Consider the following 57671-nt stretch of genomic DNA (forward strand, 5'->3'; position numbering starts at 1 on the left):
CGGCCGAGACCTGATAGATGGTAATGCGCGCTCGCGACCACCGGACCATAACGGATTTGCCCCAGCGTGCCGAGTGGTGCCAGCGTTCCGGCCGCCTGGACGCGCGCCAGCGGCGGAACCCCACCGGTCAGTGAAATGCCCAGGTTTCGCCACCGATACCCCAATTCGACAATCAGCGTGGTATCGGCAGCGATCGCAACCGTGCCGCCCGGTACAACCGTGCCCGCTTCCCTGACAGTGGCGCCCGCGCTGAATGACAGGTTTCCGGGGCCGAATTCGAGGGTGACGCCTGACGCCGCGTCCGGTTCGGTTGGCACCGGACCGCTCGCGTGCGCCGGCAATGGATCGGCCATCGCCGGAACGCCTGGCGCTGCCCCCGACAGGCATAGCGCCGGGGCGATCATGCGCCTGATCTGCCTCATCGCGGCGCCCCGACATGGCAACACCGTCATGCCGCGAGAATGGCTATGCCAGTCAGCGGCCCGTGCCCGGAGAAGATGACGGTCGCCTCGGCCGGGCGATCGAGATCGAGGGCATGCACATACCCGCCCAGATCGCTGACATAGGCGCGCCGGTTCCGCCGATCGATCGCCAGCCCGATACCTTCATGCAGGCCGCTGAACAGAATTTCGCGGGCGGGCGGAATGCCGGGCTGGATACGCGCCCGGTTGAGCGTGTTGCCTTCGGGCGGTGTGCCGCGGTCGGTCCAGTAAAGATGTCCGGTTTCGCCCACCCATTCCAGATCGATCGGTTCGGGCAGAGCGTCGAACAGCACGTCGATATCCTGCCGCGCGCCAGGCAGGACGCCCGGCGGCAGGTCGAGCGGCGCGCGCAGGATCCTGCCTTCGCCACCATCGGGGCGGCCCTTTTGCGTCCAGTACAGGTGTCCCGCCGCGGTATCGACGGCGACGCCGACGCAATGACGCCGCCGATCCTGTCGGTCCTGATCGCTTGCGCCGGTCTCGACGAGCACGGTCAGGTCTGACCCGTCGGGACGCGCGCGCATGACGCGCAACCCCTCGCGATCGCACCAGTAGAGCATGCGCAGCGACGGCACGTACTGGATCTGCTTTGGCGTGAAGGTTTGCCCGACCGGCACGATCGTGACGGGATTGCTGCCATCGAGATCCATGCGCCCGACCGAGCCATCGTTTGCAAAAAAATCCTCGCCCTCGTGCGATGTTCCCATCGAGGTCCAGAAAATGTACCGGTTGGCGGCGTCGATTGCGATGCCGTCGGGCACCAGCCCCAGGCCAGAGGCGAGCACCTGGATGTCATCGCCCTGCAGCGAGGTTGACAGCAGGCGTGACGGGGAACCGATGTTGAGCAGCAAGAGCCGGCCGGCAGCCTGAGCCATGGTGTTTTTCCCTTGTGATGGATTGCGGCCATTTTGCAGCACTGCGCGCGGCAAAGTCGAAAGGGCGCCAAACCGTCAGCTCTGCGAGGTGACTCCGCCAAGCCCGTTGATAACGGCAATCTCTTTCGCATCGCGCGTTTCCGCCAACGCCGAAAAGGCCTCGGTCCCGTAGGATCTGGCGACTTGCTCTGCCAGCAGTGCTTTGGTCGGCGCATCGAATGCGGCCTTGCCCAGCGTCGCCCAGGATTGTTCCAGCGGCGGGCCGAGATGGTCGATGAAATGGGTCAGCCCGCCCGGACCACCGCCAAGGTGAAAGCTGAGAAACGGCCCCGATGTCGCCCAGCGAATGCCAAGCGAACTGGTCACCACGTCATCGAGTTCATCAAGCGTCACGACGCCTTGTGCGACAAGATAGACAGACTCCTGAAATATCGCCGCCTGCAGGCGATTGGCGACAAAGCCGGAAATTTCCTTGCGCAGCACCAGCGCGACTTTGCCAATGTCCCGGTAAAAGGCGCGTGCACGGGCCGTGACGGTGTCGCTGGTCTGCGGTGAGGGGACCACTTCGAGCAATGGCATGAGATGGGGCGGATTGAACGGATGCCCGATCACCAGGCGCCCCGGATCGGCCATTTTCGCGGCCTGCACCGATGCCGGAATGGATGAGCTCGACGACAGCAAGAGCGCGTGGGCTGGTGCCGCCGCTTCGATCGCTTGCCAAAGTGCCTGCTTGAATTCAACGCGTTCGGGCGCGCATTCCTGCACGAAATCGGCCGCCGCAACGGCCAGGCGGTTGTCCTGTTCGAAGGACAGCCGCGTGCCGTATTCCTGGGCGGCATACCCAAGCGCCACCAGCGAATGCAGCGCCGCGTCGATTGTGGCGCCTGCCTTTGCGGCAATATCCGGATCAGGATCGCTGATGATGACCTTGAGCCCGTTCACCAGAAACAGGGCTGCCCAGGATGCGCCGATTACACCGCCACCGATGATTGCGACGGTTTTACCTGCGGGCGTATTATTTGATGTCACGCCAGTCATGTCAATCGCTCCATATAATATTACTTAAAAGGTGGGCGAATTTGTCGGAATTGTTTAAAGTAATACATGCTTATAGCGATATCTGATATGGGCGATCTTTTATTTTTGAGCCATCTTTGTGAAAAATATGCATATTTCACCCTCCGCGCGCCGGTCACGGGCGTCAAATCACAGTGGCCCGATCGGGGGCTGACGCCGGGATGGCGGCGTGGTGACCGGCCGTTCGGTCTGATCGGGATCGTGCAGGCGTGCTGATCAGCGCGCATTAGGATAACGATTCCGCAAGTTTCACCTGGCGGATCGGCGCGATTGTAGTTGCGTGATTTGGCGTGACAGCGGCGCGACCGATATGCTTGGCCGTGAATTCCATAAATATCTAAATATAAATGATAAAAAATCATATCTTGCGATTGGGCCGGGTGCGTCCCGGTCGCAGTCGCCATCGCTTTACCTGCCGACGACAGGTCGCCGCTTGACGCGCAATCGATTACGCATTAATTCATCCCCTGCGTCCCGGCAGCGGGAGGCTGTGTCGGGACCTGGCCTGCCTGGCACCGACGGAACGCTTTGTCGTGCCGTCGAACCAAGAGCCGTAAATGCCATGGAGGGGATCCAATCATGTTTCAGTCTGCAGCCCGCCTGTTTACAGGTGTTACGCTCGGCGCGGTCGCCTTGTCGCTTTTGCCGGGTGCGGCCCAGGCCGCGGCCGATCCATCGTCGCCGGTGCAGGCCGGGGCGGACGATGCGGCCCAGCCAGCGGAAATCGTCGTCACCGCCACCAAGCAGGGCAGCCAGACACTGATTTCCACGCCGCTGTCGATCCAGGCCTTTTCAGGCAAGGAGCTGGAATCCAGGCAGGTCAACACGATCACCGATCTGATCAACCTGATCCCCGGCGCGTCGCAGACCGGTACCACCGGCGGCGGCGAACAGGTCTATGCGTTCCGGGGCTCGGGCGCGGGCGGCACCGTCGGCGATGGCATGATCGGCTATTACCTCGACGATGCCGCCTATGGCATTCCCAACTTCCAGTTCGCGCCGCCGCTGCGCTATTTCGATCTCGATCGGGTCGAAGTGCTGCTGGGGCCGCAAGGCACGTTGTACGGATCGGGTTCGATGGGCGGGGTGATGATCTTTCACACCAAGGACCCCGATCTGCACAAGCTGACAATCGATGCGGAGGCCGGCATTTCGGGCACGCGCGGCGCCAGCGATCCCAACTATACGGTTTCGGGTGCGGTTTCCGTGCCGCTGATCCAGGACAAAGTCGCGCTGCGGGTCAGCGGCGGCTATGACTATCAGGCGGGCTTTGCCAACGTGTACAGCGGCGCGCCTGTCGGCACGCCCTACAAGTCCGATGCCAACGACATCAAGAACCGCGATATCCGCGCCACTTTGCTGATCGCGCCGGATGACCGGCTGACCATCAAGGTGGGCGTGTGGTATTTCCACATGACGCAGGACTATCTGTCAGTAATGGCCTCGCTCGATCCGGCCTATCTGGCCTATCAGGGCACCACGCCGGGGTATGACCGCACGCGGACGACCGACTGGTTCGGCACGATCAAATATGATTTCGGCCATGTCGAGATGACCAACGCGTCATCCTATCAGATTTCCGCGCTGGGCTGGTTGACCAATCTCGTCCTGCCGGGGCTGGGCAATGGCGGATTGTCGAATGCCGAGGCGGCGCATAATTTCACCAACGAATTGCGCTTCACGCTGAAAGACACCGGCAACTATCACCAGATTTTCGGGGCCTATTACCAGAACGCCTCATCGCCCTATGTCTACAACATCGCCTTTCCCACCCTGCAGATCGCGGGTGGCACCACGACGAAAACCCGCAACTATTCGTTCTTCAGCGAAGCAAGCTATGACTTGTTCGATGGCAAGCTAGTGCCGCTGGCGGGGATCCGCTATTTCCACGATGACCGATCGGCGTTTGATCCGACCGGCGCCTTTGTCAGCTCGGAAAGCCCCAGCGTGGTCACCTGGCGGGCCAATCTTGCCTATTATCCGATCAAGCACGTCACCGTGTTCGTCAATGTCGGCACCGGTTTCCGCAGCGGCATCCTGCAATCGGAGGCGCAGGCGCAGGCGGTCGTCAACGACGGCATTCCCTCGTCGACTGCACTCAAACCCGACCGCCTGCGCAATATCGAAGGCGGGGTGAAAGGATCGCTTGCGGATGGCTCGCTGCGCTTTGGCGCCAGCGTCTACAACATCCGCTATTCCGATCTGCAAAGCGCCTACAACACGTCGATCGGGCTGGCCGCCTTTGCCAATCTTGGCGACACCAGGACCACCGGGGTGGATGTCGAACTCGATTGGAAGACGCCGCTGCCCGGTCTGCATCTGGCCGCGGTGGGCAATGCCAACTCGTCGAAATTCACCGATGTCGTGCCTGCCTTTGCCGCAGCCAATCCGCTTGCCGCAGATGGCCAGCGGCTGTTCAGCACCCCGGCCTACAATTGGCGCCTCGATGCGTCCTATACCACCCGGCTGGGTGCGTCGGGGTGGAACCTGATTGCCGCCGGTTCGGGGTCGAAGACCGGCTCTACCCCGGTCCAGGCGACCGGGATCAGCGAACTGGGCAGTTATGGACTGGTCAATGCCAGTCTGACGCTGAGCAAGGGCGCCTATGAGGTGTCGGTGTTCGGGCAGAACATCGGGGATGAACGGGGCCCGACCGAAGCCAATGCCTCGACCCTGCTGGCCGGGCCCCACCCGCGCACGTTCGGCGCCAGGGTCCGGGTCCATTATTGAATGGGGTGGCGGAACGAGGCGGAGTGATGGACGATGACGCACGACAGGCACCCCGCAGCGGCCCCAGCCGGCGCCAGTTCGTGGCCGGTTCGGCAGCGGCGCTCGCGCTGCGGGCATCGTCTGCACTTGCCGATGCGGGCGGCGGCATGACCGATCCCCTGGCACTGGTCGCCCCCGAACTGCGCGATGCGGCACGCATCGTGCTGGATCAGGCGCGTGCGTTCGGTCCGCTCGATGCCACCAGCCTGCCGCGTCTGCGCACGCTGGCGGCGGGCAAGATGGTCGAACCGGAACCCGACGTGCCAATCGCCGAGCATCGCATTGCGGTTCGGGCGATCGGCGGCGAAGTTGTGGTCTATGTCGTCAACGCCAGGCCGGGACTGGCAAGGCCGGGCATCCTGCACACGCACGGCGGTGGCTTTGTGGTCGATTCGGCCCGCGCCGAGCGCCGCCTCCTGCAAGGCATTGCCCGCGACCTCGACTGCACGATCGTCTCGGTCGAATACAGTCTGGCGCCGGAAGCGCGCTATACCCGCTCGATCGAGGAAAACCACGCCGGGCTGGTGTGGCTCTATGACAATGCTGCCGCTTTGGGCGTCGATCGGGCGCGTATCGCGGTGATGGGCGAAAGCGCGGGCGGGGGCCATGCCGCGCTGCTGGCGATTGCCGCGCGCGATCGCGGCACGGTGCCGCTGGTGTTTCAGGCGCTGGTCTATCCCATGCTGGATGATCGCACCGGCAGCGGGCGCGATCCCGCACCGGGGCTTGGGCGGATTGGCTGGGACGGACCGTCGAACCGGTTTGGCTGGGCCGCGTTCCTGGGTACCGCGCCGGGATCGGCCGATGTTCCGCGCGCGGCGGTTCCTGCCCGCACGGCCAGTCTGGCAGGGCTTGCCCCGGCGTTCATCGCGGTCGGCGGGCTCGACCTGTTCCTGCACGAAGATGTCGACTATGCCCTGCGCCTGACCGATGCGGGCGTGCCTGTGCAACTGCTGGTGACCCCCGGCGCGTTCCACGGGTTTGACCGTGCCGCGCCCGATGCCACGCTTTCGCGCCAGTTCATCGCGGCAAAGCTGGATGCGTTGCGCCGCGCGTTTGCAACGGGTGTTGGCCCGGCGTCATGATTGATATTTGGTGCAAAGTGCCTATCAGAAGGGCTGCATGACAACAGATTACACCAAGGTTCGCAATCTCAAGGAAATCGCGGAGCTTGCGGGTGTATCGACCGCGACCGTGTCACGCGCGCTGACCGGAACCGGGCGGGTCAACGATGAAACGCGCGCGCGCATTGCCGCGCTGGCGCAAAAGCTGGGCTATCATCCCAACATCGTCGCGCGCAACTTGCGCAAGCAAAAGACCTCGACCGTTGGCGTGCTGGTGCCGTTGGGGCACGAAGATATCCAGCACCTGTCCGACCCGTTCTTCAATGCCATGACCGGTTTTCTGGCCGACGCCCTGGCAGAACTGGGCTATGACCTGTTGTTGTCGCGTGTCATCCCGCGCGATGAATTGTGGGTCGAACGGCTTGCCAATTCGGGCCGGGTCGACGGCGTGCTGGTGATTGGCCAGTCGAACCAGTTCGGCGCGCTCGAAGCGATTGCCCGCCGCTATCGACCCCTGGTGGTCTGGGGCGGGCACTACCCGGGGCAGATCCATTGCGCGGTGGGTTCGCAAAACCGCAAGGGCGGCCGCATGGCGGCACGCCATCTGATCGAGCGCGGATGCCGCCGGATCGCGTTTGCCGGGCCCACCGAAGGCCCCGAATTCGGTGAACGATTTGCCGGTGTGTGCGAAGTGGTGGCCGAGGCCGGGCTGGGCGATGGCCTGATCCGGTTGCCCACCCACTTTGAGCTCAACGCCGCCTATTCCGACATCCTCGACTTGTTGCGCGCAACCCCGTTGATGCCCGACGGGATCGTGGCCGGTGCCGACGTTTCGGCGATCGGGGTGATCCGCGCGCTTGGCGCACTGGGCTATCGTGTGCCCGACGATGTGCGCGTGGTGGGCTATGACGGTTTGCCCATCGGTGAATTGCTGACCCCTCCGTTGACTACGGTCGATCAGCAATTGCGGCACGGCGCCGGGCTGATGGTCGATCTGCTGATGCGGCGCATCGCGGGGGAGGATGCGCCGGGCATCCTCATCGATCCGGTGCTGATCGTGCGCGGGTCGACCTGACTGCCATCAGGCGCCGGGGGCTACCCTGGCGCGATCGCCATCCACCAAGAGTGTGAAGAACGGTGCGACATGCCCCTGAAACGCAGCCCGGTGCGCCGTCGGTTGCGCCAGATCGGCCAGGGCGCGCGCAGCGGGGCAATCGACAAAGCTGTTGACCGACAGATCGGGCAGAACCCACCAGCTATAACCCTGCAACGGCTGGGCGCCGGGGTTTCCGGCGACCAGCCCGGTGCCGTTCAGTGGTGCGAACGGGCCCAGCGGGGTGGGCGCCACCGCGCCATAGAGCCCGGTCGGGGCGGCCGGAGTGCCGGGCGCAAAGACTTTGCCATGGGTCGACCAGAACAGATAATAGTGCGCGCCAATCTTGCGCATGTGCGGCCGTTCAAGCTCTGCATTCAGGCCGTCGGCACAGACCACCGGGTCCATCAGCCGCCACGGCCCAATGGTATCGGCCGGCGCACACGCGACGCCGATCCGCCCGTTCCAGGGCGATGCGCTCTGTGCCGAGGATGCCGTGAAAAACACATAGCGGGCGCCGTCGCGGGGGTCTTCGAAGAAACCCGGATCGCGAAACGCCTTGATCATGCCGCCAGCGTCGCGCTGCGCGGTTTCGCGCAGATAGGCCTGCCCGTCGGGGCGGAAGGATTCCTGCGGGCCCGACCAGTTGGTGACGGTGATGGTGCCATCGGCCTGCGCGAGATCGCCGGTGGCCTGGAAGATGCGCTGTTCGAACGTGGTGGCGTCATCGTCCCGGCGACCGGTCGCGGTGAAGAACACGGTAAGCCGTGCTGTGCCGGGATCGAACAGCGCAGAGCCAGACCATTCGCGGCTGCCGGGGGTAAAGCGATCGGGAAAGACCGGGTCCAGGATCGACCACGCGCCCGCCGATCCTGGCGTTTCGCGATGGAGAAAATGGATGCGCGCAAGACCGTGCCGGGCGTCGGGATCGGACATGCGCGGTGCTACCAGGCCCATCCATAACGTACCCGTGCCAAACGGTACGGCCGTGCCATCGGCCTGTTCGACCGGCCACATGTCCCACAAGTCCATGGCATGCCGCTGGTCCGCGGGCAGGCTGCGATGGCCCGGGGCGATCACCGGGATCACATGGTCGGCCTGTGCCGCGATGGCGGCGGTGTGCCGTGCGGTCCATTGCAGATGGGTGGGGGTGCAAATTGCGCTCATTGGCCGTGCGTCGTCATAAGAAATCCCGATCGTCTGCGCCGTGTCGCCATGGCCTGGCACCCGTCGTCGCAGCACCATATGCGCAATCGATTACGACTGGCAATGGGCAGGTGCACAGACCGTTGAACAGGCTTGGTCGATCGGTGTGCAGGTATTGCTTGCAATCGATTGTGCAGTGATGTCTGATTGGCCCGGCGCCGTGCCAGGACTCGCGCAGCGGACAGGGGAGGAACAAGGTGTACAACCGGTTTTTGACACAGGCCCGCGATGTGCTGATCGCAGCGCTGGCGATGTTTTCGATCGCCCCCGGCCAGGTGCTGATGGCGCAGGCTGCACCACCGGTCGTCGTCGATGGCGATGGTACGGTGCATGTTCCGGCGATGACCGTGCCGGTGTCCGGCATGCTCAGTCCCGCGGCGAAGGCCTATGTCGCCGACCACCTGCGCCAGATGCAGCAACCGGCGATGCTGGTGCAGAACAACGGCGTGCCGGTGTTCATGGAGCCCTATCTGCAGCGCCAGAATGCGCTGTTTGCCCACCGGCGGGTGGCGACCACGCTGGGGGGCGTGCCTGTCTACGACTATGCCCCGCAGTCCGGGATTGCAAAGCAGAACCGCCAGCGGGTGCTGATCAACCTGCACGGCGGCGGCTTTTCCGGCTGTTTCCCCGGTTGTGCAGAGCTTGAATCAATTCCGATTGCCACGCTGGGGCGCATCCGGGTGGTCTCGGTCGATTATCGCGAGGCGCCGGGCCATCGCTTTCCTGCGGCCAGCGAGGATGTCGCCAAAGTCTACCAGGCGCTGTTGCGCCGCTATCCGGCCCGCAATATCGGCATCTACGGGTGCTCTGCGGGCGGCATGTTGACCGGCATGGCCACCGCGTGGTTTCAGGCGCACGGTTTGCCCCGGCCGGGGGCGATTGGCATCTTCTGCGCGGGCCTGACGATGTCGGGCTTTGGGTTTGGCGGCGATGCCGATTTTGTGGCCGCTCCGCTGGGCGAAGGCCGTGCCGCCCCGGCCTGGCCACCCGCCGATCCGGGCACGGCATCGAAACTGGCCTATTTTGCGGGAACAGACCCTAACGACCCGCTGGTTTCGCCGGGATCGTCCGATGCCGTCGTGCGCCGCTTTCCGCCAACGCTGATCATCACTGCTTCACGCGGGTTTGAGGTCAGTTCGGCGATCCACGCGCACACACAACTGGTTCGGCTGGGCGTGGAGAGCGATCTGCACGTCTGGGAAGGACTGTTCCACGGCTTTTTCTACAACGCCGACGTACCCGAATCGCGTCAGGCCTATGACGTGATCGTCCGCTTCTTCGATCGGCATCTCGGTCACAGGGGCGGTTGAGGGCACACCCGCTGCGCTTTGGGCGGGGTGGGCAAATTCGACCACGGACTGGTGCCCAGTCGTATGGCCGGAGACGCCGCAGTTGCTGCCGTTGACTAGGATCGAAAAATCCTGATACTTACCCTTGTGAGAGACGTGATTGTCCAGCTTTTGGCGCTCTTGATCGGTGCTGCATTTGGAGTCATTCTCGTGCTAATGCACATCACTCACAACCATGATGCCAATCTCTTCATTGGCGTGATTTCAACCCTGGCGATAAAGGACTGCCTCATCTTCGTTTGGAAGCGAGTGGAATAACATCCGCTTCCCTCCCGAACCAACCATTACAGCCAATCGGGAGCTTTTCCACGCCACCTAGGCGGCGCCATGGCGACCAAGCCAGGCGTCGAACAGGGCGGGCCATAGGGCATTGGATGTGCCGGGGGTTCCCAGCCCAAAGCCATGGCCGCCGTGTTCAAAGAAGTGCGCTTCGGCGGGCACTTTGGCCTTGCGCAGCGCCGCCAGCATCTGAAGGCTGTTTTCGGGTGGCACGGCGGTATCATCCAGCGCATGGGCAAGAAATGTCGGCGGTGTGGCCGCATCGACGTGCCGGTCGGGCGAACGCCGGTCGATCAGCGCCGCATCGGGCGCATCGCCCAGCAGCGATCGTGCTGTCTGGGCGTTGGTCAGCGGCGGCATCAGGGTGATGACCGGATAGATCAGACCGGCGGCGCACGGCCGCGCATCCAGACTGTCTGCGCTGTCGCGCGGCGCATACGTCGGTTCGGCATAGGCCGTCGCCAGCGATGCCGCCAGATGGCCACCCGCCGAATAGCCCAGCACCGCGACATGTGCGGGCTCGATCGCATAGCGGCTGGCCCTGGCGCGGATGATGCGCATCGCGCGTTGCGCATCCTGCAAGGGAACGATCGAGCGATGGTGCCATCCTTCGCCTGGCAGGCGGTGGATCAGCACGAACACAGTATAACCGCGCAGCGCCAGCGCCTCGGCAGTGTCGCCGCCTTCATGCGTGCCGACGATGAACGTATAGGCGCCGCCGGGGATCAGCAGCACGGCGCAGCCATTGCCACGGCGCGGCCGGAACACATGCAGCAGCGGGGTCGCCACGTTGCGAAAGAACCCCGGTGGTGCATCGGCCGGCACCGGCGTTGGCGCAAACCCGCCCTCTGGCGGTGCCTCGTCCCACAGCGGGATGGTTTCCGCCGCGCGCCATGCGGGCGACAGCGGCCCGAGCGGATTTGGCGCCGCTGTTGCGGATTGCGCCGCCGCATCGCCGGCCGCCGATGCCAGGATCAGGCCCGCACCGGCCGCCGTCAGCAGGGTCCGTCGATCCACTGCCGGTTCAACTTTGCGCATCAGCCGTGCACCGCGAACGCGGCCCGCAGCGCACTTTGCCACGCCGCCGTGAATTCGCGCGAAACGCGCGCCTGGGGCACGACAAAATCAAAGGCGTGATAGGCGCCCGGCGTCACGTGCAACTGCACCGGCACATCGGCGACGATCAGGCGCCGCGCATAGTCGATGTCTTCCTGCGCAAAGAGATCGATTGCACCGACGCCGATGAAGCACGGCGCCAGACCGGCCAGATCGGCCACACGCGCCGGAACCGCCTGTCGCGGCACACGGTCAGACCCCGCCGGAACCCCCAGAAAGCATGACCAGCCAAACACGTTGGCCTCTGCCGACCAGCCGATCGGCCTGACCGCCGGCTGCATCGGCACGGTGCCGGTGCGATCGTCGAGCATCGGATAGAGCAACGCCTGATAGCACAGCGGCACTTCGCCACGGTCGCGCGCGGCAATCGCCACCAGCGCGGCCAGTCCGCCGCCCGCGCTCTCGCCCATCACCGCAATCCGGGCAGGATCGACACCCAGCGTGGCCGCGTTGCGGAACAGCCAGACGAGCGCGGCATAGGCGTCATTGACCGGGCCGGGGAACGGCGTTTCGGGCGACAGGCGATAGTCGACATTGACGACAACACAGCCAAGATCGGCGGCCAGCGTCTGGCAAAAGGCGGTCATGTTCTGCGCGCGGCCCGAAATCATGCCGCCACCATGGATATGCAGGATCGCCGGGCGAAGGGGCGAAGCGCCCGGTGCCGCGCCAATCAGTTGCACGGCGACAGCGGGATCGCCAGCCAGACCGGGCACGGTTCGCAGCTCGACCGCCGGGGCAGGGGGCGGCAGCGTGGACGGCGCAACCCAGGATGCGCGCATTGCGGGCAAACCGGCCCGGGTCAGCGGCGGGAATTGCTGCGCCAGCATCGCCTGCGCCGCGGGTCTCAGTTCAGGATCGACGCGTTCGAGCGCGTGGGCAGAAGGCCCGCTGTCGGCCAGCGCCCGCACGCCCGGTGCCATCATCAGCGCCGCGGCGGTCGCCGCCACGCCCCGGTGCAGATCGCGTCGTGTCAGGTCCATTTTCCCTCTCCTTCGATGCCAAATCCGATCCATCAGTGCAATCGATTGTGCATGCGGTCTTCTAGTCGTGGCGAGCCCGAACTGCAATCGCTGTCAGGCACTGCGCCGCGGTGGCATGCATGCAGTCTCCGGCCGGTTGATGATCTTGAGGATGCGAAAGTCATAGGCGGATATTTGTTTTTTCGATATGCTGATCGCGGCTTCAATCCTGTCGCGCGGAGCATGTCACAACCGCAATGATCTCGATCCGCTCCTTGCAGTATTTCATTGCGGTTGCAAAGGAAGCATCGATCACCGGTGCGACGCAGCGAGTCAATATCTCACAATCCGCAGTGACCGCCGCCATCCGTAACATAGAGGTAGAAGTCGGCGTCAAGTTGTTTCAGCGTCATGCGCGCGGGATGACCCTGACCCATGAAGGTCATATTTTCCTGCGTCACGCTGAAAACTTGATGTCGGCGTATGACCGTACTTGCAACGCCGTACGCAAAAGGCTGGACAGTCCTTTGGCTGGCAGCCTGGCGCTGGGCATTACGCCCCTGCTGATCGGGTATTTCCTGGCGCCGATTCTTGATCGCTATGGGCGCTCGTATCCCGATGTTTCGGTCAATGTGGTGGAACATCGCACCGAATTCCTGCGCCACCATCTGCTGGGCGGGGAAATCGATGCGGCGGTGGTGTTGCTGTCGGGCCTGGAGGGGTCGCGTGCCTTTCACACCCAGTTGATGGTCGAATCGCCCTGGCATGTGTGGGTTTCGCCCAGCCACCCGCTGGCCTGTGCCGAATGCCTCGACTGGGCGGACCTGGCGCGGCACCGGCTGGTCTATCTGCAGCACGAGGCGTTGGGCGACTTTCTCCACTTGCGCGAGGTTTCGCGCCATGTGCCAGACGACATGCTGATCCGCACCACCTCGATCGAGGCGGTGCGCAATCTGGTCGCGCGCGGCGTGGGTTGTGCGATCCTGCCCGATTTCATCTTCCGCAATTGGTCGCTCGACGGCGATCGTCTGGAAACGCGGGATTTTTCTGCCCCGATCGAACCGGTCTCGATCGGTCTTGCCTGGCGCCGTGGATATCCGGTCGGCGCCAACACGCTGGGGCTGATAGAAATCGCGGGCGAGGTCTACAGAACCAAGGCGGGTTTTGAGGTATAGATAAATGCGATAGATCGTCGCCAATATTCCGATTTGTCGCGCTTCGATGACCGTGCCTAATCTGCTGTCATGCATCGATAGACTGTGCATCGATAAATGGGTGACCGGGCCGTGGCGCAGGCAATGCTCAACGACAAGTTGCTGATCAATGGCGCGTTTGTGGTCGGCACCGGTCCGGCCGAACCGATCTTCAACGCGGCGACCGGCGCGGTGATCGCCCACATTCCCGAAGCGTCCGAAGACCAGATCATGGCGGCGGTGGCGGCGGCATCGGCGGCCTTCCCCGCCTGGTCGGCCACCACGCCACGCGCCCGTGCCGAGATGCTGATGGAACTGGCCGCGCGTATCGAAAGCCATGGCGCGGCCCTGGCGGCGCTCGAGTGCCTGAATTGCGGCAAACCCCATGCGACCATGGTGGCGGACGAGATTCCGGGCGTCGCCGATGTGTTCCGCTATTTCGCGGGCGCCATCCGCTGCATGATGGCGATCTCGGCGGGTGAATATCTGGAGGGGTGCACCAGCTATGTCCGGCGCGATCCGATCGGGGTGGTCGCCTCGATCGTGCCCTGGAACTATCCCTTGTGGATGGCCTCGTGGAAATTGGCGCCCGCGCTCGCTGCGGGCAATTGCGTGGTGCTCAAACCATCCGAACAGACCCCGCTGACGGCACTGGCGCTGGCAGGTCTGGCAGCGGATATCTTTCCCAAGGGCGTGATCAATGTCATCACCGGGCGCGGGGAAAGTGTCGGTGCACCGCTGGCTAGCCAGCCGGCCATCAGCATGATTGCGGTAACGGGCGATGTGCTTACCGGCCAGCGCGTGATCGAAAGCGCGGCCCGCACGATCAAGCGCACGCATCTCGAACTGGGCGGCAAGGCCCCGGTCATCCTGTTCGACGATTGCGACATTGCCGCCGCGATCGAAGGGCTGCGGGTGTTCAGCTTTTACAACGCCGGGCAGGATTGCACGGCGGCCTGCCGGATCTATGCCGAGAGCGGGATCTACGAGCGTTTTGTCGCGGAATTTTCCGCCGCGGTCAGCACGATCAAGGTCGGCGCACCCTATGACGAGGGTGTCGAGATGGGCCCGATCATCAACGCCAAACAGCGCGCGCGCGTCGCCAGCTTTGTCGAACGCGCCGCCGAACTGCCGCATACCGAGATCGTCTGCGGGGGCAGGGCGCTCGATCGCGAAGGGTTTTTCTATGCACCCACGATCGTCGCCAATGCGGCGCAGGATGATGAGATCGTCCGCAGCGAAGTGTTCGGGCCGGTGGTGTCGGTTACCCGTTTCGAAGGCGCGGAGCAGGCGCTTAGCTTTGCCAATGATAGCCCTTACGGCCTGTCATCCTCGGTATGGACGCGCGACATCGGCAGGGCGATGGCGATCACCAAGCGTCTGCAATACGGCGTTTCCTGGGTGAACACCCATTTCCTGTCGACCAGCGAGATGCCGCACGGCGGCATGAAGAATTCGGGCTATGGCAAGGACCTGTCGGTCTACAGCCTGGAGGATTACTCTGTCGCCCGGCATGTCATGATAAAGCATTAGTCCGGACCGCCGTGAATCCGTAATCATCATCCGCAGGGCGCAAGAAACCGCAAGTCGAGGTGGCAATATGACCAATGCAGCGACACAAGATCTGCCCAAGCATGATCGGGCCAATCACGACTGGGATCGTCGTGGCCTGCCCGGCTGGGCCTATCACAACGAAGCCTTGCTGGCGCTGGAGATGGAGGAGCTGTTCAAGACCCATTGGCAGATCGTCGGTCATGTCAGCGATGTGCCAAAACCGGGCGATTTCATCACGTTCGATGTCGGGCCGGAACGGGCGATGGTGATGCGCGGCGATGATGGTCAATGCCGCGCCTTCCACAATCTGTGCCGCCACCGGGGATCGCGTGTCGTGGCGAACCAGACCGGCCATTGCACGAATGCGATTGTCTGCCCGTTTCACGGCTGGGTCTACAATTTCGACGGCACCTTGCGCGGACCGGCGCGGCCGGATTCCTATCCCGGCATGGACAAATCCAAGTTCGGTCTTGCCCCGATCGAACTGGAAGTATGGATGGGTTTCCTGTTCATCCGGTTCAGTCCCGGGCCGCAAAAATCGGTGAAGGAGCACCTTCAGCCCTACCAGGCCGAATTTGCCATGCACCAGACCGAAAGCCTGGTCCCGACCGGCGTTCCGCAATTTTCAGAGCTGGCGGTCAACTGGAAATCGGTGCGCGATGTCGACAACGAAGGCTATCACGTGCCCATCGCCCACCCCGCGCTTCAGGATCTTTACGGTTTTAATTACAAGGACTTGCAGTACGGCCCGGGGCTGTCGGTGGCCAAAGGCACGTTTTCGCCGAACAGCGGCCGCCGCTGGAGCGTGCGCAATTATACCAGGCTGACGCAGCCCCAGGCGGGCCTGCCGGCAGAGCGTCATCATTTGTGGTCCTATTTCGGCCTGTTTCCCAACAATGTCTTTTTCCTGGGACCCGAAGCGGCCTATTTCTATCAGGAGCTGCCGGTCGACGTGAACCGGTCGATCGTCCGCACCTCGGTTTACCGCTATCCGACGGAAACCCGGCAGCAGAAACTGGCCCGATACCTGATGGCCCGGATCGATCGCGATACGTTCGAAGAGGATCGGCAACTGTCGATCTGGTCGAATGAATCGATGAAATCGTCGGCCTTCGAAGACTTCCACTTGTCCGATCTGGAAATCGGCGTGCGCAGGCACCACGATCAGTTGCGCCAGGTCCTGCCGGTCGTGCGGATGGCCACCCCGCCTGCCGCTGGCGAAATGGCGCAGCGCAATGCCGCCATGCGGCAAGAGTCGAACCTGCGCGGCACCGATGGTTGATCGGCAGATATTCGTGCAGATCGGGCCGGGGGCATCATGACCATCACGCGCCGCGAAGCGCTGAAGGTGTCTGCGCCATTGCTCGCGATACCCTGGTGCATGAGCTGCGCGAAAATCGAAGATGGTCTGAATATCTACAGTTGGGCCGACTATATCGGCGAAACCACCATTGCCGATTTTTCAAAAATTTCCGGCATAAAGGTCAATTACGATACCTATAATTCCACCCCGGAAATGGAAGCCAAGATGCTCGCGGGCAGCACCGGCTATGATGTGGTCATCCACTCCGGTGTCACACTGCGGGATTTCGTTAAGGCGGGTGTCTACGACCGGCTCGACAAACGCAGATTGCCGAACTGGAAAAATCTCGACCCGGCGGTGCTGTCGATTGCTTCGGGCTATAATCAGGACAATGCCTATGGCGTGCCCTATATGTGGGGCTCGACGGGCATGACCTACAATCTGGACATGGTCCGCCAGCGTCTTCCCGGTGCCGACCTGGAATCTCTGGATACCATCCTTGACCCGGCCAATGCGTCCAGACTGGCCGATTGCGGAATTTCCCTGCTCGATGACCAGTCGCTGATCTGGGAAGTGATGTCCTATTTGGGCAAGCCCCAGGATGTCTACACCAAGGCGGTGATGGATGACGTCGTAAAGACCGTCAAGCGCATCAGGCCCTATGTGCGAACCTTCGACAGTTCGAATTTTCTGGTGTCATTGCCCAATAAAGAGATGTGCGCCGTCAACAATTGGTCCGGGGACTATGCCACGGCCCGTCGGCGCGCCAAAGAGGCAGGTGTCGACATCAATCTCGGATATTTCGTGCCGAAAACCAAATCGCCGGCATGGGTGGATATGTATTGCATCGTCTCTGACGGACTTAACAAAAATAATGCCTATAAATTCCTCAATTACATGATGATTCCCGAAGTGATTGCCCAGTGTACCAATCACATCAAATACGCCAACGCCAATCTCGCCTCGCGCAAATTCGTCGATCGCAGCGTGTTGGATGATCCCACCATTTACCCGACCAGGGATGTGCTGGCGCGGCTCTATGCCCCCAAATCCCTGTCGGCGGCGGACAGCCGCCTGATCAACGATGCCCTCAACGCGATCAAGGCAGGCTAGGCGGTGGAAACAATGGGGGACCCGGATCGCCAATCACCCACGCCACCCGGCCGTGCGTCCGACCGGTTTATATCGGTCCGCAATGTCGCAAAGCGCTTTGGCAGTTTCACCGCCGTGGACGGCGTGTCGCTCGATATCGGCAAAGGGGAACTGTTTGCGCTGCTGGGCTCGTCCGGCTGCGGCAAGACGACGCTTCTGCGCATGCTGGCGGGGTTCGAGCAGCCCAGTTCCGGCCAGATTTTCATCGATGGGGAGGATATGGCCGGGATTGCGCCGTACCATCGCCCGGTCAACATGATGTTCCAATCCTATGCGCTGTTTCCGCATATGACCGTTGAAAAGAACATCGGCTATGGCCTGAAGCACGAGCGGATGGCCAAATCAGAGCGCGACGACCGCGTGGCGGCAATGCTCGATCTGGTGCAACTGCGCGATTTTGCGCGGCGCCATCCGCACCAGCTCTCCGGCGGCCAGCGCCAGCGCGTGGCGCTGGCCCGTGCCCTGGCCAAACAGCCCAAGCTGCTGCTGCTGGATGAACCGCTGGGCGCGCTGGACAAGAAATTGCGCGAACAGACCCAATTTGAAATTGCCAATATTCAGTACGAAACCGGCATAACCTTTGTGGTGGTCACCCATGACCAGGAAGAGGCGATGACCCTGGCTTCGCGGATCGCCATCATGGATCGTGGCGCGATCCGGCAACTCGATACGCCAAAGAATGTCTATGAATTTCCCGGCAGCCGGTTTGTTGCCTCGTTCATCGGATCGGTCAATCTGTTCGATGGCGAACTCGTTCGGATCGACGGCGATTTTGCAGACGTTGCCGTTCCCGACCTCGGCATCACCTTGCGCGCGCTCAGGCGCGGCGATCTGCGCGGCAAGGGCAGGCTGACGTGCGCATTCAGGCCGGAAAAAGTGCACATGTCGCGCCAAAAGCCCGACGGTATGGGCAACACGATACAAGGCGTGGTGCTGGATTTCGGCTATTTCGGCAAGGATTCGCTTTATCGCATAAAAATGGCAACACAGGCGCTGGTTCGCGTGAATGCCACCAACGATCTGCGCGCCGGCGATGATGAAATCGTCGCCACGTGGGAAGACGAAGTCTATCTGTCGATCGATCCCAAGGCGATCATGATCTTCGAGGACGAGGCGTGAAGCCGGGGGGGTGGTTCGATCGCAGGGGATGGTCCGATATCATCGTCGGCGTGCCCTATGCATGGGCCATCGTGTTCATTCTCGCGCCGATCTGTATCGTGACGGCGCTCAGTTTTGCCGTGCCGGTGCTCAATTCGCCGCCGTACCAGTTTGTGCACACCTGGCCGTTTGTCTCGATCGCCAGTTTCCAGAGGCTTTTTACCGACAGCATTTATATCCGCTCGTTCAGCGTGTCGCTGTTCAATGCGTCGATTGCAACGGTGCTTTGCCTGCTGATCGGCTATCCCATGGCGCTGGGTCTGACGCGGGTTTCAAAGGCGGCCAATCGTGTCCTGCTGATGTTGATAGTCCTGCCGTTCTGGACCTCGTTTCTGTTGCGGGTCTACGCGTGGATCGGTCTGATGGGCAACAACAGTTGGTTCAATCGCCTGCTGACAGTGCTCTATAATATCCTGGTTCCGCAGGCCTGGCATCTTGCCAATATCCAGATCATGTACACCAATTTTGCCGTCATATTCGTGGTGGTCTATTCTTATCTGCCGTTCATGATCCTGCCGCTCTATGCCAATCTCGAAAAACTCGATCGGACGCTTGATGAGGCCGCGATGGATCTTGGTTCGCGCCCCTACCAGGTGTTTCTCGATGTGACCCTGCCGCTGTCGATGCCCGGCATCATCGCGGGCGGACTGCTGGTGTTCATCCCCTCGGCCGGTGAACTGGTCATCCCGAGCCTGGTCGGCAACATGTCCGACCCGATGATCGGGGCAATCATTTCCCAGGAATTCGGGCTCAATCACGATTGGCCAATGGCGGCGGCAATCTCGGTGGCGCTGCTGTTCGTGCTGGTTGTGCCATTGATGGCCTATACCCGCTATCAGTCGCGCGCCGAAGCCGGAGGCGCGCCATGAAGCGGCTTTCGACGTTCCTGCTGACGATGATGGCCCTGGGCTATGTCTATTTGTATGCGCCGATCATCTCGCTGATCGTCTTTTCGTTCAACAAATCGCGGCTGGTCACGGTGTGGGGCGGGTTTTCCACGGTGTGGTACGCCAGACTGTTCGAAAACACGCAAATCCTCGACGCGGCTTGGTTGAGCCTGCGGCTCGCGCTGATCAGCGCCACGGTCGCCACGATCCTGGGCACGATGGCGGGCATTGCGCTGGTGCGGTTCGGGCCGTTCAGGGGGCGGACGATGCTGTCCGGGCTGATCAGCACGCCGCTGGTCATGCCCGAAGTGCTGACCGGGGTTTCCACGCTGATGCTGTTCCTGCTGATGGCGAAGTGGATCGGATGGCCCGCCCGACGCGGATTTTCCACCCTGCTGATCGCACACATCACGTTCAGCATGACCTATGTCACCACGGTCATCACCTCGCGATTGTCGGCGATCGACATTTCGATTGAAGAGGCTGCGCTGGATCTGGGGTCGACGCCCTGGCAGGTTTTGCGCGATATCACTTTGCCGGTCATATCGCCGGCGATCCTGTCGGGCTGGCTGCTCGCTTTCACGATCTCGCTCGATGATGTCGTGATCACCAGTTTCACCAATGGCCCCGGCTACAACACTTTGCCGATGCTGGTCTGGGCCAAGGTCCGGCTCGGCGTCACGCCCGATATCAACGCCCTGGGCAGCCTGATCGTCGCCGTGGTGGCGATCGGGGTAACCGTTTCGTCGGTCGTCCTCACCCGGAATGAACGACGGCGCGAACGCGATATCCAGGCAGCCCTGTTGGGGGACCATTGATCGACAAGGCCCGGCGCCCTTGCCGGGTGCCGTGCAACCAGAACGGAAAGGCCATGACAATGTCCAAGCGCAATATTCGGTTTGCCGTGTCCGCTCTGGCGGTGGCCTTGATGCTGGCAGGGGCGCCGCACGGGTTTGCGCAGACACGCCCGGACAACACGGCGACGGCCAGCGTTGCCCCGGTCAATGCCGATGACATTGTCGTGACTGCCACGCGCAAGTCCGAAATCCTATCCAGGGTGCCGATCAGCATCAGCGCGTTCGATACAAAAAAGCTTGATATCGTGGGTATCAAGAACGCGCAGGATCTGGCGAAATTCACCCCCGGCATTGCCATAGACCCCACCAACAACAACATTTCCATCCGGGGGATCAGTTCGACCGCAGGTTCGGGCACGACCGGGATTTATATCGACGATACCCCGGTCCAGATCCGCAACATCGATGTCGAAGCCACCAATTCCCTGCCCAATGTGTTCGATCTTGCGCGGGTCGAGGTTTTGCGCGGCCCGCAGGGCACCTTGTTCGGTACGGGCGCAGAGGGCGGGGCGATCCGCTATATCACCAACCAGCCCAGCCTCACCACCTTCACCGCCACCGCGCATGCCGAACTGGCTGCGACGCAGGGCGGCGCGCCAAGCTATGAACTGGGCGCGGCAGTGGGCGGCCCGATCATCAAGGACACGCTGGGGTTCCGCATCAGCGCCTGGTACCGTCAGGATGGCGGCTGGATCGATCAGGCCGATTATCAGACCGGGGCGACCCTGAAGACCAACATCAACCAGTCGGGAACGTATGTCCTGCGCGGCGCGCTGACATATTCGCCGGGCGGAGACTGGACGATCACCCCGGCATTCAATTTCGAAAACCGGCGCAAGAACGATTGGGACATGTATTATGTCGCCTCGTCCAACCCGGCGACGGATCAATTCGTTACCCAGTCACCGGACCCGCAATACGATCACGACCGGTTTTATATCGCATCGCTGAAAATCGATCACAGCGGCGATCATGTCCACTTTGTTTCGAACACGTCGTATTACAATCGCAAGGAAGACCTTAGCCTGTTTTCCGGCACGCTCTACAACCTGTCGTATTATGAACACTTTACCGAGGCGGGAGAGGACCCCCAGACCAATCCTTGTTCCAGTTGCGTAACCGGGCCGCTGCTGTCGACCACCGGGCCGAACCTGGGGTCGTTCGGCCGCTATGATGCGCTGGGCCTGACCACCAACACGCAGAAGAATTTCACCCAGGAAATCAGGCTCGAATCGGTCGACAAGACGGCCCGGTTCGGCTGGTTGATCGGCGCGTTCTATGGCCGCAACACGCAGTTCAACAACGATTACGATGTCGATCCGCAACTGCCGGCGCTCACCCAGTATCTGTGGGGTGAAACCATGCAGCAGGCCTGGGGAGAGGACTTGCTGCCCGGCAATCTGGATTACACCAGCAAGATTACCGCGCATGATGAACAAGGGGCGATTTTCGGCAACGTCAGCTACCAGATTACCCAAAAGCTGAAGATCGATGCCGGGCTGCGCGTCGCGATCACCCATTTCGATTATACGGCCTATTCGGATGGACCAACTTATATCTATGACAATGGCGGCGTTCCGGTCACTGCGGGCAGCAGCAAGAACGAACATCCGCTGACCCCCAAGGTCAACATTTCCTATCAGGCCGATCCCGGAAATCTGTTCTATGCCACGTATGCCAAAGGCTATCGGGTCGGCGGGGCCACCCCGCCGCTGCCCGAACTGCTGTGCGGGGGCACATTTCCCACCGCCTACAATTCGGATTCGGTCAACAGCTATGAAATCGGAGCCAAGAACAAGCTGTTCGGCGGGCATTTGTCGGTCGCTTCCAGCGCATTCTACGTCAAATGGAACAATATCCAGACATCGAATTACGTGCCGACCTGTGGGCTGAACTTTACCACCAATTCCGGCACCGCAACCAGCAAGGGCTTTGACCTGCAGGCGCGCATCCTGGTGGACAGCCATCTGAGCATCGAGGCCACCACCGGCTATACCTCCGCAACCTTCGACGGTGACGCAACGGTTCCCGGCACGGGCTTCATCGTTGCCGCCAAGGGCGATGCCATCGATGTTGCGCCGTGGACCGCCACGTTCGCCACGCAGTACGATTTCCAGATCGGCGAGAGGAAGGGGTTTGTGCGCGCAGACGGCGAATTTGCCTCGCACCGCACCCGGCCGTCGGTGGTGGAGGACCCCCAGACCGAATTCTACGACCCCAGCCTCTATCCCAACCCGTCGACCTTTCAGGCCTCGGTGCGCGCCGGCATGACCTTCGGGCCGCTGGATGTCGCGCTGTTCGTCAACAATCTGCTCAACGCCCACCCGATGCTCTATCGCAACCACGAGGATGCGCAGACCCCGCTTTACGAGGCAACGACCTTTCGGCCGCGTACGTTCGGCCTGAGCCTCAACTGGCAATATTGATGGGCTGATCCGCGCGTAGTGGCAGGCCGATACTGAAAAGGTCGCACACCCAAGTGCGTCGGTATTGGATCCGGGCGGTCGACCAACCTAAAAGACGCATGCTCAAGGGCGCGGCCAGTGGTCCGTGCGCTACGTCGGGTCGGTCGGACCCAAAACCTGCCCATCATGGAAAAACGCTCGAGGCCAATCGTGTCATGAACAGCGCACTGATCGTCATCAAACCCGATTGCCGGACAATCACGAAAACAGAGACGACCATCGCCCGTGGTCGTGTCCAGAGGCGCCAACGGTCTGGTTTCAGCTCCAGCGCGGTTCGTACCACCACCCGTCGATCGGCGAGCGAAGTCGTTGCCCGGTTCTCTGCGCCGACGATGGTTGCTCCGCGACCGATGGCGTCAGCCGAGCGCCGGTCCCGTCGTGGCGCGCCTGCGACACTGCTTGCGGTTGGCGTTGGGGTGTCGGTGTGGTTGGGGGCGATCGCTTGGGTCGGCGGGCGTTTGGCTGACCCGACGATCGCAACGGCGGTGGTCAGTTATGTCAGCCTGCCGTTCCTGGTGTTGTTCAAGCCGAGTGTTGAGCGCAGGCGTTATCGCCGTTGATCGCATGGGGCCGGGTCGCCGATTGCGCGAAGGTCGCGCGTCCTGGTCAGAAGGCCAGGCGCACACCCCCGTTCAGCGCATTGACACTGCCCCCGCTGCCGTGTTCGCCATCGTAAGTGGCATAGAATGTCACGGCCGCCGACAGGGCATAGGCAAAACCCGCCTTGTAGGTGACATCGGTGCCCGCGCGCACCACGCCGGACGCGTCGAACGCGGTGTCGGCACCGGGCAGCAAGGCGGCGGCCTGTGTCGTGTCGCTGTTCAACCGGGTGCGCAGACCCACGCTGGCCCAGGGCGTAAAGTGCCCGGTGGCGGGGGCGGCGATCCGCCACGAGGCATCGGCAAAATCAAGCTTGCGGCGTTCGCCCGCGATCGTCAGGCCGAATGCGGTGCTGCCAAGTTCGGTGGCGGCATCGCGGTGGATGGTGATGTCGGTCAGCCCGATCTGCGGGCGCATCGTCCAGCCGGGGCCAAAGCCGATGGTATAACCGAGCGCGACATCGGCGACCCGGGCGCGCAACCCATACCCGCTCCATGTCGTGGTGCCATCGGGCAGCACGCGCGTGGTGTCGGCCGTGCCATTGTCAAAGGTCAGCGTGGCGGCGACATCGAAGGCACCGCGCCGCACCGCGGCATTGGCACCGAACAGCGTCGATCGCGCGGTGGTCGACGCGCCCAGCGCGCCGATCGACTGCTGATCGTGCAGGCCACCTGCAAACACGCCGACCATCGCATCGGCATTGCGCCAGCCCAACCCGCCGAGGATGCCGCCTGCGGAATTGGTTGCGGTTGCCGCGCCGCTGGCCGCGCTGCCGCTGGCATGGGTCCAGTTGCCCAGCCCCTGGGCAAACGTGAACAGATGGCGCGCGCCGCTGCCGGGGCCGAACGCTGCAGCGTGATCGAAATCGCGCAGCGCCTCGCTGATCTGCAGGGCGTTGTCGAGCCCGATCTGCGTTGCCGTGGCATAAGGTTCGGGCGTCAGCCGCGCGAATTTTCCGGCATCGGCCGTGCCCTGGGCATTGTCGAGCACGGCCAGATCGGTCAGCAAGGCGGCATTTGCCTGCTGCGCCACGACCAGGCTGTTGATCATCGTCACAGCCGCCGTGGCATTGCCGCCGAACCCGGCGCCGGCCACGAACGGGCGATAGGCCTCGAGCACGTCGCCGGTGTTGATCAGGTCATACGCCGAGGCCAGCCCGGTGGTCGCAAACGTGCCCGAAATGCCGTCGCTGGCGGTGATCAGTTGCACCAGCGCGCCCTGCCGGACGGGCAGGGCGCTGGTCAGCGTCAGGCTTGCCCCGCTGGCGATCACCACTTTGCCTTCCACGGTCAATTGCGGCGACTGGATGGCCGTGCCCGACAGCACCGTGGTCGATCCCGCGCCGAGCGCGACATTGCCGTTGACGGTCATCGTGCCGATCGGCGCGAGGGTGCCGTTGACGGTGACATTGGCGTTGACCGTTCCGGCAGACCCGAACGCCGCGCCGCTGGCGACGGTGATCGTGCCGGCATTGATGATCGACCCGGCATTGCCGATCAGATGCCCGCCCAGCACGGCAAAGCTGCCGGTGGTATAGCTGCCCGACAGGGCGACCGAACCCGACAGCAATTCGCTCTGCTGAAAGCCGGTGATGTTGGCGAGGGTATATTGGTCGGGCGCGGTATCGGTGGCGCTCGACACGATCGCCAGCAGATTGCTGCCCGATCCGCCGGTGACTGCGCCGGTGATCTGGCTGCCGGTTTCGATCACCAGCGTATTCGACCCGGCGCCAAACGCGACGGTGCCGGAAATCGTGCCCTGGTTGACCAGGTCTGTGCCGCCGGGGGTGTTGAAGGTGACCGTACCGGCCAGCACGCCGCCGGTCTGGTTGGTGAACAGCGGGGTGCTGACAGTCGATCCGTTCACCGTGAACGTCCCGGCGTTGGCGATCGCATCCGGGGCGGTGACCGTGCCGGTGGTGGTGAACGTGCCGCCCGCCTGGTTGACGATATCGGCATTGTAGGCGCCGTTGTTGACCACGCTGCCCGCGTTGACCAGCGTGTCGTTGACGACCGCGCCCGCAGCGACCTGGATCAGGCTGCCCTGCGTATTGGCAATGCCGCCGATGGCGTCGAACGTGGCACCGCTGGCCACCGTGATCGTGCCGCCGTTGGTCAGCAGCGCGTCGATGGTGAACGTCCCGGCGGTCAGATTGAGCGCGGCGCCGGCCTCGTTGATGAACGGGGCATCGGAGGTCGCGGTGGTGGCGATATTGATCACCCCGCCCGCGCCGTTGGTCGTGGCAATGTCGACGATCGCGCCGTTGACCGTGCCATAGTTGGTAAAGCTGTTGGTGCCGATCCCGCCAACGAGCACGATCGGGCCGGTGCCTTGCAGCACCTGGCCTGCCGCCAGCGTCAGCGCGGCATTGTCGAGCAGCAGCGTTGACATTGCGCCGCTGAACGACACCGTGCCGTCGCCCGTCAGGTGCGGCGCGGCGAACCCGACGAAGGGCGCCAGCGTGGCCTGGCCGAGCAGGCCGCCGCCGGTGATGTCGATGGTCAGCGTGTCGGTCGCGGCGGCGCCGGTGACCGTGCCGTTGATCGTGGCATTGATGCCTTCGACCACGCTGGCGGTGCCGGTGCCCGCCCCTGTGCCGAGCGTGACGTTGCCGTTGATCGTGCCATAGTTGGCCAGCGTCGCGGCCGGGGCATAGACAAGGGTGTTGCCGTTGATCGTGCCGGTGTTGGTCAGGCTGGCGCTGGTGGCGATCAGGTCGATCGCCCCGGCCAGCGTCGTCATTGTCGATGGCAGGGACAGGCCGTTGATCTGCACATAGACGCCGTTGCCGGTCAGCGGGGTGTCGCCCCCGCCGGTGATCGTGCCCGCGTTGGACACGGTCACGGTGGACGCGCTGGCGATCAGCGCAACCGATCCGGAATTGATCAGCGCGGGCGGCACCTCGCCCGGGCCATATTCCCCATAACCGGCGGTGTTTGCGCCATTGGCGGTGATCGTGCCGCCGGCCTGGTTGGTGATCGCAACCGTGGCCGTTCCACCCGGGGCCGTGGCGCTGACCGCGAGGGCCGATGCGACGAACTGATCGATGAAGAACGGCTCGTACTGCCCACCGCCGCTGGCGGTGATGCTGCCGGAGTTGGTCACGCTGACGGCGGCTGCGGCCGGGGCGCTGGTGCTGCCGGCGTTGACGATGATCGTCGCCGCGCTTTGTGAAGGCGTCGCGTTGGCGATCGTGCCGGTGTTGGTCAGGGCCACGCTGCCGTTGCCGGCCGTGGTGTTATCAACCGTCAGGCCGCCGTAATCGGCACCATAGATCTGGGCCGATGTGATCGTGCCGCTGTTGGCCACGGTCACCGCGCTCGACGCCAGGCTCATGTTGACATACCCGGCAATCGTACCGGCGTTGGTGAACGTGGCACTGGCCTGATCGGTCGGATTGCCGGTTTCCTGCGACAGATTGACGCCCTGGGTGACTGTGCCGGCGTTGGTGAAGGCAATCTGGTTGGCCCCGGCGTAGATCGAGATGCCATAGGCGATGGCGCCGCTGGCGGTGTTGGTTGCCGAGACGAGGCCGCCACCGGTCACCCCCGGGGTGGCGTTGAGATCGACATAGACCGCGTTGACCGAACCGCTGTTGGTCAGCGTCAGATTGGCTGCGGCCAGATCGACATCGAGGACGTAGGCAATCGTGCCCGAATTGTCGATCGTCACCTGGTTGGGGATCTGCACCGCAGGCGGGGGTGAGGCCTGGCTGATCATCACCGAGCCCCAGATCTGCCCGGTGTTGTCGAACGTGAACGTGGGGGCACTGGCCGCAGTCAGTGTGGTCTGCGCCTCGAACCCGGCGGTTCCGATCGTGCCGTTGTTGGTGAACGACAGGGCCGTGCCCTGGACCCCGTCGCCCAGATTGCCCGCATTGACGAATGTCAGCCCGCCGGATTCGTTCAGCAGCGCGGTCAGCGCGGCGTCAAGCGTGACGATGTTCTGGCCATAGTTGCTGTTGATCGTGGCGGTGTTGATCACCGTGCCGTTGCCGAACAGATTGAGCGGCGCGTTCAGCCCGCCCGCCGGGCCAGAAATCGTCAGCGTCGTGCCGGTGCCGATCGCGCCAAAGCCATATGTCTGAAAACCGGCAGGAATTGTCGCGGTGGTCGGATCGATGGTGGCCGACGCGGTGAACCCTTGCGCATAGAGGTTGCCTGTTCCGCCGCCGGTGCTGATCGTGCCGGTCACGCCGGTCGAGTCGCCGATCACCACCATCGTGTTGTTGTTGCCGCCGAACGTCAGATTGCCGTTCAGTGTGCCGCCATTGGCAACATAGGTCGATCCGATGCCGTAGGGACTGCCTGTCGCGCCCAGTTGCACGTCGCCGTTGATCGTGCCCGCGTTGACGACCGAACTGCCACTGCCGAGCGCGATCGCCGCCTGGCCGGTGCCGCCGCTGATGGTGCCCCCGGCTGCATTGGTGACTTGTGCGGCGGCGACGAAATAGTTCAACCCGTCCGAACCGACGGCAACGCTGTCGGTGCTGGTGATCGTGCCGCTGTTGGTCAGCGTGTTGACAAAACCGGAGTCGAAGTCGACCGCCGTGCCGCCCGTGGCAATCGTACCGGTGTTGGTGACATTACCGATCTGGTACAGGCCGATCGCATCGGTTGCACCGGCGATCTGCACGATGGAGCCGCTGTTGACCACCGAAATGGGCGAATCGGTGAATGGTGCTGCCGCCACCGCCACGCCGCCGCCGACAGCGATCGTACCGGTGTTGGTAACGGCGCCCGCATTGGTGATCGCGGCCCCCGTGGCAAAGTAATAGGCATATTGCGGCTGCTGGACCGCATCGGCGTAATTGATCGTACCGGCGTTGGTAAAGGTGTCCGCCGCGCCGACGAGCACCGCGCTGACAGGCGCCGCGCCCGTCCCGCTGGCCGTCACGCTCAGCGTGCCGTTGCTGGTGAACGCGAGCGCGGTGGGTACGGTGTTGCCCGCAGCATCGGTCTGTATCGACGCCCGTGTCAGATTGAGCAGGCTGGACGCGCCGGTCCCGCTGATGTCGGCAGTCAGGTTGACGGTGCCCGTGCCCGCAAAGGCATAAGACCCGGTGACCGGTGTGGCCGAGGTCAGCGTCAGCGTTGCCTTGTTGGCCAGATCATAGCCGAACACGCTGAACACGGCATTCGGCTGGGCGAGCGTAGCGGTGGCATCGGCGGTGACCAGCGACAGCAGCGTCTCGGTTCCCGTGCCGGTCACTGTCCCGGTGATGCCGGGATAGAGCCCGGACCCGGCACGGCCCAGCGTAACCACCAGCGTGTCGCCGCCATTGCCCAGATTGAGGTTGCCGTTGAGCACGCCCCCCGCCGCCGCGACAAAGGTGTTGTTGGTGGGACCTGCCTGGATCGTGCTCAGGTTGACATTGCCATTGATCGTGCCGGCATTGGTGACCGAGTTGTCGAGCAGGCCCGCTATCCCGCCGTTGATCACGCCGCCCTGCTGGTTGATCAGTGTGCTGTAGGCACTGATCGCTGCGCCCGGGCCGGCCGTGCCGGTGATGGTTCCGCTGTTGGTCAGGGTCGTGCTGGACAGGCTGGCGCCGATCTGGCCGCCGGTGATCGTGCCGGTGTTGGTGCCCGAGCCGCCGAGCAGATAAAGCCCGGTGTTGCCGCCGGTGATTGTGCCGCTGTTGGTCAGCGTGCCGTCAAAGACCGCCAGCGCGATGCCGTCGGCGGTGATCGTGCCGGTGTTGGTGGCCGATCCGTAGGTATAGGCGCCATTGCCGCCGGTCCCGGTGATCGTGCCGCTGTTGGACAGCGCCATGACGCCATAGCCCACTTGCGCCGTCACGGCATAAGTGCCCGATGGTGCTGCGGCCAGATTGGCGGTGATCGTGCCCGAATTGACGATGGCGACCTGGCTGTACGGATTGAGTTCGATCAGCGCGGCGCCGGTCGTGGCCAGGGTGGTGGTGTTCACCAGGGTGGCCGCGCTGCCGTAATAGGGCGAAGCGATGCTGAGCGTCAGACCGAGCGGCGTGGTGAACCCCGAACCCAGCGTGACCGTCGAACTGGAGGCCAATTGCAGCACCAGCGTGGAGAATTCGTCGGGCACGCTGACCGGTGCGCTCAGGGTCGTGCTGGCGGGCAGGTTGAGGATCAGTGCGTTGTTGGTGCCGCCGATACTGACGGTTCCGGAGATAGCGGCCAGCGGATTGGCGCCGCTGGCATAATCGACGACCAGCACGTTGGCGATAGCGGTGTAACCGTTCGACCAGGCGCCGAGGATCAGCGACCCATTGATGGTGCCGCCGCCGCCCAGGTTGATCGTGCTGCCGCCATAGCCGTTCACGTTGTCCGCCTCGACCGACCCGTTGATCGTGCCGGTGCTGTTGAGCGTCAGCGCGCCGCTCGTCTGGATGGCAAATGTGCTGCCGCTGATCGTGCCGGAATTGGTGACTGTCAGGTTTCCGCTGCCGCCGATGGCGCTGCCGGTGCCGGTGTTGGTGATCGAGCCGCTGTTGGTCAGATTGATTGCACCGAGGCCGGAGACGGCATTGATCGTCGGTGCCGCGCCGCTGGCGGTGATGCTGCCGCTGTTCTGCCACGTCAGCTGGCCGAAATAGTTGCTGTTGGTGACCGTGGTGTCGATCGCGCTGCCCGATCCGCCGGCGATCGCACCGCTGTTCGACAGATTTTCGATCACCGCCTGGATGGCGCCGATCGAGGCCCCGGTGGCATTGGTCAGGCTTGTCACCACGGCATTGGCATTGCCGTTGCCGGTGATCGCGGGGCCGCTGTTCGACTGGATCGAACCCTGATTGATCAGGCTGAGCGTGGCCGCGCCGGTCTGGGTGCCGTTGGTTTCGGCGATCAGATTGATCGCGGTGGAGCCACCGATCGAGGCATTGGCGCCGACCGTCAGCGTGACGCTTTCGGTCGGAACGTAATACGTGTTTGCGGGCACCGGGCCCGAATCGATCGTCAGGCCGCCGATGATCTGGCCATTGTCGGTGATGCTGATCGCATTGCCTGGCTGATACGACGATCCGATGACCGGAACGGCGGTGGCAAGGATCGCGGCAACCGAGGCACCGGCCTGGATCGACACCGACGAACCGGTGGTGTTGGCCACCAGCGTGTTCGGATCGGTGCCGGTGCAGGTGGTCGTGGCATAGGCCTGCGTGGGATTGATATCGCACTGCGCCAGTGCGATATCGGGTGCAAGACAGCATACCCCCAGCGCCGTTGTCGTCCCAAGTGCCGCAACAATTCCGCGCAAAGGCCGTCGACCGCCCGAAGTCACCATGAAAATTCTGCCCCCAACAGTCCAGTGATCGCCGCCAGAATCCGGCAAGATATGCGCCGGACAATCAGCCCCTGCCGAAATGATCGATCCAATTGGGGGTGTTGGACGGGCGTTAGGATCAAGGCAATGAAAAAAATTGCGATTTTCGTGCAATGTGGTCGCAGAATGGACGAGATTTATTGATTAACGGCGGTTTCCGGCGGCTTTTGATAGATTTTATATTTTCCTTTAAGAGTCTGTTTCGAAGGTGCCACCCACCACCCCGCACCCCCGGCCCAACCACCCGCAGGGTACCTTAAATGGGCGGCCCGCGCCGGGGGTGCGGGGTGATGGGTGGCGCAAAGTCGCCGCAAGGCGACTTTTGAAACAGACGCTAGATCATTCCCCGCGCCCGATCGCAGCGGGCGGTACTCATCGGCCTGGTCTTCGTGCCTACGGCGCCCGCGTAAAAGCCCGGATGATCGCCCTAGTCAAATCTTCGGCATAATCCTTCACCCTTTCTGCATCGGGCGGACGGCCGTGACATGGAGGGCACGAGGGCATGGCACAGAGACTTGTGGGTCTGGATTTTCAGCCCGAGGCGGGCGTTCCAACGTTTGGCGAACAATTGGCGGCCGGTCGCAGGCAGGGCGGCATCATCGACCGCCTGGGCTATCTCGCGCGCCTGAACTACGCGCACACTTATATCAACCGCGTGCGCAAACGCTCCAATGATCCTGCATGGATTGCGCGGGCCGGGGCGATCGAGCGGCGGATCCTGCAGCCGCTGGCCGGGCCATCGGCCACCACCGAACGCGCCGAGAAATTTCGGACCCGGGACTTTCACATCGAGCGGGCCATCGTGTCGCCCGATTTGGTGGGCGCCATGCGCGCGGAATTGTTCGCCGGTCAAACCTACAATGATCCCTATGTTTCCGGATGGAGCTGGACCGGATCACCCGATCAGGCCCATTGCCCGATGCTGTACATGGACCCGCAAAAGCTGCTTTCCTCGCCGCAATTCCTGGCCATTTGCGCCAATCCCGGCATCATCGGCTTCTGCCGCGAAGTGCTGGGCCCGGCGGCTGCAATAAGCTGGGCCTGGAGCTGGATCAGCAACCCGGGGGTTGGCAATTATCAAAACCAGAACTGGCACCGCGATAGTTCCGAACCGCTCAATTTCGTGCGTATTTTCGTGCCGCTTGAAAATATCGCGGCGATGGAAGACGGCCCGACCGCCTTGATTCCCGGCACATCGACATTGCGCGAATTTTACGATGTCCGCCGTTTTTCAGAGGCCGAATTGCTCCCCCTGCAATTGGAAAGAGGTGCCGGTGTGGTGTTGGCGGACGTCGGCGATGTCTATTTCGTCAACACGTTCTGCCTGCATCGCGGGGTAGCCCCGGTCAGGCGCCGCGCCATGCTTACCCTGCTGGCCTCGATCAGCCCATCGCACCGTACACCTGCGATCTGCCGCATGCCACTGCGCCAGGTTCCCGATACCATCCGCGAGACAGTGTCGGCCAACCGCCGCTTTTTCCGCTACCTGGTCAAATGATCGTGCCGGCGCTGGTCAAACTGGTCATCTGGGATCTCGATGACACGCTATGGCGCGGAACCCTGGCCGATGGTGATGATGTGTCGCTGTTTGCCGATCGTGCGCGGTTGATCCGCGACTTGAACGATCGCGGGGTGGTCAACAGCATCTGTTCAAAAAACGACCATGCAAGCGCCGAGGCGCAATTGCGCCAGCTCGGTCTGTGGGATGCCTTCGTGTTCCCGCATATCGCCTTCACCCCAAAACCCGAAGCGATCCGCCAGATCATCGCCGACATGCAATTGCGCGCGGCCAACGTGCTGTTCATCGACGACAATATCCACAATCTCGAAGGCGCGCGCGCCGCTTTGCCCGAGATTCAAATTCTCGACGCCACCGCCCCCGATGCCGATCGCGTGCTGGCCAGGATCCTTGCCTTACAACCCGTGGGCGCAAGCAGCCGGCTGGCCAAATATCGCCAACTGGAAGCCAGGGCCCGGGACCGAGCCGCAATTGGCGGTTCTGACGAGGCGTTTTTGCGCGGATGTGCAATCCAGGCCTGCGCGCCGTTTTTGATGGATAACCTGGACTTTGCACCGCGCATTGCAGAGCTCATCAACCGGTCCAACCAGTTGAACTACACCGCATCGCGCGTTGACGAGACCGAACTGGCCGCCGCGATCATCGATGTGGTGCGTTACGACAGTTGGTCAATCTTCGCCTGGGACAAATATGGCGATCATGGTCTGGTCGGCTTTGCGATGGTCGATCGCCAAAACCGACGGTTGATCCACTTCACCTTTTCCTGCCGTGTGATGCATATGGGGTTGGAGCGCTATGCCGTGGCAAAAATCCTGGAGAAACAGCCTGCCTGCGATTTCTCGAGCCTGCACGGCAAAGTCGAACTGGCAGGGGCCGACTGGGTTGCCGATGTCTCCTTTCATCACCCCGCCACGCGCGAAAGGCTGATCGCCATGCTCCGGCCCGAGGCCGCTGGCGAGCACAGCATACGGGTTATGTTTGACTGCCAATCGGGGGGTATCGCCCATTTCAGCCGCCATCGCGCGAAGATGGATTTTGACAACGCGCCGCGCCTGTTTGCCTTGCGCCACCTCATTCCGGAATGTCTGGAAAGAGAAGGCCTGACCACACCACAATTTGCGCCCTTTCTGGTCTATGGCGCCGGAGTGGATTATTCCGATCCCCGCTGGCCTGATATGGTCGAATTCATCGCCGATGGCCGCCTTTTCGCCCATTGCGTCCAATTGCTATGCCAAAGGATCAGCGCCGAACAGCGCCGCATGATGGTCATCCTGCCGCCCGAAGACGCGCCCGACACGCATTATCGGCCGCATTTGGGTCACACGCGTGCGCGCACTGCTTTGTTCAACGCGATCTGGCGGCGCGCCGTTATAGCGCATGCCGGGATCGACATTTTTGAACTGACCGGTTTTGCCTCGCCCAACGATATGCCCGATGTCAGCCATTATTACGCCGGCTTTCTCGGAAGGCTGGCAGGTGTGGTCGATGGCTGGATTGAACAAGAAATTGCGGCTGACCGACACCTTGAGAATCCGCCGATCAATTGATTTTGCTGTTTTGGCGCACGGACTGTTGCAACGTTACACGTTGGACAAGGGATTGACGCCCTGAACGCCCAGGATCGCGTTCATCGGTGTGCGGATTTCATGACTCATATTGGCTAGGAACAGGCTCTTTGCCCGATTTGCCTCCTCCGCCTCTTGTGTCCTTTCCCGGAGCGCTTCGTTGTTAAGCGCGACGCTTTCGACCAGCGTCTTGCTCAGCCAGACCAGAACCGCGGTCTGAAGGGCGACGATCCCGGCATGCAGCCCGACGCGCGTGAGGTCTGCGCCACCGCCGGCCGCCCTGACCAGCGCGATCGTCCGGCTCAGTTTATAGGACGGGGGCGCCACGACAGCATATTGGTGCCGATCGCCCGATGGCCAGAGCGTGGCAGCAATGATGCCCAGCGTGACGATGATCATGAGGACGGTCGCCGGAATGAAATCGAGCCAAGGCGGTGCGGCCAAGGCCCGGGTCGCGGAAAGCATCGATGCCCGCTATGTCCTCGCGGTAAGCGTGACCGTGTCGTCTGGGACGAGGCGAACCGGCGGGTGTGTCCCGAAACGCCATTGCGTTGCGTTGAGCTTGCGCGTGAAGGATTGTGATATCGGTAAAGAGCGTAAACGCCCATCGATGGATGCGGCCGCCCTTGGCAGTTATCCCCCGCTGAGCGCCTGAAGAATGACGACGTCATCGTGTGGTGACAAGATCGCACCCAGGTCGAACGTCTGTATGCCATTGACGAAACAGCGCATATGGCGCCGAAATCGGTCCTGCTCATCGATCACGCGAAAGCGAATGCCGGGGTAATGTTCGTCCAGCCATTCGAAAAGTTCGCCAACGGTGCCCGCTTCCGCCACCACTTGGGCAGTGCCGGTATAGGATTTGAGCACATCAGGAATGAGCACGTTCACGCCAGCACCCCGATTTCCAGGGCATAGATCGACGGCAGGTGCTCGGCCAGCATCGACCAGTTCGCACCCTCGTCGACGCTCGACCAGATGCTGCCGCTGGTGGTGCCGAGGTACAGCCCGGGTTGGTCGCAAGTGTCGCCGGTCATGGCCTGACGCAGCACTGTCCACCAGGCATGGCTTTTGGGTAAACCGGCATCCTGCCGTTGCCAGCTTTCCCCTCCGTTACGGGTCCGATAGACCGCAGGCATGCCTCCCGGACTCGTGCGCGGCCAGACATCGGTCCCGTCCATCGGAAACACCCAGGCGGTGTCGGCATCGGTCGGGTGGACCACGATCGGAAAGCCGATGTCGCCAACCGCCGCGGGCATGGCACGGCCGACGCGGTGCCACTGGTCCGACGGGCGATCGATACGGTAGATGCCGCAATGGTTCTGCTGATAGAGCCGATCGGGGTTCGCGGGGCAGATCGCCAGGCAGTGTGGGTCGTGGAACTGGATCTGGCCGGGATCCATGCCAGCCACGATTTCGAGACCCTCGACCAGCGGTGCCCAGCTTTTCCCCGCATCGCGCGATTCATGCACACCACCGCTCGACATGCCAATGTAAAGGTGACCGGCGTCGCGCGGATCAACCAGCACCGAATGCAGCTTTGGGCCGTCAGGCGTACCGTCCTGCGGCCCGCCCATCCAATCGCGATACTGCGGATTGTCGTTAAGCCCGCTGACTTCTTCCCAGTTAACTCCGCCATCCTCGCTACGGAACAGCCCGTGCGGCGAGGTGCCAGCGTACCAGACGCCGGGCTCACTGGGGTGGCCCGGGGTGAGCCAAAATGTATGATCGACGCTGCGCCCGATTGTGCCCACCGGCGCCTTGGCAAAGGCGGGCGGACGCTTCGCCTCGCTCCAGGTCTTGCCGAGGTCGGTTGAGCGGAAGATCGTCGGCCCAAGGTGGCCGGTCTTTGCCGCGGCCAGTAAAGTCACGCGATCGCGGGGATCGAGCACAAGGTGGTGAATGACGTGGCCGAGGAAATGCGGGCCATCGACCTGCCATTGGCGACGCGCATCGTCGCCATGATAGATCCAGGCGCCCTTCTTGGTGGCAACCAGCAAGGCCAAAGCACCCATCCAGCGTTCCCCCAACGGCTAGGCGCGGACCAATGGCGATATCGCAAAGGGCGGCGCGGTGTGGTCGTCGCCGAAGTAAATACTCGATCAGCCAGCCGCACGGAACAGCAGATTTGCGTGACCGGCGGTAGAGCACATTCGCCGAAATGGCGTGGCATCTCAGATCCACGCGCGGCGGCGGCAGCGACGGCGCTGTTGTGATCGATGACAAGGTCTTTGCCCCGAGGGTCCCGTCGCATGGGGCACAAAAGGAGTTACCTGATGGGCTGGTCGCACGGGATGAGTTTGCCGGAATGATTGGGGAAGATGCCATCAATGAAATGAAGCTGTCCGCATGCGTGCCGAGATTTCTCTCCCTGCACGTGGCAAGCATGATGGTCGAAAACCGATCCGATAACATTTGTCCCCGGCCAGGGTCACAGACAATCCTCGAAGGCGTCTGGGACAGGAAAGCGACGAGGAGGCTCTGGTGATCAAGCACAGTTGAGCGATGGCTGAGGGCCAAGCCGGGCGGTGTTCGATCCAGCGGCGGTGCTGCCTGGCATGGCGCTTTGCCTCGATCTGTGCGGTAACGCGCGCCCACAGCGGAGATACGTTGGCGTTCGTGCGACGGCCACGGCTGAGCCGGGCGAGACCGACGGGCGCACCGCGCGGACGACGTCGAATTGCAGCCGGGTGCGGTTCTCGCGGTTTTCACTCCGATCGTCGGTTCGGTGGTTGGTGAGCGACGCCCGAAAGCACCTCGGGTGCTAAACTTGGCAGGGGCCCTGCCGACAGGCACACGACATGTGATCTCGGCGCATCCAGGCCAATCGCCGCGATCGTGCCAGGTAGAACGCTGGCGATTGGCTGCACTATAACGTGGGCAAGAAACGGGCCGTCAGTCTGCGTTGCCTGTCGTCTCGGGATCGTGCTTGCGCGGAAGCGCTCTGGACCAACGGGCATCCAGCAGGGCTTGAGCATTGTCACCCTTTACGCGTGAGACAAGCGAGACACCGTGCAGAATGACGCTGTGGCTGCCGAACCAGCCCGCCGACATACTATAGCCGATGTCGTAGAGCGCGACATCCGTGTGCTCGTCGCCATCCAACACAAAGCGCGTGGTGATCGCGACAGGAAGTTGGGCATCGCCGTGGCTGTTGTCCGGCAAGTGGGCGGCCCCGCGTGCCCTGATCAGAGCGTGTTCGAACCAGGCAGCGTCGATCCGCGGCTCGCCCGTGGTGTCCGCCGGGGGCACTCCGAGCGCGCTGGGAAATGCGATGTGCTGATCCTGCACCGACTGCTCGCTTGAGGCCGGTTTGAGGATCAGTTCACGTCTGCTGGCACTCGTGGCGGCGAGCACCAACGTCCCGGAATGCGCGGCGGCCTTGTTCGCCTCGGCAGCCTTCTGGGCCTGATCGGCGTTGCGCTGGCTCCAGTTGCTCCAAAACGTCAGCGCGGAAATAAGCACTGCGATCACTGTCAGCACTTCGCCGAACGTAATCCAGCGCCGGCGGGTCGCCGCAGCCTCCGCCTTGGCGGCGGCGCTCGATTCGGGGCGGGGAGAGCTGTCGGTCACGGCGGCGTTTCCACCACCTGTGGCAGGGGCCGTCAAGCCGGGGCCTTATCAACAGTGACGCATCACCCATAGCGGCATGCGCAACACGGCGATACCCCGCTGAAGCTGCTACATGAAACGCGCGCAATGTGCGGCGAATGGCCCGGGACGAAGACGGTGCAGCGCCGTTGAAATCCAACAAAGTCAGGCGGGGATGTCTGTACCTTGCGGATGGAACCGGTGGCGACCGAAGAAGCGGTCGATTTCCCGCTGTTCCGGGGTCTTGCCGGTGAAGATCTCAACGTAATTTGCAATGCGCGGCATGCGGACCTCGGGGGCTTCGACGGTCTGCATGCTGATATAGCCGATCTGCGTAAGATAGACCGTGCGGGCGCGCACGTCGGCCTCGATCGGCGGGTAGCCAAAGCGTTTGTACATCGCGGCGATGGCCTCGATCCTTAGCTGGTCGGCGACCTTGATCTCGGCGGCGACTGCCTCGCTCTGCAGCGCCCAACTGCGCACCGCGAATTCGAACTTGGTGTCGAAAAGGCCTGAATTGAGCCAGCAGTCGAACAAGTTCAGCGTCGCTTCGACCACGCTTTCGGCATAAGCCTCGGCCTGGCGCAAGATCGCCCCGGTGTTGCGGTCGCGCCAGCGTTCGAGCAGCGCGTCGAGCAGTTCCTCGCGATCGGTAAAGAACCAGTAGAAACTGGTGCGCGACAGCTTCAGCCGTTTTGACAGCGGCTGGATCATCACCGCCGCCACGCCTTGTTGCAGGAACAGGTCACAGGCCGCGTCGAGCCACAAATCGCGCGAACCGCGCCCGTTGGCATCAGGTTCTGCCTTGCCGTTGGCGCGGCGCGCTTTGACGGCGCGCTTTTGCGTCGCCTCGTTTTCCGCGTGTACAGACATGACCATTCCCTTGACGCTACTGAACAGATGTGGTGTTTCTGGCAAAACTCATGAAGGCCCCACCATGTCGCGTGACCCCCTGCTGCAGCCCTATACGATCAAACATCTGACATTGCGCAACCGCATAATTACCACCGCGCACGAACCTGCCTATTCGCAGGACGGTATCCCGACCGAACTCTATCGCGCCTATCATGTGGAACGTGCGCGCGCCGGGATTGCCCTGACGATGACCGCAGGGTCTGCCTCGACATCGCTCGACAGTCCGCCGGTGTTCAGCAATCTTCTGATGTGGAAAGACGAAATCGTGCCCTGGCTGCGCCAGATGGCCGATGCCGTGCACGACGAAGGCGCGGCGATCATGATCCAGTTGTCGCATCTGGGCCGTCGTACGCGCTGGGACAAAGCCGACTGGCTGCCCGTCGTATCGCCCTCGCTGGCGCGCGAACCGGCGCACCGCGCTTTCCCCAAACGGATCGAGGACTGGGACATGGACCGCATCATTGCGGACTATGTCGCGGCCGCGCAGCGGGTCAAGGCTGCCGGGCTCGACGGCATCGAGTTCGAAGCCTATGGCCATTTGCTCGATCAGTTCTGGTCGCCGCTGACCAACGATCTTCCCGCGCCATGGGGCGGCGATCTCGACAATCGCATGCGCTTCGGGTTCGCCATGCTGGCCGCCGTGCGCGAAGCGGTCGGGCCCGACATGTTGCTCGGCGTGCGCTATTCGGTCGATGAAACGGTCGCTGGCGGTTATGACGAAACCGACGGCATGGCGATGTCGCGGCGACTGGCGGATTCCGGGCTGGTCGATTTTCTCAATGTCGTGCGCGGCAACATCGCCCATGACGCCGGACTGACCGACATGATCCCGATCCAGGGCATGCGCAGCGCGCCGCATCTCGATGTCGCGCGGCGCGTGCGCGAAGCGACCGGACTGCCGGTGTTCCATGCCGCCAAGATCCAGGATGTCGCCTCGGCCCGCTATGCGGTCGAAAGCGGTGCGGTCGATATGATCGGGATGACCCGCGCGCACATGGCCGACCCCCATATCGTGCGCAAGATCGTGGCCGGGCGCGAACACGAGATCCGGCCCTGCGTTGGCGCCAATTATTGCCTCGACCGGATATATCAGGGCGGCGCGGCCTATTGCATCCACAACCCCGCGACCGGGCGCGAATTGACCATGCCGCACGACGTTGCGCGCGCCGACGTGGCGCGCAAAGTGGTGGTGATCGGCGCCGGTCCCGCCGGGCTTGAGGCCGCGCGCGTCGCGTCGGCGCGCGGGCACGACGTCGTGGTGTTCGAAGCGGCGAGCCAGGCCGGCGGGCAAGTCCGCCTGACCGCGCAGAGCCCGCGCCGCAAGGAGATGATCCAGATCATCGACTGGCGGCTGGACCGTTGCGTCAGCCAGGGCGTGCGCTTTGCCTTCAACACCTGGGCCGATGCGCAGACTGTCCTGGCCGAAGCGCCCGACGTGGTGATCGTCGCCACCGGCGGTATCGCCGACACCGTCCCGCTCGAACGCGGGGGCGATCTGGTGGTTACCGCGTGGGATATCCTGTCGGGCGATGCCCGGCCCGGCGCCGAAGTGCTGGTCTATGACGATGCCGGCGATCATGCCGGGCTCCAGGCCGCCGAACTGGCCGCCGCAGCGGGCGCGAAAGTCGAGATCATGACGCCCGATCGCAGCTTTGCCCCCGAAGTCATGGCGATGAATCTGGTGCCCTATATGCGCGCGCTGCAACCGCGCGACACCACGTTTACCGTGACGTACACGCTGACCGCGGTCGAGCGCGTCGGCAATCGGCTGAAAGCGACGATCGGCAGCGATTACGGCAGGATCGAACAGCATCGCATGTTCGATCAGATCGTGGTCAATCATGGCACGGTGCCGCTCGACGAACTCTATTTCGAGCTCAAGCCGTTGTCGAGCAACCTCGGTGCGGTCGACTATGCGGCGCTGGTTGCGGGCCAGCCGCAAGGCCGCGCGCGTGAGGCGGGGCGCAATCCCGCCGGGCAGTTCGAGCTGTACCGTATCGGCGATGCCGTTTCGTCGCGCAACACGCATGCGGCGATCTATGACGCGCTGCGACTGGTCAAGGATCTGTGATCAGCCGGTCGGCGCGGCGAGCTGGTCTGCCAGCCACCGCGCCACCAGTTCGCCCATCGGATCGGGCCGGCGGTGTGCGGGTAGCAGCACGTTGTAGGTGCCGTGTGGCAGGACCTCGCGCGTGCCCAGCCGCACCAGGCTGCCATCGGCCAGGAACCGGTCGCACAGGGCCTGCCAGCCGAGCGCGACCCCCTGACCGGCGCGCGCAGCCTCGATCGCATCGGTGTAATGGTTGAAGCGCATTGCGGGCGCGGGCATCGAACCGCGCAGGCCCGCATGCGCGAACCAGTCGGCCCACGAATACCATTGCCGGTCGGAAACATCGTTTTCGATCAGGTCGCGCGGTGCGGCAATGTACCGGTCGGCATCGCCTGCGTATTCCGCTGCGATCCGTGCGGCAAAGGCGGGGGCGCAAACCGGAAACAGCACGTCGCTGCGCTGCGCGATGACGCGACCATCGGCAAACGGCGGAATGCCGAACCGCACCACCACATCGACTTCGCGGGCTTCGAGCCCGATGCGGTCGTCGCGCGCGACCATGCGCAGTTGCGCCATCGGCACGGCATCGCGAAACGCGCGTAACCGGGGCATCAGCCACAGCGTCGAAAAGGCCAGCGTGGTGCCGATCGTCACGACCGTGTCGCGCACCCGCGCCCGCGCCTGTTCGACGCTGGTGCGAATGCCGGTGAAGCTGACGCCGAGCGCGGCGGTGAGCGCAAGGCATGTCTCGGTCGGCTCGATGGCGCGGTGACGGCGGTGGAACAGCAATTGGCCCAGTTCGGTTTCCAGCGCACTGATCTGTCGGCTGACGGCGGCCTGTGTCACGCCAAGCTCGACCGCGGCCAGCGTGATCGAGCGATGGCGCGCGGCTGCCTCCAGCGCCAGCAGCGCGCTCATCGACGGAATGCTTTTGCGGAAATGGGCCATTGCAGGGGTTTGCCTGCCATTCGCATTACTTTTACTCAAGTGAAATGCGAATCTTTCTGCCGTTGAAGCGTGGTGCGTCCTGACGGACATTCACGGTTCCCCGCATCGATGGAGGCACCATGGCCCCGGCATCTTCCCCGCATCAGGCACCCCCCGCGATTTCGGCGCTGTTGGCCGAGCGCCTGCCTGGCCATTCGTTGCCGGCCGGGCTCTATACCCGCGACGATGTGTTCGCCGCGGACATGGACGTGTTTTTTTACCGTCACTGGATCGCGGTCGGGCTCGAATGCGAAGTGCCCGAGCCGGGCGATGCGCATGTGGTTGAATTGGGCAAAAGCAGCGTGATCCTGCTGCGCGACGATGACAATATCGTGCGCGTCTATCACAATGTGTGCCGTCACCGGGGCTCGCGGCTGCTCGGTCCGGGATCGAGCATCGTGTCGCGGCTGGTCTGCCCCTATCACCAGTGGACATACGAGTTGACGGGCGAACTGATGCACGCCCCGCATATGGGGCAGGATTTCGACCGTAGCTGCCGCTCGCTCAAACCGGTGAACTTCGTTTCGGTTGGCGGGCTGATCTATGTCTGCCTGTCGGACGATCCCCCGGCGGACGTGTCGCGGCTGATCGAAACGATGGAGCCCCGGCTGGCGCCTTATGACATCCGCAATGCCAAAGTCGCGCACAGTTGCGACATCGTCGAACGCGGCAACTGGAAGCTGACGATCGAGAACAACCGCGAATGCTATCACTGCCTCGGCAACCACCCCGAACTGTGCGTGTCGTTCATCGATCTCGATTTCGGCTATGATCCGGCGACGTTGAGCCCGGACGACCGCGAACGCGCCGCCGCGCACCACGCCCGGTTCGCACGCGCCACCGCCGATTGGGAAGCGGCGGGCTATCCATCGGCGGCGGTCTTGCCGCGCGTCGATGGGGATACCAATTTTCGCACCCAGCGCCTGTTGATGGACGGTGTCGGCGAAAGCCAGTCGCCCGATACGCGCGCGGCCTGCGCCCGGCTGCTCGGCACGATCGACGACAAACTGTTGGGCGACGTGCATTTGTGGGGGCACAACACCTGGAACCATTTCATGGGCGATCATGCGGTGGTCGCGACCGTGATCCCGCTCGGGCCCGACGAGACACTGGTGCGCACCAAGTGGCTGGTGCACAAGGACGCGGTCGAGGGCGTCGATTACGATCTCGATCGGCTGACCAGCGTGTGGACCGCGACCACCAGGCAGGATGCCGCGCTGGTCGAACACTCGCATGCCGGAATCAGCGATCCGGCCTATGAACCGGGGCCTTATTCGACGTTTGCCGAAGCCGAACTGGACAGTTTTGCTGCCTGGTACGTTCGCCAGTTGCAGGTGCACGGCTATTGAGCGCGCCCGCGATGCTCCATTGCGACGGCGCGGGACGCTATTGGGATCGCGAAAGCGATGCCGAACTGGTGTGCCTGGCCGTGCGCGACGAAACGCACGACATGCGCACGTTTACCTTTGGTGGACGCGACGGGCAGTATTTCGATGTCCTGCCGGGGCAGTACTTCACGTTTGACGTGGGCATCGATGGCGTGGTCGAACAGCGCTGCTATTCGGTGTCATCCTCGCCGCTGCGGCCACGCACGATTTCGGTCACGGTCAAGCGAGTCGCGGGCGGGCGCGTGTCGAACTGGCTGCATGCGGGGCTGAAGCCTGGCGATGTCGTGCGCGCGCTGGGGCCGCTGGGGCGGTTCACCCTGCCACCGGTGCTGCCCGGCAAACTGCTGTTGCTGTCGGGCGGATCGGGCATCACGCCGGTCATGGCGATGGCGCGCGCGTTTGCCGACGGTGTCTGCGCCCCCGACACGGTGTTCCTGCATGCCGCGCGCACCCCGGCGGACTTTGCCTTTGCCGATGAATTGCGCCTCTTGGCAAAGACGATGCCCGGCTTCCGGCTGATCCTGCTGCCCGAAACGGCGGATGACGGGTTTGCCGGGGTGACCGGGCGCATTTCGCAGGCGTTGATGGACTGTGCGGTGCCTGATCTGGCCGAGCGGCTGGTGATGTGTTGCGGCCCCGCGCCGTTCATGGCCGCCGCGCGCGCGATCTGCCGCGACCGGGGCGTGCCCGCCGACCGCTATATCGAGGAAAGCTTCGACGCGGTGGACGAGGCGCCGGTCGATGCGCCACCGGCAACCACCACTTTCAGCGTAACGTTCAGCCGACAGGGCAAGACGATCACCGTCGGCGTTGGCCAGACGATCCTGTCGGCGGCGCGCGCGCAAGGCGTGGTGCTGCCTTCGTCATGCGCCAACGGCTTGTGCGGGACGTGCAAGTCAAAGCTGGTCAGCGGCAAAGTCGATATGCAACACAATGGCGGCATCCGTCAGCGCGAGATCGACGCAGGGCAGATCCTGCCGTGTTGCGCCAAGCCGCTGGGCGATGTGGTGATCGACCGTTGAGCGGCACCGGGCGCGACACCAGAACAGGCGGATGGGCGTGAACGAGGGCGCAATTTCGATCCATCCTGCCGCACCTGGCGACGTGTTCGGCCACCCGCGCGGGTTGTCGGTGCTGTTCGTGGTCGAATTGTGGGAACGGTTTTCGTTCTACGGCATGCGCGCGCTGCTGATCATCTATCTGACCAGCGTGGTCCTGGTGCAACGACCGCAGGACATGATCGGCTTTGGCGCGATGGCGGCGCTGCTGGGGTTTGATGCGCACCGCGCGACGCCCGCCGACTGGCAGGCGCTGGCCTCGCACATCTACGGACTGTACAGCGGGTTCGTCTATTTCACGCCGCTGATCGGCGGCTGGCTGGCCGATCGCTGGTTCGGCAAAAAGGCGGTGATCATCGCAGGCGGCCTGCTGGTCGCCGCCGGGCACCTGATCCTGACCACGCACGCCGCGTTCCTGCTGGCGCTGTTGCTGGTGATCCTGGGCACGGGCGGGTTGAAGGGCAATATCGGCGCGCAAGTCGCCGATCTCTACGATCCCGCCGACGGACGGCGCGAGCGCGGCTTTTCGCTGTTCTATGTCGGGATCAATATCGGCGCGACGATTGCGCCGCTGCTGTGCGCCTGGCTGGCGCAGCACTATGGCTGGGCCACCGCGTTCGATGCCACGTCGATCGGGATGGTCATCGGGCTTGGCATCTATATCGGCGCGGCGCGCTGGTTGCCGCGCGAGGCAGTGGCCCGGTCGGTGGCGGCGCCGGTGGCCGGACCAGAGGGGGTGGGCGCGCGCGCGGCCACCGGGCACTGGACCGTGCTGGCGATCATTTCGGTCGCGGCGACGTTTTTGTGGCTCAGCTATGAACAACAGGCCAACAGCCTGATGCGCTGGCTGGTGAGCGCACCCGATGACATCATGATGGGCTGGGTCCAGGCGATCCCGCCGGCCGTCGTGCTGCTCGGCACGCCGCTGCTGAACCGCTGGTGGTCGATGCAGGCGCGGCGCGGGCGCGAACCCGGTCCGGTGACCAAGCTGCTGATCGGGGCGGGGATCGTGGTGATCGCACAATTGCTGTTGCCGGTGCTGGCGCTGGTTTCGGGCACGCACGGCCCGTCGATCGCGCCGCTGCTGGTCTATTTCATGCTGTGGGAACTGGGTGACCTGTTCTTCAGCCCGGCGGCGATGGGGCTCTATTCGCGCCTGGCGCCCGCCGGAAAGGGCGCGATCACGATGGCCATCTGGTATCTGACGGTGTTTGTCGGCAACATTGCCAGCGGCTGGATCGGCGGGCTGTGGGGCCTGTTGTCGCCAACGGCCTATTGGCTGATGATCGCGCTGTTGACCGGTCTGTGCCTTGCGATCCTGCTGCTTGCCCGACCGCTGTTGCGCCGCGCCGTCGGCACCACGGCGCAATCTGCATGACAAAGGGCACCCCAGGGAGTTTCGCCATGATCCGTCTGACAGTCTCCGCCGCCGTGCTTGCGCTGATCGGCGCGTCCGCCCCGGCGCGCGCGGAGGATGCGCCCGCCTTGCCATCCACCCTGTCGTCGTCGGCCACCCCCGGCGTCGATCCCCGCTCGCCTTGTGCCGGGGCGGCCAACCACCAGTTCGATTTCTGGATCGGCGACTGGCAGGTGATCGATGGCAAGACCGGGCTGCCGATCGCGGTCGATCATGTCGATGCGCTCTATGGCCATTGCGTGATCCGCCAGCGCATGCGGTTTACCGGCATGACCTATCGCAGGCCGGGCACGCCGTTTCCGCTTGCGGGCATCAGCATCAGCCGGTTCGACGGGCAGCAATGGTTGCAGATCTGGGCCGATAATCAGTGGGGTGCGATCGTGTTGCGGGGCAATCGCCGCGACGATGGCGCGATCGAGCTCAACAGCGCGCTGCCGTCGCGCGGGCGCGACGTGCGGCTGGTCTGGCGCCCCGTTGCCGATGGCGTGCGGATCGAACAGTTCGGTGCCAAGGCGGGCAGCGGGGTGTGGGAACGCTACGAAGACCTTGTCTATCGCCGCCTGCCGCGATCGCGCCGCCATCCCTGACGTACAGAACCTCTCACAGATACGGAAAAGATCCCCATGGCCGTGATCGTCGAAGAACATCTCTGGATCACGCTGCGCGACGGGTGCCGTCTGGGCGCGCGGTTGTGGTTGCCCGATGACGCAATGGCCAATCCGGTCCCGGCGATCCTGGAATATATCCCCTATCGCAAACGCGACGGCACGCGCGGGCGCGATGAGCCGATGCATGGCTATTACGCGGCGCACGGCTATGCCGCGATCCGCGTCGACATGCGCGGATCGGGCGACTCCGATGGCCATCTGGCCGACGAATATCTGCCGCTGGAACAGGACGATGCGCTCGAAGTGATCGAATGGATCGTCGCGCAGCCATGGTGCGACGGCAATGTCGGGATGCAGGGCAAATCGTGGAGCGGGTTCAACGCGCTGCAAGTCGCCGCGCGTCGCCCGGCCGCGCTCAAGGCGGTGGTGACGACCTTTTTTACCGACAACCGCTATACCGACGATATCCATTACATGGGCGGATGCCTGCTCAACGACAACTTGTGGTGGGGCGGGATCATGCTGGCCTATCAGTCGCGCCCGCTCGATCCGGCGATCGTCGGCGATGGCTGGCGCCAGGCGTGGCTCGACCGCATTGCGGCCATGCCGTTCTTCGCCGCGTTGTGGCTCGCGCATCAGCGCGACGATGCCTATTGGCAGCATGGGTCGATCGGCACCGACTATGACGCGATCGCCTGTCCGGTGCTCGCAGTCGGCGGCTGGGCCGACAGCTATACCAATGCGGTGCCGCGCGTCCTGGCCAATCTGCGCGTGCCGACACGCGGCATCATCGGCCCCTGGGGCCATATCTATCCGCACGACGGCGTGCCCGGACCGGCCATCGGCTTTTTGCAGGAAGCGGTGCGCTGGTGGGACCACTGGCTGAAAGGGCGCGATACCGGCGTGATGGCCGAGCCGCAGTTGCGCGCCTATGTCGAGGATCCGGTACCGCCCGAGGGCACGCGGACACAGGCTCCCGGGCGCTGGATCGGCCTGGCCGAATGGCCGTCGCCCACGATCGCGCCGCTGGCGTTGCACGTGTCGGCGGATGGCGCCTTGGCGCAAACGCCAGGCGCGGCGGGCGAAGTGTCGATCTGTTCGCCGCAAAGCCACGGGCGTGCGGGCGGCGAATGGATGGGTGCGGGCTGTCCCGGCGAACACGCGACCGATCAGCGGCTCGATGATGGCGGGGCGCTGGTGTTCGAAACCGCGCCGCTCGATGCGGATCTGTCGGTGCTGGGTGTTGTCCGGGTGGCGCTTGCGGTCGCCGCCGACGCGCCGGTTGCCCATGCCGTGCTGCGCCTGTCGGATGTCGCTCCCGATGGCCGCGTCACGCGGGTCAGCTATCAGGTGTTCAACCTGACCCACCGCGACAGCCATGCGCATCCCGAACCGCTGGTGCCGGGGCGGTTCTATGACGTAGCGATCGATCTCAACGCCTGCGGGCACCGGTTCCGCGCGGGCCACCGCATCCGGCTGGCCGTCGCGACGACATATTGGCCGCTGATCTGGCCTGCGCCGACGCAGACGACGCTGACATTGCGCAGCGCCGATTGCCGCGTGATCCTGCCGGTGCTGCCTGCCGACGCGCCCGAAATCGCCATGCCGCCTCCGGCGCACGGCCCGCTGACCCCTGTTACCCGCCTCGATCAGGGCATGGTGCTGCGTTACAGCCAGGTCGATCACGTTACCGGCGCCACGACGTATGTGACAGAGGCGGCGGGCGGCGTGTTCGGCGAAGGGGTGCTGCGGTTCGACGACATCGGCACCGAAGTTTCGCACGATCTCAGGCGCGAGCTGACCATCCGCGACGATGACCCGCTGTCGGCGCACTATGTGCTGACCCAAAGCATCGCACTGGGTCGCGAAGGCTGGCGCACGCGCAGCGATATTCGCACCGAGATGCGCAGCGATGCCACCTATTTCCACATCAGCGCCGAATTGCAGGCCTATGAAAACGGCACCTGCGTCGCCACCCGTCAATGGGCCGAGACGATTGCGCGCGATCTGATGTAAAATGGCGGGCATGACCAGTCGCGCATCCCCGGCGCAGATCCGCGCCCATGACCTGATGCGTGTCGGCCGCAACGCCGATGCGCTGGTCCTCGCGCGCCAGGCGGTCGTCGGGCTGACCCGTTGCACCGCCGCGCACAGCTTGCTGGCGACCATCCTGATCAATCTGCATCGGCTGGACGAGGCGACGCAGGTGATCGACGCCGCCGCGCTGCTGGTCGAAACCGACGCGGTGGCCTGCGACGGTCTGGCGTTTGCGTGCCTGCGGCTGGGGCGGCACGACGCGGCCAACGCGCTCTATGCCCGCGCCACCAAGCTTGCCCCGCACGATGCCGCGACATGGTACAACTATGCCGCGAGCGAACGGGCATTGGGCCGGCTGGGCCCGGCGGAACAGGCGTGCAACCGCGCCATCGCCTGCGACCCGGCGCATTTCGCCAGCTATCTGCTACGGTCGGAATTGCGCGTGCAGACCGCTGTGACCAACCATGTCGATGCCTTGCGCACGGCGCTGGGTCGTCTGGCTCCCGATGCGCCGGGACGCGTGCCGCTGGGCTATGCCATGGCCAAGGAACTGGACGATCTGGGTGACTACGACGCGGCGTTTGCCGCCTTTGCCGCCGCCGCCGCGGTGCGCCGCCGCCACATGGCCTATGACGTGGCGACCGACGAGCGCAAGCTGCGGCGGATTGCCGAAGTGTTCGACCACCCGGTCGCGCCCGTGCCGCGATCGGGCGGGTCTGCGGCGCGGTTCGTGTTCATCGTCGGCCTGCCGCGATCGGGCACGACTTTGCTCGAACGCGTCCTGTCGAACTTGCCTGGCGTCGTTTCCAATGGCGAGACCGATCACTTTGCACAGGCCCTGCTCGGCGCCGCACCGCCACAGGGCGGGCCAGACGTGTTTGCGCGCGCCGCGCTGGCGGATCCGGACAGGGTGGGTGCGGCCTATGCCGCGATGGCCGCGCGCGCCGATGGCGCGACGGTGATCGAAAAGCTGCCGATGAATTACCTCTATCTCGGTGCGATCCGCCGCGCCTTGCCCGATGCCGCGCTGCTGGTCATGCGCCGCCCGCCGCTTGAAAGCTGTTTTGCGATGTACCGCACGCTGTTCGGCGATGCCTATCCGTTCAGCTATGCGATCGACGATCTGGCGCGATACCATGCCGCCTATGCCCGGCTGATGACGCATTGGCGCGACCGGTTGGGCGATAGGCTCCACACGATCGACTATGCCGCGCTGGTGACTGATCCCGCCGCGACCGGTGCGGGGGCTGCCAACCATTGCGGGCTGGCGTGGCACGATCGCGCGATCGCGATCGAAGCCAACCCGGCCGCGTCGTTCACCGCCAGCGCGTCGCAGATCCGCCGCCCGATCTACCGGTCGTCGCTGGACCGCCTCGACCACTACCGGCGCCACCTCGGCCCTCTGGCCGACGCGCTGGCGGCGCACGGTATCCCCGACCCAGGTGCCTGACGGACAAAAAAGGGCCCGTGCGCGTGGCAGCGCCCGGGCCCCCAGGGTGGACTTGTTCGTGCGGGTATCCTGCCCCGCCGACCGTTGAGGCCTGACGGGGCAGGGGACCGCACAGGGGGCGCCTGGATGGGGTAGCAGGGGGTCAGGCGCCCGCGGTCAGAACGTATAGCCCAGGCGCAGACCCACTTCGCGCGGGCGGTTGACGGTATATTCGTTGGTCAGGTTGTTCAGCTCGTTCATCTGGGTTGGCGGCACGAGCACCCACTGGCTGTTGATCAGGTTCTTGGCATAGAGCGTTGCGCGCCATGCGCCGTGGCGGATTTCTGCCGAAGCGTTGACCACCGCATAGTCGGTCGACCGCTGGACACTCGTGGTTCCCAGACTGCTGGCCAGCCCCATGGCGACCGTACTGCGATAATTGCCGTTGAGGATCAGCGTCATGCGATAGCCTTGCGCGATCGGCGCGGAATATTGCAGGTTGGCCCCGGCGCTGAATTTCGGGCTGCCCGGCAATTGCTGGCCCGACGTACCCGAGACGAGCCCCGGGACGATCACGCCCGAACCGTTGTTGGCGGGATATGAAAAATCGCTGGTCAGGCGCGCGTCGGCAAAGGCCGTGCTCAACGAATAGGTCAGCCCGCGCAGTGGCAAGGGGCCGCTAATTTCGGCCTCGAAGCCTTTGGAAGTTGCGCTGTTGGCGTTGTAGACCGCAAGGTTCCCCGATGGCAGACTTGATGCGATCTGCGGGTTTTTCCATTTGATGTAAAATCCGTCGATCGAATAGTTCACGCCGTTGCCGAAGTGGCCCTTGAACCCGCCTTCGAAGTTGTTGGTCTCGTCGGGCTTGTAGCTGGCCAGCAGCGGGCTTTCCTGGAAAATCCCCGTCAGCGGCACCGAATTGGCGCCGCCCCGGCGAAACCCTTGCGACCACAGCGCATAGACGAATTGCGATGGCGCATATTCATAGGAAAGGTCCGCCTTGCCCACGAACTTGCCCGCGGTCGAACGGTGCGGAGAGGCGGGAATGTCGGTACCGAACGTATAGTCTTCGTAGGACTGGGCGTCGGTGAACCATTGCGAAAAGTGGCGCACGCCGCCGGTCGCCTGCACGTGCGGTGCGATGTGCCAGGTCAGTTCGCCATAGACCGAAAAGTCGGTGAAGCGCTGGGTATCGATCTGCTGGAAATTGATGTCCTGCGGATTGGCAATGACCTGGCACGCCGGGGCCGTCGCGCCGGTATAGGCCTGGCTGGTGCAGCCTTGCGCGGCGGACCGTTCGGGCGAACCGGGAACAGCAATCGTCCAGGCGCCGGTGCGCGTCTGGTTTTCATAGAAGGCACCGATCGAGAAATCGAATGGCTTGTCGGGGCCGCCTTTCGACACCAGCCGCACTTCCTGGGTAAAGGTATGCGCGTGGTCATCGAATTCCTGGTCGTAGATGAACCGCGGATTGGTCGGCACGCCGGCGTAATAGGCAAGATAGCCGCCGTTGGCGATCCCGGCGAGCGCATACGTGTCGTCTTCCAGCGTCTCGCCGGTGGTGGTCTGGATCGAACTGGTCGACGACAGCGTGGCAAAGCCCGCGTCATAGCTGAGGTCGAGGCTGGCAAGGTTGGTGTTGCGCGAAAACGGCTCGTCGATGCGCGTATAGTCGCTGTATTTGCCACCCGCAGGCAGCGTTTCGTTGGCATCGAAGGGCGATGCACCGCCTGCGAAATCGGTGTTCACATTCGGCCCGCCGTCGCCTTTGACATAAGCGTGGAGGAACGCGAACTCGGCCTTGAACGTATCGATCGGCTGCCACAGCAGCGCGGCGCGCGTGGTCAGCGAATCCTGATAGTTCCAGTCCTTCTTGTTGTAATAGACGCCGGGGCTGTTCACCGGATCGGACGGATCGGCCAGCACCGGGCTGGCGGTGACGCCGGTGCCATTGGTCTTGAGCAGGCCATAGGCGGTGACGAAACCCGGATCGCGCGCATATTTGCCCGTGACGCGCAGCGCCAGCGTCTTGCCCAGCGGAATGTTGAGCACGCCCGACACCGTGTAGCTGGGGTCGTCGGCGTGCGAGACCGCGCCAACGCTCGCCTCGATGCTGCCGGTCAGGGCTCCCAGTTGCGGTGCATTGGGCAAGATCCGCAGCGCGCCGCCAAGCGATCCAGCGCCATAGAGCGTTCCCTGCGGCCCGCGCAGCACTTCGACCTGCTTGATGTCGTCGAGCTGGATATAGCCCTCGACCGGCGAATTGCCGATATAGACGCCGACCGGGCTCTGTTCGAAATTGCGGAACCCGCGCGTCGGTTCGCCGGTTGCGTTGATGCCGCGAATGATCGGCACAGTCGCACCGGCCAGCCGGGCACCGGCATCGTACATGCTGAGCCCGGGCAGGCTTTGCGTCAACGAGGCGAGATCGGTCACGCCGGCGCCTGCCAGCTTGCTCGCGTCGACTACCGAGATCGAATAGGGGACGCTTTCCAGGCGCTGTTCGCGCCGGCTTGCCGTGACGACGATCTCATGGGTTTCGGACGGGGGCGCGGCCGCCTCGGTGGCGGGGGCCGTCTGCGCGCTGGCCGCGGCCGGAGCCATGGCGGCGCTCGCCAGGATTGCCGCGGCGAGCAGCGATCCGATCGAGAGCGGCGTGGTTGAGCAAAGTCCGGCGTGGATCGACTTGTTCATACGTTCCCCGTTGCTTGATTGCGATTTTCGCGGATGACCGGCCAAAAGCCGCGACATGTGTTCCGCTTCGCAATGCCCCTGAATATTATTGTTACGCAAAATCAGACAATTCGTTCGGTTTCACACCCCGGCAAAGCGCAGCCGCCGATCAGACCGGTGCACGCCACAACGGCGTGCCAATCCAACCTGTCGGACGAGTGCCGGAACTGCCGGCGAGGTGTCTCCGAGGGGCAAGCGTATGGATCATGTACATCAATGTCAAGAATGACGACGATAAAGTACGGAACAAGGGTTTTTTGAAAAAATAGCCGAAATAAAATATTGATATATAACACTAAAAATAGACTATGGTTCGATCGCGTGCCTATCTATGGCAGCGATGCAGGCGCTTCGAGGTGCAATCTTTTTAAAATCGGCCGGACGTACGGACCGGCCTGCCGGTTATGGATCGCCAGTCCGGATGGCGGTACAGCAAGGTCCGTTGCGCAAGCGAAAGTCGATATTGCCACATTCGCGTGGCCCCACGATGGTTCGGCACTGATCTATGGCACATGTGAAAGCGTTAGCGTCGCGCGAGCCGCGATCGCTCACGAGGGGCTATCGGGTTATCTCTATGATTGGCGGACGCGGCCGTACAACGGCACCGCACCTGACGTCTCCGAGCCGCTGCCCTATCGTGCCGCAGCTTCCCCACAGCACCAGCAAAGCGCCAAGCACCAGCGCATTGCCGCCGATCGCACGGTCGAAAATCACCGCGAAATAGGTATAAAGCGCAAAGTTTCCGGTCTGCACCAACAGGGTCGTGAGAAGCGTCAGGCCGATCCGATGGTCCCGGAAAGGCGCAAGACGCTGCCGCAGCGTGACCGCGGGCGGGATTGGAATGTTCCTGAGAAGGAGCAGGATCCCCAGCGCAGCGACCAGCCCGATGGCGGAGACGAAGACCATCGTCCAGCGCCAGTCACCGAAGCCACCGATGACCGTCCCGATGGGCTAACCCACCGCCGTCGCGAAGGTCAATGCCATCGGCAAGTGCGAGCTTGGCTTGCGACCGCTTTTCGCGAGCCGCGGCAATGCTGATGTCCGGGTACGCGCCGAACGACAACAGGCGCTCTTTGCCCTGGTGGTGGTACTTCATGCGCCAAAGCTTTTTGCCGGTTGGCTGGACGAGCAGATACATTCCGCCGCCGTCGAACAGCTTGTAGGCCCGCTCAGCGGGTTTGGCGTTTTTGATCTCGAGATCCTTGAGCGGCATGGGGTATTGCCTCGTGGGGGTATCGCCCTTTTGGGGTGCCCCCGGAAAATACCCCCAAAATACCCCAATGCCAAATCTGGCTGCACGCGGAACGGACCGGAGGCACATGGACCCGAATCGGGCCGATTTCTTTGAAAATCATGGGCTTGGTGGATTTATGCGGACCCATGCGGACGTCGCTGGATGGGGTCCTGGTAGCGGAGGAGGGACTCGAACCCCCGACACGCGGATTATGATTCCGCTGCTCTAACCGGCTGAGCTACTCCGCCCCGAAGGGTTGCTGGTACGGCCACCGCTAGGGCGGGCGTTGGGCAGGCCGCGCTCATAAGCGGGTGGGGCGGCGGGGTCAACCGGGTTTTTGGCGGTTGACCCCAGCCGCCTGGGTCAGAACTTGTTCGAGAATTTCAGGCCGAGGAAGCGGGGCTTGATCGGCAATGCGCGGGTCGAGGCAGAGCAGACCTCGATTGCGCAGAACGTGTTGCGAGACAACTGGCCGCGCTCGTCGAACAGGTTTTCGATGAAAAATTCGACGTTCCATTTGTCATGGCTGACACCGGCCGAAAAGTCGAAACTGGTGAACGGGGGGGCGTCGCCGAGCAACGCGTCCTTGACCGGGTCGAGGTTCGACGTGGACGAGGATTGGTGATCCGCTGCAATCTGGGCAAAGGAACCAAGCTCGCCCAGTTGGGTTTCATAGCGCAACTGCATCTGGCCCTTCAGCTTGGGCTGGCGCGGCAACTGCGTACCCTTGGGCGCCGCCACATCGGCCGGATTGGTGTTGCAGTCGGTAGTCAGGGTCGTCGAACGGAAACCCGGTTCCAGCGCGCAGAAGTTGGTCGACAATTTGCCGTCGTTATAAGCGCCTGAACCGGACAGCGAGAACTTGCCGATTTTCCAGTCAAAATCACCTTCGATACCATAGATATGCGCGTTGCCGGCGTTCACGATCATGTTGTTGCCGTTGAACCCTTGGGGCACGAAAATATATTGCACCCCGGTCCAGTTTTCGAAATAGCCCGCCATGTTCAACCGGAACACATGGTTCCAGGTGGTTTTAAAGCCCACTTCGTAGTTGGCCAGCCGATCGGCCTTGAACGGTTGCGTAGGGGCAATGGTATTGCTGCCACCCGGTCGGAACCCGGTCGAATATGTTGCATAGAGCATCTTGTCGGGCCTGACTTGATAACTCAGACTGGCCTTGTGGGTTTCACCGGCCTGGTTGTAGCGTGGTACCGGCAACAGTTCAGTGGTGCCTGCCGGTGTATAGAACGAGACGTTGTTGCACGCCTGCAGGCGTGGCGCGGTAAATGGCGTGGCACATCCGGAACCGATTTCCTGCGCAGCGGCCAAAGCGGTACCGTCGAACCCGACAGACTGGTTGATGGCGCGGAACAGGCGGATCCCGCCGGTCAGTTTCAATTCCGGTGTGATCGGATAGGTGCCTTCGGAAAACAGGGCATAGTCCTTGTAGGTCCGATCCACCTCGGTCAGATAGAAGGCATCGCCCCTTAACAGCTCGCTGACGGTATTGCCTGCCGTCGCGCCACCTGCGCTGGTGCCATAGGCGTCCACCGCGCTGCTGAGGCCCGGGATCGCATATTGCTCGTTGATGTTCTTTTTCTGGAACTGATAAAAACCACCTACAGTCAACGAGAATGGCCAGGATTTTGGCACCGACAAGCGCACTTCCTGGGTGAACTTATTGTAGGTGTTATTGCCCAAGTATACCTGGGTAGGATTGAGCGTATTGCCATTTTTGTCATGGAACCACTGATATTGGGCGTATTGTGGTTTATTGTAGGCGACAGAGTAATAAGTATAATCGTTTGAATTCTTGATCCGGCGATGCATATAACCCGTCGACGACACCAGGTCGAAATCGCCAACTTTACCATTGATCGTCAGTGCCGCCTGATACCAACCGTCCCTGTCTTCGGACTGGTTGAAATCGTGCACGGTCAGGTCACCAAAGCGGGGGTCGAAATTGAACGAACCCTTGGCGTCGAGATACTGATAGATCAATTGGGGCGTGACCGTCCAGTCGCCGAATTCCGCCAGGGCGGCAATGCGGCCGCCATATTCGTCGACCGGATTGGCGTTGCGCTTGGCAATGTTGTTGACCGAATTGCCGGGCAGCGAATTGCTGTTGCTGATTGTATAAGTGCCGATCGCAGCCTGCGTGTTGCGATCATATTCGGTATATGTGTACGTCGCCGGGGCATTGTCGATATAGCCGCCGGTATGGTCATAATAGGCCATCATGCGGACTGCGACGTTCTTGGCCACGGGGATGTTGATGAAACCTTCATCAACCGTGCCAAAATTGTTGCCTGCCCTGGAGAATTTGTTCAATTCGACGTCATAACCGCCTTCCAGCACACCCAGTTTGGGCTTGTTGGTGATCAGGCGCAGCGTGCCCGACAGCGACGATGATCCGAACAACGTGCCTTGCGGGCCCGACAGCGCCTCGACCCGTTGCATATCATAGACATGCACTTCGGGCATGCGGCCCGCCGTGGTCATCGGGATTTCGTCGAGATAGACCCCTGCGGTCGAAAGCGCCGAGCTGTCACCCGTGCCGGTGTCATAGGCGACGCCGCGGAAAAACAGATCGGAACGGCCGGGCCCGAGCGAGGCAAAGCTGACCGAAGGCAGCAGCGCGACATAGTCGTTGAAATTGACCACCTGGCGTTGTTCCAGCTTTTCGGTGGTCAGCGCCTGCAGGCTGATCGGAACTTTCTGCACGCTTTCCGAACGGCGGGTCGCGGTCACCACGATTTCGCCCAGCCCGGTGCCCTTGGTGTCGGTGCTGGCAGCCTGGTCGGCGGGCGCGGCGGTTTGCGCAAAGGCGATCGCAGGCATCAGTACGGTCATGCCGGTGGCTGCACCCAACAGCCATTTGCGAGTCGATTTGCAGGTGTCATGACGCATCAGCGGTCCCCCCTCAGGTCCATTGCAATGGGATCCCTTGCTGGGCGGCGGCAACGTATTGGTAATTTCGTTGCTTGCCGGCAGGGATCACAGATCGATCCACGCGAATTCACTCCGCTTACCCGCAATTGTCAAATACCTTCTCCGTCCGCGCACATCGCGGCGCCTTGTGTGTTGAAAAAGCAACGCGGCACTTGGGGTAATCGTGCGCGGCAGGGCGCCCGCGAAAGTGCGGCGGGCTGTCGGACAGACCGCCGCCGGCGGTGTTCGCGCAGCAATCGGGGCGCATCGACTGTGATCTGTGGTGAATATCCGCGGTGGGGATCAGCCCGCGCGCACCCGCGTCATCGCGGTTTCATAGGCGGACTGGATCGCCTGACCCTGATAGTGCGAATATTCACACTTTGCCAGTGCCGCCGCCGGGGGAAAGATCACCGGATTGTCGCGATATTCCGCCGGCATCAGCGCCAGCGCTGCGCGATTGGGAGTGGGATAGCGGATCGTTTCGAAAATATCGCGGCTGTTGTGCGCATCGAGCACGAAATTGATGAATTCCAGCGCGAGTGCGGGATTGGGCGCGCCCTTGGGGATGCACAAGCTGTCACTGGCCAGAATGCCGCCTTCACGCGGCACCACGAAATCGAGATCCTTGTCCTCGCGCATCACTTGCGCGATGTCGCCATTGTATTCGATCACCAGATCGATATCGCCCGCCAGCAGCAGATCCTGCCCGTTGTCATCGTGAAACACCGCGACGTTGGGCTTTTGCTTCAGCAACATCGCCTGAACCCGCTCGATCGTGGCGGGATCGGCGGTGTTGGCGGGCAGGCCAAGGTATTTGGCGCCGATCTCGAACAGTTCGCTCGCTTCGGCCAGCAGGCCGATGCGGCCCTTGTACCGATCGGAATCGAGCACCCATTTCCAACTGTCGGGCACGCCGTCGACTTTTGACTTGCGATAGCCGATGCCGGTGACAATCCAGGTATAGGGCACCGAAACCTTGCGCCCCGGATCGAACGGCGGATTGAGAAAGCGCGGGTCGATATTGGCCAGATTGGGGATTTTGGCATGGTCGAGTTCAACCAGCGCGCCGGTCTGGTGCAGCCGTTCGACAAAATCGTTTGACGGGACAATGATGTCATAGCCGGGATTGCCGTCGCGCAGTTTGGCAAACAGTTCGTCGTTGTTGGCAAACAGGCTGATGTTGACTTTGCTGCCGCTGGCCTTTTCGAAATCGGCCAGCGTGTGTTTGCCGATATAGGTGTCCCAGGTATAGAGATTGAGCACCCCATGCTGCGGATGACGCGCACAGGCGCCCAGCGCGCCGGTAAAGCTCAGCCCGATCCCGGCCAGGCCGATGTCACCGAGGAAATTGCGCCGCGATCGCTGCATCGAATGGGGTCCGCCTGTTGCAAACTGGGTTGGGCGCAGCAAAGCGCAAAATCACGCTTTCAGCAACAAGTGGTCGCGTTCCCACGAACTGATCACTT

General features: G+C 63.1%; 41 protein-coding genes, 1 tRNA gene and 1 pseudogene (2 of these 43 running past the window's edge). 23 read left to right on the forward strand and 20 right to left on the reverse strand.

The features are described from left to right. From AQZ49_RS04590 to AQZ49_RS04600, 3 genes are all read right to left on the reverse strand, one after another. Nucleotides 1-422 carry the 5' portion of an OmpW/AlkL family protein gene (locus AQZ49_RS04590; protein ID WP_197410918.1) on the reverse strand. It extends 274 nt beyond the left edge of the window, so the window shows 422 of its 696 coding nt (coding positions 1-422); it begins with the start codon at nucleotides 420-422; its stop codon lies beyond the left edge, outside the window. A 26-nt stretch (nucleotides 423-448) separates the two neighbouring features. Further along, nucleotides 449-1357, reverse strand: coding sequence for a hypothetical protein (locus AQZ49_RS04595; RefSeq protein WP_067613540.1), 909 nt, complete (start codon nucleotides 1355-1357; stop codon nucleotides 449-451). A 75-nt stretch (nucleotides 1358-1432) separates the two neighbouring features. After that, nucleotides 1433-2395, reverse strand: coding sequence for a 3-hydroxyacyl-CoA dehydrogenase NAD-binding domain-containing protein (locus tag AQZ49_RS04600; RefSeq protein WP_067613359.1), 963 nt, complete (start codon nucleotides 2393-2395; stop codon nucleotides 1433-1435). A gap of 618 nt (nucleotides 2396-3013) precedes the next feature. Here AQZ49_RS04600 and AQZ49_RS04605 point away from each other — a divergent pair. Genes AQZ49_RS04605 through AQZ49_RS04615 form a run of 3 tightly spaced genes read left to right on the forward strand, consistent with a single transcriptional unit; the run spans nucleotide 3014 to nucleotide 7342 of the window. Further along, the gene (locus tag AQZ49_RS04605) at nucleotides 3014-5164 is read left to right on the forward strand and encodes a TonB-dependent receptor (protein ID WP_067613361.1); all 2151 of its coding nucleotides are present in this window, start codon (nucleotides 3014-3016) and stop codon (nucleotides 5162-5164) included. Nucleotides 5165-5190: 26 nt separating this feature from the next. Then, entirely contained in the window at nucleotides 5191-6288 is a 1098-nt protein-coding gene (locus AQZ49_RS04610) for an alpha/beta hydrolase (RefSeq protein ID WP_067613363.1), read from the forward strand. A 37-nt stretch (nucleotides 6289-6325) separates the two neighbouring features. After that, on the forward strand, nucleotides 6326-7342 hold the full coding sequence (locus AQZ49_RS04615) for a LacI family DNA-binding transcriptional regulator (protein ID WP_067613542.1): 1017 nt from the start codon (nucleotides 6326-6328) through the stop codon (nucleotides 7340-7342). A 6-nt stretch (nucleotides 7343-7348) separates the two neighbouring features. Here the strand turns inward: AQZ49_RS04615 and AQZ49_RS04620 are convergent, their stop codons facing one another. Continuing rightward, the gene (locus AQZ49_RS04620) at nucleotides 7349-8527 is read right to left on the reverse strand and encodes a glycoside hydrolase family 68 protein (protein ID WP_082701509.1); all 1179 of its coding nucleotides are present in this window, start codon (nucleotides 8525-8527) and stop codon (nucleotides 7349-7351) included. 236 nt (nucleotides 8528-8763) lie between these two features. Between AQZ49_RS04620 and AQZ49_RS04625 the strand changes: the two genes are divergently transcribed. Then, on the forward strand, nucleotides 8764-9876 hold the full coding sequence (locus AQZ49_RS04625) for an alpha/beta hydrolase (protein WP_231738777.1): 1113 nt from the start codon (nucleotides 8764-8766) through the stop codon (nucleotides 9874-9876). A gap of 354 nt (nucleotides 9877-10230) precedes the next feature. On the opposite strand, the gene AQZ49_RS04630 is transcribed toward AQZ49_RS04625, so the two are convergent. Both AQZ49_RS04630 and AQZ49_RS04635 read right to left on the reverse strand, forming a co-directional pair. Then, a complete protein-coding gene (locus AQZ49_RS04630) occupies nucleotides 10231-11211 on the reverse strand; it encodes an alpha/beta hydrolase (protein ID WP_231738780.1) in 981 nt (326 codons plus the stop codon). 20 nt (nucleotides 11212-11231) lie between these two features. Beyond that, nucleotides 11232-12293 (reverse strand): alpha/beta hydrolase, encoded by a 1062-nt coding sequence (locus tag AQZ49_RS04635; protein WP_067613368.1) that lies wholly within the window; start codon nucleotides 12291-12293, stop codon nucleotides 11232-11234. Between the two features lie 236 nt (nucleotides 12294-12529). On the opposite strand from AQZ49_RS04635, the pseudogene AQZ49_RS22955 reads away from it, so the two are divergent. The 10 genes and pseudogenes from AQZ49_RS22955 to AQZ49_RS22120 all read left to right on the forward strand — a co-directional run. Then, nucleotides 12530-12706 (forward strand): annotated as a pseudogene (locus AQZ49_RS22955) (LysR family transcriptional regulator); the annotation flags it as partial. Between the two features lie 93 nt (nucleotides 12707-12799). Then, entirely contained in the window at nucleotides 12800-13447 is a 648-nt protein-coding gene (locus AQZ49_RS04640) for a LysR substrate-binding domain-containing protein (RefSeq protein ID WP_231738785.1), read from the forward strand. 96 nt (nucleotides 13448-13543) lie between these two features. Next, nucleotides 13544-14998, forward strand: a complete 1455-nt coding sequence (locus AQZ49_RS04645; protein ID WP_082701340.1) for a gamma-aminobutyraldehyde dehydrogenase — start codon at nucleotides 13544-13546, stop codon at nucleotides 14996-14998. A 67-nt stretch (nucleotides 14999-15065) separates the two neighbouring features. Beyond that, nucleotides 15066-16301 carry an aromatic ring-hydroxylating oxygenase subunit alpha gene (locus AQZ49_RS04650; RefSeq protein ID WP_067613371.1) on the forward strand — a complete coding sequence of 412 codons (1236 nt, stop codon included), beginning with the start codon at nucleotides 15066-15068 and terminating at the stop codon, nucleotides 16299-16301. 36 nt (nucleotides 16302-16337) lie between these two features. Then, complete coding sequence (locus AQZ49_RS04655; protein WP_067613372.1) at nucleotides 16338-17435, forward strand: extracellular solute-binding protein; 1098 nt, start codon at nucleotides 16338-16340, stop codon at nucleotides 17433-17435. Between the two features lie 12 nt (nucleotides 17436-17447). Further along, a complete protein-coding gene (locus AQZ49_RS04660) occupies nucleotides 17448-18593 on the forward strand; it encodes an ABC transporter ATP-binding protein (protein WP_067613374.1) in 1146 nt (381 codons plus the stop codon). Beyond that, complete coding sequence (locus tag AQZ49_RS04665; RefSeq protein ID WP_067613376.1) at nucleotides 18590-19501, forward strand: ABC transporter permease; 912 nt, start codon at nucleotides 18590-18592, stop codon at nucleotides 19499-19501. The genes AQZ49_RS04660 and AQZ49_RS04665 overlap by 4 nt, the downstream gene beginning before the upstream one ends. Next, the gene (locus tag AQZ49_RS04670) at nucleotides 19498-20337 is read left to right on the forward strand and encodes an ABC transporter permease subunit (protein WP_067613377.1); all 840 of its coding nucleotides are present in this window, start codon (nucleotides 19498-19500) and stop codon (nucleotides 20335-20337) included. The genes AQZ49_RS04665 and AQZ49_RS04670 overlap by 4 nt, the downstream gene beginning before the upstream one ends. A gap of 53 nt (nucleotides 20338-20390) precedes the next feature. Then, nucleotides 20391-22802, forward strand: coding sequence for a TonB-dependent receptor (locus AQZ49_RS04675; protein ID WP_067613378.1), 2412 nt, complete (start codon nucleotides 20391-20393; stop codon nucleotides 22800-22802). Between the two features lie 194 nt (nucleotides 22803-22996). Next, complete coding sequence (locus tag AQZ49_RS22120; protein WP_156428130.1) at nucleotides 22997-23401, forward strand: hypothetical protein; 405 nt, start codon at nucleotides 22997-22999, stop codon at nucleotides 23399-23401. Between the two features lie 46 nt (nucleotides 23402-23447). Here AQZ49_RS22120 and AQZ49_RS04680 read toward each other — a convergent pair whose 3' ends face one another. After that, nucleotides 23448-30701 (reverse strand): autotransporter outer membrane beta-barrel domain-containing protein, encoded by a 7254-nt coding sequence (locus AQZ49_RS04680; RefSeq protein WP_156428131.1) that lies wholly within the window; start codon nucleotides 30699-30701, stop codon nucleotides 23448-23450. A 541-nt stretch (nucleotides 30702-31242) separates the two neighbouring features. Here AQZ49_RS04680 and AQZ49_RS04685 point away from each other — a divergent pair. Then, nucleotides 31243-32238 (forward strand): phytanoyl-CoA dioxygenase family protein, encoded by a 996-nt coding sequence (locus AQZ49_RS04685; protein WP_067613382.1) that lies wholly within the window; start codon nucleotides 31243-31245, stop codon nucleotides 32236-32238. Next, nucleotides 32235-33806: an HAD-IIIC family phosphatase gene (locus AQZ49_RS04690; protein ID WP_067613383.1), complete on the forward strand. Its 1572-nt coding sequence runs from the start codon at nucleotides 32235-32237 to the stop codon at nucleotides 33804-33806. Before AQZ49_RS04685 ends, AQZ49_RS04690 begins: the two co-directional genes overlap by 4 nt. 33 nt (nucleotides 33807-33839) lie before the next feature. Here the strand turns inward: AQZ49_RS04690 and AQZ49_RS22710 are convergent, their stop codons facing one another. The 5 genes from AQZ49_RS22710 to AQZ49_RS04720 form a co-directional block, all read right to left on the reverse strand. Further along, complete coding sequence (locus tag AQZ49_RS22710) at nucleotides 33840-34289, reverse strand: sensor histidine kinase (protein WP_231738852.1); 450 nt, start codon at nucleotides 34287-34289, stop codon at nucleotides 33840-33842. Nucleotides 34290-34457: 168 nt separating this feature from the next. Further along, complete coding sequence (locus tag AQZ49_RS04700) at nucleotides 34458-34715, reverse strand: MoaD/ThiS family protein (RefSeq protein WP_067613385.1); 258 nt, start codon at nucleotides 34713-34715, stop codon at nucleotides 34458-34460. Further along, nucleotides 34712-35839 (reverse strand): beta propeller repeat protein, encoded by a 1128-nt coding sequence (locus AQZ49_RS04705; RefSeq protein WP_067613386.1) that lies wholly within the window; start codon nucleotides 35837-35839, stop codon nucleotides 34712-34714. Before AQZ49_RS04705 ends, AQZ49_RS04700 begins: the two co-directional genes overlap by 4 nt. Nucleotides 35840-36719: 880 nt before the next feature. Next, nucleotides 36720-37397: a hypothetical protein gene (locus tag AQZ49_RS04715; protein WP_067613390.1), complete on the reverse strand. Its 678-nt coding sequence runs from the start codon at nucleotides 37395-37397 to the stop codon at nucleotides 36720-36722. Between the two features lie 183 nt (nucleotides 37398-37580). Further along, a complete protein-coding gene (locus AQZ49_RS04720; RefSeq protein ID WP_231738788.1) occupies nucleotides 37581-38288 on the reverse strand; it encodes a TetR/AcrR family transcriptional regulator in 708 nt (235 codons plus the stop codon). Between the two features lie 64 nt (nucleotides 38289-38352). Here AQZ49_RS04720 and AQZ49_RS04725 point away from each other — a divergent pair, with 64 nt between their 5' ends. Continuing rightward, nucleotides 38353-40401 carry an oxidoreductase gene (locus tag AQZ49_RS04725; RefSeq protein ID WP_067613391.1) on the forward strand — a complete coding sequence of 683 codons (2049 nt, stop codon included), beginning with the start codon at nucleotides 38353-38355 and terminating at the stop codon, nucleotides 40399-40401. Here AQZ49_RS04725 and AQZ49_RS04730 read toward each other — a convergent pair whose 3' ends face one another. Beyond that, a complete protein-coding gene (locus AQZ49_RS04730) occupies nucleotides 40402-41298 on the reverse strand; it encodes a LysR substrate-binding domain-containing protein (protein ID WP_231738791.1) in 897 nt (298 codons plus the stop codon). It abuts the gene before it with no gap. A gap of 149 nt (nucleotides 41299-41447) precedes the next feature. Between AQZ49_RS04730 and AQZ49_RS04735 the strand changes: the two genes are divergently transcribed. Genes AQZ49_RS04735 through AQZ49_RS04760 form a run of 6 tightly spaced genes read left to right on the forward strand, consistent with a single transcriptional unit; the run spans nucleotide 41448 to nucleotide 49325 of the window. Next, a complete protein-coding gene (locus tag AQZ49_RS04735) occupies nucleotides 41448-42716 on the forward strand; it encodes an aromatic ring-hydroxylating oxygenase subunit alpha (protein ID WP_067613395.1) in 1269 nt (422 codons plus the stop codon). After that, complete coding sequence (locus AQZ49_RS04740) at nucleotides 42713-43777, forward strand: FAD-binding oxidoreductase (RefSeq protein WP_231738794.1); 1065 nt, start codon at nucleotides 42713-42715, stop codon at nucleotides 43775-43777. The genes AQZ49_RS04735 and AQZ49_RS04740 overlap by 4 nt, the downstream gene beginning before the upstream one ends. A 37-nt stretch (nucleotides 43778-43814) precedes the next feature. Further along, nucleotides 43815-45191, forward strand: a complete 1377-nt coding sequence (locus AQZ49_RS04745) for a peptide MFS transporter (protein WP_231738797.1) — start codon at nucleotides 43815-43817, stop codon at nucleotides 45189-45191. Nucleotides 45192-45217: 26 nt separating this feature from the next. Further along, nucleotides 45218-45817 carry a hypothetical protein gene (locus tag AQZ49_RS04750; protein WP_067613398.1) on the forward strand — a complete coding sequence of 200 codons (600 nt, stop codon included), beginning with the start codon at nucleotides 45218-45220 and terminating at the stop codon, nucleotides 45815-45817. A gap of 36 nt (nucleotides 45818-45853) precedes the next feature. Then, nucleotides 45854-47854, forward strand: a complete 2001-nt coding sequence (locus AQZ49_RS04755) for a CocE/NonD family hydrolase (RefSeq protein WP_067613399.1) — start codon at nucleotides 45854-45856, stop codon at nucleotides 47852-47854. A gap of 10 nt (nucleotides 47855-47864) precedes the next feature. Beyond that, on the forward strand, nucleotides 47865-49325 hold the full coding sequence (locus tag AQZ49_RS04760) for a tetratricopeptide repeat-containing sulfotransferase family protein (protein WP_067613550.1): 1461 nt from the start codon (nucleotides 47865-47867) through the stop codon (nucleotides 49323-49325). 156 nt (nucleotides 49326-49481) lie between these two features. On the opposite strand, the gene AQZ49_RS04765 is transcribed toward AQZ49_RS04760, so the two are convergent. The 7 genes from AQZ49_RS04765 to AQZ49_RS04795 form a co-directional block, all read right to left on the reverse strand. Then, on the reverse strand, nucleotides 49482-51998 hold the full coding sequence (locus AQZ49_RS04765; RefSeq protein ID WP_156428132.1) for a TonB-dependent receptor: 2517 nt from the start codon (nucleotides 51996-51998) through the stop codon (nucleotides 49482-49484). Nucleotides 51999-52595: 597 nt separating this feature from the next. Then, a complete protein-coding gene (locus tag AQZ49_RS04770; RefSeq protein WP_067613401.1) occupies nucleotides 52596-52943 on the reverse strand; it encodes a hypothetical protein in 348 nt (115 codons plus the stop codon). Between the two features lie 13 nt (nucleotides 52944-52956). Next, nucleotides 52957-53250, reverse strand: coding sequence for an Arm DNA-binding domain-containing protein (locus tag AQZ49_RS04775; protein WP_082701511.1), 294 nt, complete (start codon nucleotides 53248-53250; stop codon nucleotides 52957-52959). A 192-nt stretch (nucleotides 53251-53442) separates the two neighbouring features. Beyond that, nucleotides 53443-53519 (reverse strand) — tRNA-Met (locus tag AQZ49_RS04780). A 115-nt stretch (nucleotides 53520-53634) separates the two neighbouring features. Beyond that, nucleotides 53635-56181, reverse strand: a complete 2547-nt coding sequence (locus tag AQZ49_RS04785; RefSeq protein ID WP_067613405.1) for a TonB-dependent receptor — start codon at nucleotides 56179-56181, stop codon at nucleotides 53635-53637. 324 nt (nucleotides 56182-56505) lie between these two features. Further along, entirely contained in the window at nucleotides 56506-57573 is a 1068-nt protein-coding gene (locus AQZ49_RS04790) for a polyamine ABC transporter substrate-binding protein (RefSeq protein ID WP_067613407.1), read from the reverse strand. A 51-nt stretch (nucleotides 57574-57624) separates the two neighbouring features. Continuing rightward, nucleotides 57625-57671 carry the final stretch of a glutamine synthetase family protein gene (locus AQZ49_RS04795; RefSeq protein ID WP_067613409.1) on the reverse strand. The gene runs 1297 nt beyond the window's last position, so the window shows 47 of its 1344 coding nt (coding positions 1298-1344); the start codon falls outside the window, past its right edge — the gene reads right to left on this strand; the stop codon is at nucleotides 57625-57627.

Source organism: Novosphingobium sp. FSW06-99 (genome assembly GCF_001519065.1).
Classification (GTDB): domain Bacteria; phylum Pseudomonadota; class Alphaproteobacteria; order Sphingomonadales; family Sphingomonadaceae; genus Novosphingobium.

Excerpts from the sequence above, each read along its gene's own strand:
- AQZ49_RS04595 (WP_067613540.1), bottom strand. The coding sequence starts at position 1,357 with ATGGCTCAGGCTGCCGGCCGGCTCTTGCTGCTCAACATCGGTTCCCCG.
- AQZ49_RS04600 (WP_067613359.1), bottom strand. The coding sequence starts at position 2,395 with ATGACTGGCGTGACATCAAATAATACGCCCGCAGGTAAAACCGTCGCA.
- AQZ49_RS04605 (WP_067613361.1), top strand. The coding sequence starts at position 3,014 with ATGTTTCAGTCTGCAGCCCGCCTGTTTACAGGTGTTACGCTCGGCGCG.
- AQZ49_RS04610 (WP_067613363.1), top strand. The coding sequence starts at position 5,191 with ATGGACGATGACGCACGACAGGCACCCCGCAGCGGCCCCAGCCGGCGC.
- AQZ49_RS04615 (WP_067613542.1), top strand. The coding sequence starts at position 6,326 with ATGACAACAGATTACACCAAGGTTCGCAATCTCAAGGAAATCGCGGAG.
- AQZ49_RS04620 (WP_082701509.1), bottom strand. The coding sequence starts at position 8,527 with ATGAGCGCAATTTGCACCCCCACCCATCTGCAATGGACCGCACGGCAC.
- AQZ49_RS04635 (WP_067613368.1), bottom strand. The coding sequence starts at position 12,293 with ATGGACCTGACACGACGCGATCTGCACCGGGGCGTGGCGGCGACCGCC.
- AQZ49_RS04645 (WP_082701340.1), top strand. The coding sequence starts at position 13,544 with ATGGGTGACCGGGCCGTGGCGCAGGCAATGCTCAACGACAAGTTGCTG.
- AQZ49_RS04650 (WP_067613371.1), top strand. The coding sequence starts at position 15,066 with ATGACCAATGCAGCGACACAAGATCTGCCCAAGCATGATCGGGCCAAT.
- AQZ49_RS04655 (WP_067613372.1), top strand. The coding sequence starts at position 16,338 with ATGACCATCACGCGCCGCGAAGCGCTGAAGGTGTCTGCGCCATTGCTC.
- AQZ49_RS04660 (WP_067613374.1), top strand. The coding sequence starts at position 17,448 with ATGGGGGACCCGGATCGCCAATCACCCACGCCACCCGGCCGTGCGTCC.
- AQZ49_RS04670 (WP_067613377.1), top strand. The coding sequence starts at position 19,498 with ATGAAGCGGCTTTCGACGTTCCTGCTGACGATGATGGCCCTGGGCTAT.
- AQZ49_RS04675 (WP_067613378.1), top strand. The coding sequence starts at position 20,391 with ATGACAATGTCCAAGCGCAATATTCGGTTTGCCGTGTCCGCTCTGGCG.
- AQZ49_RS22120 (WP_156428130.1), top strand. The coding sequence starts at position 22,997 with ATGAACAGCGCACTGATCGTCATCAAACCCGATTGCCGGACAATCACG.
- AQZ49_RS04680 (WP_156428131.1), bottom strand. The coding sequence starts at position 30,701 with ATGGTGACTTCGGGCGGTCGACGGCCTTTGCGCGGAATTGTTGCGGCA.
- AQZ49_RS04685 (WP_067613382.1), top strand. The coding sequence starts at position 31,243 with ATGGCACAGAGACTTGTGGGTCTGGATTTTCAGCCCGAGGCGGGCGTT.
- AQZ49_RS04690 (WP_067613383.1), top strand. The coding sequence starts at position 32,235 with ATGATCGTGCCGGCGCTGGTCAAACTGGTCATCTGGGATCTCGATGAC.
- AQZ49_RS22710 (WP_231738852.1), bottom strand. The coding sequence starts at position 34,289 with ATGCTTTCCGCGACCCGGGCCTTGGCCGCACCGCCTTGGCTCGATTTC.
- AQZ49_RS04705 (WP_067613386.1), bottom strand. The coding sequence starts at position 35,839 with ATGGGTGCTTTGGCCTTGCTGGTTGCCACCAAGAAGGGCGCCTGGATC.
- AQZ49_RS04720 (WP_231738788.1), bottom strand. The coding sequence starts at position 38,288 with ATGTCTGTACACGCGGAAAACGAGGCGACGCAAAAGCGCGCCGTCAAA.
- AQZ49_RS04725 (WP_067613391.1), top strand. The coding sequence starts at position 38,353 with ATGTCGCGTGACCCCCTGCTGCAGCCCTATACGATCAAACATCTGACA.
- AQZ49_RS04730 (WP_231738791.1), bottom strand. The coding sequence starts at position 41,298 with ATGAGCGCGCTGCTGGCGCTGGAGGCAGCCGCGCGCCATCGCTCGATC.
- AQZ49_RS04735 (WP_067613395.1), top strand. The coding sequence starts at position 41,448 with ATGGCCCCGGCATCTTCCCCGCATCAGGCACCCCCCGCGATTTCGGCG.
- AQZ49_RS04750 (WP_067613398.1), top strand. The coding sequence starts at position 45,218 with ATGATCCGTCTGACAGTCTCCGCCGCCGTGCTTGCGCTGATCGGCGCG.
- AQZ49_RS04755 (WP_067613399.1), top strand. The coding sequence starts at position 45,854 with ATGGCCGTGATCGTCGAAGAACATCTCTGGATCACGCTGCGCGACGGG.
- AQZ49_RS04760 (WP_067613550.1), top strand. The coding sequence starts at position 47,865 with ATGACCAGTCGCGCATCCCCGGCGCAGATCCGCGCCCATGACCTGATG.
- AQZ49_RS04765 (WP_156428132.1), bottom strand. The coding sequence starts at position 51,998 with ATGAACAAGTCGATCCACGCCGGACTTTGCTCAACCACGCCGCTCTCG.
- AQZ49_RS04770 (WP_067613401.1), bottom strand. The coding sequence starts at position 52,943 with ATGGTCTTCGTCTCCGCCATCGGGCTGGTCGCTGCGCTGGGGATCCTG.
- AQZ49_RS04775 (WP_082701511.1), bottom strand. The coding sequence starts at position 53,250 with ATGCCGCTCAAGGATCTCGAGATCAAAAACGCCAAACCCGCTGAGCGG.
- AQZ49_RS04785 (WP_067613405.1), bottom strand. The coding sequence starts at position 56,181 with ATGCGTCATGACACCTGCAAATCGACTCGCAAATGGCTGTTGGGTGCA.
- AQZ49_RS04790 (WP_067613407.1), bottom strand. The coding sequence starts at position 57,573 with ATGCAGCGATCGCGGCGCAATTTCCTCGGTGACATCGGCCTGGCCGGG.